The 57,207-nt window shown below is 68.1% G+C and carries 56 protein-coding genes and 1 tRNA gene (2 of these 57 running past the window's edge); 27 read left to right on the top strand and 30 right to left on the bottom strand.

From position 1 onward, the window contains the following. From ACYVAN_RS18820 to ACYVAN_RS18805, 4 genes are all read left to right on the top strand, one after another. On the top strand, positions 1–1,647 hold the 3' portion of the coding sequence (locus tag ACYVAN_RS18820) for a phospho-sugar mutase (protein ID WP_460961400.1). The gene continues 57 nt to the left of window position 1, outside the view; the window shows 1,647 of its 1,704 coding nt (coding positions 58–1,704); its start codon lies beyond the left edge, outside the window; the stop codon is at positions 1,645–1,647. Further along, positions 1,644–1,868 (top strand): hypothetical protein, encoded by a 225-nt coding sequence (locus ACYVAN_RS18815; protein WP_460961398.1) that lies wholly within the window; start codon positions 1,644–1,646, stop codon positions 1,866–1,868. The genes ACYVAN_RS18820 and ACYVAN_RS18815 overlap by 4 nt, the downstream gene beginning before the upstream one ends. A 70-nt stretch (positions 1,869–1,938) precedes the next feature. Beyond that, positions 1,939–2,397 carry a flavodoxin family protein gene (locus ACYVAN_RS18810; RefSeq protein WP_460961397.1) on the top strand — a complete coding sequence of 153 codons (459 nt, stop codon included), beginning with the start codon at positions 1,939–1,941 and terminating at the stop codon, positions 2,395–2,397. A gap of 511 nt (positions 2,398–2,908) precedes the next feature. Then, on the top strand, positions 2,909–3,238 hold the full coding sequence (locus ACYVAN_RS18805; RefSeq protein ID WP_460961395.1) for a hypothetical protein: 330 nt from the start codon (positions 2,909–2,911) through the stop codon (positions 3,236–3,238). Between the two features lie 81 nt (positions 3,239–3,319). On the opposite strand, the gene ACYVAN_RS18800 is transcribed toward ACYVAN_RS18805, so the two are convergent. Beyond that, positions 3,320–4,486, bottom strand: coding sequence for a glycosyltransferase family 2 protein (locus tag ACYVAN_RS18800; RefSeq protein ID WP_460961393.1), 1,167 nt, complete (start codon positions 4,484–4,486; stop codon positions 3,320–3,322). A gap of 273 nt (positions 4,487–4,759) precedes the next feature. Between ACYVAN_RS18800 and ACYVAN_RS18795 the strand changes: the two genes are divergently transcribed. Next, positions 4,760–5,404: a TetR/AcrR family transcriptional regulator gene (locus ACYVAN_RS18795; RefSeq protein ID WP_460961391.1), complete on the top strand. Its 645-nt coding sequence runs from the start codon at positions 4,760–4,762 to the stop codon at positions 5,402–5,404. A 172-nt stretch (positions 5,405–5,576) separates the two neighbouring features. Here ACYVAN_RS18795 and upp read toward each other — a convergent pair whose 3' ends face one another. Together upp and ACYVAN_RS18785 are read right to left on the bottom strand one after the other, a co-directional pair. Continuing rightward, positions 5,577–6,200, bottom strand: coding sequence for a uracil phosphoribosyltransferase (gene upp / locus ACYVAN_RS18790; RefSeq protein ID WP_460961389.1), 624 nt, complete (start codon positions 6,198–6,200; stop codon positions 5,577–5,579). 206 nt (positions 6,201–6,406) lie between these two features. After that, positions 6,407–7,543, bottom strand: coding sequence for a glutathione-independent formaldehyde dehydrogenase (locus ACYVAN_RS18785; RefSeq protein WP_460961387.1), 1,137 nt, complete (start codon positions 7,541–7,543; stop codon positions 6,407–6,409). 262 nt (positions 7,544–7,805) lie between these two features. On the opposite strand from ACYVAN_RS18785, the gene ACYVAN_RS18780 reads away from it, so the two are divergent. From ACYVAN_RS18780 to ACYVAN_RS18765, 4 genes are all read left to right on the top strand, one after another. Continuing rightward, positions 7,806–8,360 carry a DinB family protein gene (locus ACYVAN_RS18780; RefSeq protein ID WP_460961385.1) on the top strand — a complete coding sequence of 185 codons (555 nt, stop codon included), beginning with the start codon at positions 7,806–7,808 and terminating at the stop codon, positions 8,358–8,360. Between the two features lie 119 nt (positions 8,361–8,479). After that, a complete protein-coding gene (gene deoC / locus ACYVAN_RS18775) occupies positions 8,480–9,454 on the top strand; it encodes a deoxyribose-phosphate aldolase (RefSeq protein WP_460961383.1) in 975 nt (324 codons plus the stop codon). A 1-nt stretch (position 9,455) separates the two neighbouring features. Then, positions 9,456–10,889 (top strand): aldehyde dehydrogenase family protein, encoded by a 1,434-nt coding sequence (locus ACYVAN_RS18770; RefSeq protein ID WP_460961381.1) that lies wholly within the window; start codon positions 9,456–9,458, stop codon positions 10,887–10,889. After that, a complete protein-coding gene (locus tag ACYVAN_RS18765) occupies positions 10,879–11,760 on the top strand; it encodes an aldehyde dehydrogenase family protein (protein ID WP_460961379.1) in 882 nt (293 codons plus the stop codon). Before ACYVAN_RS18770 ends, ACYVAN_RS18765 begins: the two co-directional genes overlap by 11 nt. Positions 11,761–11,936: 176 nt before the next feature. Here the strand turns inward: ACYVAN_RS18765 and ACYVAN_RS18760 are convergent, their stop codons facing one another. Beyond that, positions 11,937–12,518: an SMI1/KNR4 family protein gene (locus ACYVAN_RS18760; protein WP_460961377.1), complete on the bottom strand. Its 582-nt coding sequence runs from the start codon at positions 12,516–12,518 to the stop codon at positions 11,937–11,939. Between the two features lie 429 nt (positions 12,519–12,947). Here ACYVAN_RS18760 and ACYVAN_RS18755 point away from each other — a divergent pair, with 429 nt between their 5' ends. Further along, complete coding sequence (locus ACYVAN_RS18755) at positions 12,948–14,183, top strand: hypothetical protein (RefSeq protein WP_460961375.1); 1,236 nt, start codon at positions 12,948–12,950, stop codon at positions 14,181–14,183. Between the two features lie 154 nt (positions 14,184–14,337). Here the strand turns inward: ACYVAN_RS18755 and ACYVAN_RS18750 are convergent, their stop codons facing one another. Further along, the gene (locus tag ACYVAN_RS18750) at positions 14,338–15,426 is read right to left on the bottom strand and encodes an adenosine deaminase (RefSeq protein ID WP_460961373.1); all 1,089 of its coding nucleotides are present in this window, start codon (positions 15,424–15,426) and stop codon (positions 14,338–14,340) included. A 351-nt stretch (positions 15,427–15,777) separates the two neighbouring features. Between ACYVAN_RS18750 and ACYVAN_RS18745 the strand changes: the two genes are divergently transcribed. Further along, positions 15,778–16,974, top strand: a complete 1,197-nt coding sequence (locus tag ACYVAN_RS18745; RefSeq protein WP_460961371.1) for a hypothetical protein — start codon at positions 15,778–15,780, stop codon at positions 16,972–16,974. Between the two features lie 267 nt (positions 16,975–17,241). Here the strand turns inward: ACYVAN_RS18745 and ACYVAN_RS18740 are convergent, their stop codons facing one another. The 4 genes from ACYVAN_RS18740 to ACYVAN_RS18725 all read right to left on the bottom strand — a co-directional run bounded on the left by ACYVAN_RS18740 (position 17,242) and on the right by ACYVAN_RS18725 (position 20,446). Then, complete coding sequence (locus ACYVAN_RS18740; protein ID WP_460961369.1) at positions 17,242–17,640, bottom strand: carboxymuconolactone decarboxylase family protein; 399 nt, start codon at positions 17,638–17,640, stop codon at positions 17,242–17,244. After that, positions 17,603–18,607 carry an RNA polymerase sigma-70 factor gene (locus tag ACYVAN_RS18735; RefSeq protein ID WP_460961367.1) on the bottom strand — a complete coding sequence of 335 codons (1,005 nt, stop codon included), beginning with the start codon at positions 18,605–18,607 and terminating at the stop codon, positions 17,603–17,605. The genes ACYVAN_RS18740 and ACYVAN_RS18735 overlap by 38 nt, the downstream gene beginning before the upstream one ends. Before the next feature lie 102 nt (positions 18,608–18,709). Continuing rightward, entirely contained in the window at positions 18,710–19,990 is a 1,281-nt protein-coding gene (locus ACYVAN_RS18730; protein WP_460961366.1) for a thymidine phosphorylase, read from the bottom strand. Positions 19,991–20,068: 78 nt separating this feature from the next. Continuing rightward, positions 20,069–20,446, bottom strand: a complete 378-nt coding sequence (locus ACYVAN_RS18725) for a cytidine deaminase (protein WP_460961364.1) — start codon at positions 20,444–20,446, stop codon at positions 20,069–20,071. Positions 20,447–20,996: 550 nt separating this feature from the next. Here ACYVAN_RS18725 and sdhC point away from each other — a divergent pair. The 4 genes from sdhC (at position 20,997) to ACYVAN_RS18705 (ending at position 24,524) form a co-directional block, all read left to right on the top strand. Then, a complete protein-coding gene (sdhC, locus tag ACYVAN_RS18720) occupies positions 20,997–21,434 on the top strand; it encodes a succinate dehydrogenase, cytochrome b556 subunit (protein WP_460961362.1) in 438 nt (145 codons plus the stop codon). Positions 21,435–21,437: 3 nt separating this feature from the next. After that, positions 21,438–21,857 (top strand): succinate dehydrogenase hydrophobic membrane anchor subunit, encoded by a 420-nt coding sequence (locus ACYVAN_RS18715; RefSeq protein WP_460961360.1) that lies wholly within the window; start codon positions 21,438–21,440, stop codon positions 21,855–21,857. Between the two features lie 79 nt (positions 21,858–21,936). Continuing rightward, positions 21,937–23,727 carry a succinate dehydrogenase flavoprotein subunit gene (gene sdhA / locus ACYVAN_RS18710; RefSeq protein WP_460961358.1) on the top strand — a complete coding sequence of 597 codons (1,791 nt, stop codon included), beginning with the start codon at positions 21,937–21,939 and terminating at the stop codon, positions 23,725–23,727. Beyond that, positions 23,727–24,524, top strand: coding sequence for a succinate dehydrogenase iron-sulfur subunit (locus ACYVAN_RS18705; protein ID WP_460961356.1), 798 nt, complete (start codon positions 23,727–23,729; stop codon positions 24,522–24,524). Before sdhA ends, ACYVAN_RS18705 begins: the two co-directional genes overlap by 1 nt. A gap of 171 nt (positions 24,525–24,695) precedes the next feature. On the opposite strand, the gene ACYVAN_RS18700 is transcribed toward ACYVAN_RS18705, so the two are convergent. After that, the gene (locus tag ACYVAN_RS18700; RefSeq protein ID WP_460961354.1) at positions 24,696–24,923 is read right to left on the bottom strand and encodes an SCO4848 family membrane protein; all 228 of its coding nucleotides are present in this window, start codon (positions 24,921–24,923) and stop codon (positions 24,696–24,698) included. Positions 24,924–25,006: 83 nt separating this feature from the next. Here ACYVAN_RS18700 and ACYVAN_RS18695 point away from each other — a divergent pair, with 83 nt between their 5' ends. Beyond that, entirely contained in the window at positions 25,007–26,362 is a 1,356-nt protein-coding gene (locus tag ACYVAN_RS18695) for a D-alanyl-D-alanine carboxypeptidase family protein (RefSeq protein WP_460961352.1), read from the top strand. A gap of 14 nt (positions 26,363–26,376) precedes the next feature. On the opposite strand, the gene ACYVAN_RS18690 is transcribed toward ACYVAN_RS18695, so the two are convergent. The 4 genes from ACYVAN_RS18690 to ACYVAN_RS18675 form a co-directional block, all read right to left on the bottom strand. Next, positions 26,377–27,429: a YhjD/YihY/BrkB family envelope integrity protein gene (locus ACYVAN_RS18690; RefSeq protein ID WP_460961350.1), complete on the bottom strand. Its 1,053-nt coding sequence runs from the start codon at positions 27,427–27,429 to the stop codon at positions 26,377–26,379. Positions 27,430–27,490: 61 nt separating this feature from the next. Beyond that, complete coding sequence (gene trpS / locus ACYVAN_RS18685; protein ID WP_460961348.1) at positions 27,491–28,525, bottom strand: tryptophan--tRNA ligase; 1,035 nt, start codon at positions 28,523–28,525, stop codon at positions 27,491–27,493. A 96-nt stretch (positions 28,526–28,621) separates the two neighbouring features. Beyond that, entirely contained in the window at positions 28,622–28,831 is a 210-nt protein-coding gene (locus ACYVAN_RS18680) for a hypothetical protein (protein WP_460961346.1), read from the bottom strand. A 453-nt stretch (positions 28,832–29,284) separates the two neighbouring features. After that, positions 29,285–31,870, bottom strand: a complete 2,586-nt coding sequence (locus tag ACYVAN_RS18675; RefSeq protein WP_460961344.1) for a bifunctional FO biosynthesis protein CofGH — start codon at positions 31,868–31,870, stop codon at positions 29,285–29,287. A gap of 355 nt (positions 31,871–32,225) precedes the next feature. On the opposite strand from ACYVAN_RS18675, the gene ACYVAN_RS18670 reads away from it, so the two are divergent. Next, positions 32,226–33,470 (top strand): NAD(P)/FAD-dependent oxidoreductase, encoded by a 1,245-nt coding sequence (locus ACYVAN_RS18670; protein ID WP_460961342.1) that lies wholly within the window; start codon positions 32,226–32,228, stop codon positions 33,468–33,470. On the opposite strand, the gene ACYVAN_RS18665 is transcribed toward ACYVAN_RS18670, so the two are convergent. From ACYVAN_RS18665 to ACYVAN_RS18655, 3 genes are all read right to left on the bottom strand, one after another. Further along, the gene (locus ACYVAN_RS18665) at positions 33,440–34,261 is read right to left on the bottom strand and encodes an HD domain-containing protein (protein WP_460961340.1); all 822 of its coding nucleotides are present in this window, start codon (positions 34,259–34,261) and stop codon (positions 33,440–33,442) included. The genes ACYVAN_RS18670 and ACYVAN_RS18665 overlap by 31 nt on opposite strands. 133 nt (positions 34,262–34,394) lie before the next feature. Continuing rightward, positions 34,395–35,075 carry an alpha/beta fold hydrolase gene (locus ACYVAN_RS18660; RefSeq protein ID WP_460961338.1) on the bottom strand — a complete coding sequence of 227 codons (681 nt, stop codon included), beginning with the start codon at positions 35,073–35,075 and terminating at the stop codon, positions 34,395–34,397. A gap of 106 nt (positions 35,076–35,181) precedes the next feature. Next, positions 35,182–35,982 carry an exodeoxyribonuclease III gene (locus tag ACYVAN_RS18655; RefSeq protein WP_460961336.1) on the bottom strand — a complete coding sequence of 267 codons (801 nt, stop codon included), beginning with the start codon at positions 35,980–35,982 and terminating at the stop codon, positions 35,182–35,184. A 423-nt stretch (positions 35,983–36,405) separates the two neighbouring features. Between ACYVAN_RS18655 and ACYVAN_RS18650 the strand changes: the two genes are divergently transcribed. From ACYVAN_RS18650 to ACYVAN_RS18640, 3 genes are all read left to right on the top strand, one after another. After that, positions 36,406–37,272, top strand: a complete 867-nt coding sequence (locus ACYVAN_RS18650) for a helix-turn-helix domain-containing protein (protein WP_460961334.1) — start codon at positions 36,406–36,408, stop codon at positions 37,270–37,272. 550 nt (positions 37,273–37,822) lie between these two features. Then, positions 37,823–38,059: a DUF397 domain-containing protein gene (locus ACYVAN_RS18645; RefSeq protein ID WP_460961332.1), complete on the top strand. Its 237-nt coding sequence runs from the start codon at positions 37,823–37,825 to the stop codon at positions 38,057–38,059. 56 nt (positions 38,060–38,115) lie between these two features. Continuing rightward, on the top strand, positions 38,116–38,475 hold the full coding sequence (locus ACYVAN_RS18640) for a hypothetical protein (protein WP_460961330.1): 360 nt from the start codon (positions 38,116–38,118) through the stop codon (positions 38,473–38,475). Between the two features lie 539 nt (positions 38,476–39,014). Here ACYVAN_RS18640 and ACYVAN_RS18635 read toward each other — a convergent pair. The 5 genes from ACYVAN_RS18635 to ACYVAN_RS18615 all read right to left on the bottom strand — a co-directional run bounded on the left by ACYVAN_RS18635 (position 39,015) and on the right by ACYVAN_RS18615 (position 43,496). Continuing rightward, positions 39,015–40,484, bottom strand: coding sequence for a SulP family inorganic anion transporter (locus ACYVAN_RS18635; RefSeq protein ID WP_460961589.1), 1,470 nt, complete (start codon positions 40,482–40,484; stop codon positions 39,015–39,017). Between the two features lie 457 nt (positions 40,485–40,941). After that, entirely contained in the window at positions 40,942–41,334 is a 393-nt protein-coding gene (locus ACYVAN_RS18630) for a MerR family transcriptional regulator (protein WP_460961328.1), read from the bottom strand. A 214-nt stretch (positions 41,335–41,548) separates the two neighbouring features. Further along, entirely contained in the window at positions 41,549–42,241 is a 693-nt protein-coding gene (locus ACYVAN_RS18625; protein ID WP_460961326.1) for a hypothetical protein, read from the bottom strand. After that, positions 42,238–43,140, bottom strand: a complete 903-nt coding sequence (locus tag ACYVAN_RS18620) for an ABC transporter ATP-binding protein (RefSeq protein WP_460961324.1) — start codon at positions 43,138–43,140, stop codon at positions 42,238–42,240. Before ACYVAN_RS18620 ends, ACYVAN_RS18625 begins: the two co-directional genes overlap by 4 nt. Further along, positions 43,137–43,496, bottom strand: a complete 360-nt coding sequence (locus ACYVAN_RS18615) for a GntR family transcriptional regulator (protein ID WP_460961322.1) — start codon at positions 43,494–43,496, stop codon at positions 43,137–43,139. Before ACYVAN_RS18615 ends, ACYVAN_RS18620 begins: the two co-directional genes overlap by 4 nt. Positions 43,497–43,815: 319 nt before the next feature. Between ACYVAN_RS18615 and ACYVAN_RS18610 the strand changes: the two genes are divergently transcribed. Then, positions 43,816–44,226 carry a peptidase inhibitor family I36 protein gene (locus tag ACYVAN_RS18610; protein WP_460961320.1) on the top strand — a complete coding sequence of 137 codons (411 nt, stop codon included), beginning with the start codon at positions 43,816–43,818 and terminating at the stop codon, positions 44,224–44,226. A 483-nt stretch (positions 44,227–44,709) separates the two neighbouring features. On the opposite strand, the gene ACYVAN_RS18605 is transcribed toward ACYVAN_RS18610, so the two are convergent. From ACYVAN_RS18605 to ACYVAN_RS18595, 3 genes are all read right to left on the bottom strand, one after another. Next, a tRNA-Val gene (locus ACYVAN_RS18605) sits at positions 44,710–44,781 on the bottom strand. Between the two features lie 70 nt (positions 44,782–44,851). After that, positions 44,852–45,052, bottom strand: a complete 201-nt coding sequence (locus ACYVAN_RS18600) for a DUF4177 domain-containing protein (RefSeq protein WP_460961318.1) — start codon at positions 45,050–45,052, stop codon at positions 44,852–44,854. A gap of 148 nt (positions 45,053–45,200) precedes the next feature. Beyond that, positions 45,201–46,421 (bottom strand): NADP-dependent isocitrate dehydrogenase, encoded by a 1,221-nt coding sequence (locus ACYVAN_RS18595; protein ID WP_460961316.1) that lies wholly within the window; start codon positions 46,419–46,421, stop codon positions 45,201–45,203. Between the two features lie 311 nt (positions 46,422–46,732). On the opposite strand from ACYVAN_RS18595, the gene ACYVAN_RS18590 reads away from it, so the two are divergent. The 4 genes from ACYVAN_RS18590 (at position 46,733) to ACYVAN_RS18575 (ending at position 49,610) form a co-directional block, all read left to right on the top strand. Then, on the top strand, positions 46,733–47,587 hold the full coding sequence (locus ACYVAN_RS18590) for a metal-dependent hydrolase (protein ID WP_460961314.1): 855 nt from the start codon (positions 46,733–46,735) through the stop codon (positions 47,585–47,587). Between the two features lie 105 nt (positions 47,588–47,692). Then, positions 47,693–48,115: a hypothetical protein gene (locus tag ACYVAN_RS18585; protein WP_460961312.1), complete on the top strand. Its 423-nt coding sequence runs from the start codon at positions 47,693–47,695 to the stop codon at positions 48,113–48,115. Between the two features lie 96 nt (positions 48,116–48,211). Further along, a complete protein-coding gene (locus ACYVAN_RS18580) occupies positions 48,212–48,412 on the top strand; it encodes a DUF1918 domain-containing protein (protein ID WP_460961310.1) in 201 nt (66 codons plus the stop codon). 358 nt (positions 48,413–48,770) lie between these two features. Then, positions 48,771–49,610: a DUF4253 domain-containing protein gene (locus ACYVAN_RS18575; protein ID WP_460961308.1), complete on the top strand. Its 840-nt coding sequence runs from the start codon at positions 48,771–48,773 to the stop codon at positions 49,608–49,610. Between the two features lie 9 nt (positions 49,611–49,619). Here the strand turns inward: ACYVAN_RS18575 and ACYVAN_RS18570 are convergent, their stop codons facing one another. The 4 genes from ACYVAN_RS18570 to ACYVAN_RS18555 all read right to left on the bottom strand — a co-directional run bounded on the left by ACYVAN_RS18570 (position 49,620) and on the right by ACYVAN_RS18555 (position 53,072). Then, a complete protein-coding gene (locus tag ACYVAN_RS18570; protein ID WP_460961306.1) occupies positions 49,620–49,910 on the bottom strand; it encodes a DUF3017 domain-containing protein in 291 nt (96 codons plus the stop codon). A gap of 67 nt (positions 49,911–49,977) precedes the next feature. Continuing rightward, a complete protein-coding gene (locus tag ACYVAN_RS18565; RefSeq protein ID WP_460961304.1) occupies positions 49,978–50,823 on the bottom strand; it encodes a bifunctional methylenetetrahydrofolate dehydrogenase/methenyltetrahydrofolate cyclohydrolase in 846 nt (281 codons plus the stop codon). Positions 50,824–50,829: 6 nt separating this feature from the next. Continuing rightward, entirely contained in the window at positions 50,830–51,825 is a 996-nt protein-coding gene (locus ACYVAN_RS18560; RefSeq protein ID WP_460961302.1) for a DMT family transporter, read from the bottom strand. Further along, entirely contained in the window at positions 51,822–53,072 is a 1,251-nt protein-coding gene (locus ACYVAN_RS18555) for an MFS transporter (protein WP_460961300.1), read from the bottom strand. The genes ACYVAN_RS18560 and ACYVAN_RS18555 overlap by 4 nt, the downstream gene beginning before the upstream one ends. A 313-nt stretch (positions 53,073–53,385) precedes the next feature. On the opposite strand from ACYVAN_RS18555, the gene ACYVAN_RS18550 reads away from it, so the two are divergent. Further along, positions 53,386–56,502: a glycohydrolase toxin TNT-related protein gene (locus ACYVAN_RS18550; protein WP_460961298.1), complete on the top strand. Its 3,117-nt coding sequence runs from the start codon at positions 53,386–53,388 to the stop codon at positions 56,500–56,502. A 160-nt stretch (positions 56,503–56,662) separates the two neighbouring features. Here ACYVAN_RS18550 and ACYVAN_RS18545 read toward each other — a convergent pair whose 3' ends face one another. Beyond that, complete coding sequence (locus tag ACYVAN_RS18545; protein ID WP_460961296.1) at positions 56,663–57,127, bottom strand: universal stress protein; 465 nt, start codon at positions 57,125–57,127, stop codon at positions 56,663–56,665. 57 nt (positions 57,128–57,184) lie between these two features. Between ACYVAN_RS18545 and ACYVAN_RS18540 the strand changes: the two genes are divergently transcribed. Beyond that, a protein-coding gene (locus tag ACYVAN_RS18540; RefSeq protein WP_460961295.1) for an ArgE/DapE family deacylase crosses the window boundary here: on the top strand, positions 57,185–57,207 show its 5' end (the start). The gene runs 1,273 nt beyond the window's last position; only the first 23 of its 1,296 coding nucleotides appear in the window; its start codon is at positions 57,185–57,187; its stop codon lies beyond the right edge, outside the window.

Genomic DNA, 57,207 nt, shown 5'->3' with positions numbered 1-57,207 from the left:
GACGTGGACGAGCGAGACCGTTCCGAGCTGCGCGACCTGCTGGATCGGGCGACGGCCGGTTCCACCGACGCGGTCGCGGAACTCACCGAGCGCATGGCAGGCATGCCCACCTTCGGCACGGCCGGTCTGCGCGGCCCGGTTCGGGCGGGTGCGCTCGGCATGAACCGCGCGGTGGTCGTCCGCACCACCGCTGGCGTCGCCGACTGGCTCGAAGCGAACGGGCGGGGCGGTGGCGTGGTGGTGGTCGGCCGGGACGCCCGGCACGGCTCCGAGGACTTCGCCGTGGATACCGCGGGTGTGTTCGCGGCGGCCGGATTCGACGTCCGGCTGCTACCCGAACCACTGCCCACGCCGGTGCTCGCCCACTCCGCCCGGACGCTGGGTGCGGTGGCGGGCGTGCAGGTCACCGCTTCGCACAACCCTCCGGAGGACAACGGGTACAAGCTCTACCTCGACGGTGGCGTACAGCTCGTCTCCCCGGCGGACGCCGAGATCGAGGCGGCGATCGCCCGCACGCCACCGGCGGTGTCGATTCCGCGCGTGGACGGCTGGACGGTGCGACACGACGCGCTGACCGCCTACCTGGATCGGGTGGCGACACTGCCGCGCGGCGTCGACCGGAACCTGCGCGTGGTGGCGACCGCGCTGCACGGTGTCGGCGCGCAGCCACTGGTTCGGGCGTTGCGGGCCGCGGGCTTCGACGACGTTCACCTGGTGGATTCGCAGTCCGAACCGGACCCGGACTTTCCCACGGTCGGCTTTCCCAATCCGGAAGAACCTGGAGCCACCGACGCGCTGCTCGACCTCGCCGCGGAGATCGATGCGGACTTGGCCGTGGCGCTGGATCCGGACGCGGATCGTTGCGCCGTGGGGGTGCGCGAACCCGACGGGCGGTGGCGCATGCTCAGTGGCGACGAGACCGGGGTGCTGCTCGGCGAGCACCTACTGTCCACCAGGACAGGCCCGGGCGGGTCTCGAACGGGCACGGGCGGCGATGCGAATCCGCTGGTGGCGACCACGATCGTGTCCGCGACGATGCTCCGGTCGATCGCCGAAGAGCACCACGCCCGCTACTCGGAAACCCTGACCGGATTCAAATGGCTGGTGCGGTCGGATGACGGCCACGGCACGGGGTTGGTCTACGCCTACGAGGAAGCCCTCGGCCACTGCGTGGACCCGGAACACGTGCGCGACAAGGACGGGATTTCGGCTGCGGTGCTCGCTTGCGACCTCGCCGCGACGGTGCGGGGTGCCGGCAGCGATCTGCCCACGATGCTCGATCAGCTGAGCATCCGGCACGGGGTGCACCGGACCGGGCAGGTATCGATCCGCGTGACCGATCTCGGCGTCATCGCCGAGACGATGCGCGAGCTCCGCGCCGATCCGCCCGCCGAGCTGGGCGGGGTCGCGGTGCGGACCGAGGATCTGCTGCCGCGCACCGACGCCCTCGTCGTCACCGGGCCCGGTGGCCTGCGGGTGGTCATCCGCCCGTCGGGCACGGAGCCGAAGCTGAAGTGCTACCTGCAGGTCGTCGAACACGTGTCCGGAACTAAGCTGCTCGACGCGAAGAACCGAGCCGATCGGCGGCTCGCGGAGCTGAGTTCCGCGGTGTCCGAGCTGGTCGCTCCTGAGCGGGAAAGCGGGTGAGCGCGGTGCAAACCGAATCGGATCGAACCGTCGGGCGGCCGTTGCGCAATGCACTGTGGGCAGCGCTCGGCCTGGCCCTGCTGGCGGCGGTGATCCTCCTCCTCGTCGCGGACTGGACGGCGCTGTGGATCGCCGCTGTGGTGGCGGTGGTGGCGGTTCCGGTGTTCTGGTCCGCCAACGCGGTGGTAGCCAAGTACACGCCGGTCGACGGCGCCGGGTAGCTACGGCCGCTGAACGCGAGCGCGGACCACCGGTTGCATTCACCCGAGGCGACCGGGAAAGCTCGTGAACGTGTCCAGGTTGTTGATCGTTCACCACACCCCCTCACCGAACCTGCAAGCGATGTTCGAGGCCGTGGTCGAGGGCGCCACCACCGACGAGATCGAGGACGTCGAAGTGGTTCGCCGCGCCGCGCTCGAAGCCACCGCATCGGACGCGCTCGCCGCGGACGGTTTCATCCTCGGTACTCCGGCGAACCTGGGAATGATGAGCGGTGCGCTGAAGGTGTTCTTCGATTCCGTCTACTACCCGTGCCTGGATTCCACCCGTGGCCTCCCCTACGGGTTGTACGTGCACGGGAACAACGACACGGCAGGCGCGATCCGCGGGGTCGAGATGATCACGACCGGCCTGCAGTGGGAGAAGACCACCAAGCACGTCTCGGTGACCGGCGAGCCGGGCAAGGAGGACCTCGAAGCGTGCTGGGAGCTCGGGGCCACGGTCGCCGCCGGGCTCATGCCGGACGTCTGACGGGGCGGTACGCCGGGACGGGCGAAAGTGAGGCGGAACACGAAGGCCCCAAGTTGATCTTGAAAACGCCCGCAGCGTAACCTGGTCCCGTCGCCGGGGCGCGCACCCGGTGACACGTCGAACGCCCTGAACGCAGCCCGCCTTCCCTTCAACTGTCGTGCTCGCGTTCAGGGCGTTCCCATAGGTGATGGTATATGCCAAACGGCCGAAATGCGCAGGCCGTCCCATCTCGCCCCGTGGCGCCATGACCTCGCATTATTTTCCGTTGATCACCGGTTTCCGCCGGGTCGTGCCCGAGCTCGTGGACCACGAGCTGCGCACCGTCCGGAACGCCTGCGAACCGGACGCTCCCACCGCTTCCGCGCGGTCACCGATCCCCCGATCGGCACCACCACCGAGCGCCCCGGGACCGAATCTGACCAGCGGCGAACCCGCTCAACGGCATCGTGGCGAACACACTTCCACCGGGCAACGTTCGACCAGGTCAGGGGCCAGAGGTTACGCTTTAAAGGTGAGTGAGGAAACGATCCAACTCGAACTCAACGACTCCGGCGTCTCGGTAGACCTCCCCGAACCCTCACATCCGAGGGATCAGGTTCAGGGCGTCCCCTACAGGCCGGTCGAGTTCCGTGACGACGATCTGCCGTCCGCTTTGGAGCGGTCCGCCAACTGGCTGCGTGAAGCCCAAGCATGGCTGGGTGAACCCGTGGATGTCATTGCCGTCCACCTGGACTACGACGACAGAAAAGGTTCCCCCTACTACGACCTGAAGCTGCTGTGCAACGAAGAAGACCTGGCCGGAGCGCCGGTCGCGTTGCGCAAGCACGAAGCCACGGGCTGACCGGACACGAGAATCATCGGTGGTCCGTTCGAAAACTTCGAACGGACCACCACCGGAAATACCGCCGCACCCGCCGGTTCCCTAGTAGCGCGTGCGGCGGCCCTTCCAGCTGGTCCGACCCCGCAGCACGCGCCAAGCACCGTCGAGCAACACCCCGCCGAACAACGCCCCGGTCACCGGAGCCAACGGGGCCAGCTCGGGATTGGCCCGCATGAACCGTGCGGTGTACGCGTGCGCCGTGCTCTGCGCGACCCAACCCGCGACACCGATCGCGGCGAGTGCGGGACGACGACGCCGCAATCCGGCGAACACCGTCGCCGGCGCCACCACGGACAGGACGACCTGACCGAGACCGCCTCCGACCAGCACCGGCAGCGAGCCCTTCGTGCCCGCCACGAAGCTCTTCCGGAACGAAGCCCACCCCTGGCTGAACGGGTCCATCCCGCTGGTGGTGGCCAGGTCCAGGCCATCGACGACCCGGATGTTTCCACCGTGGTCGCGAACCGTCGTGGCGAGCGCGATGTCCTCGTTGCGCAACGACGACAACGCCGCCCAGCCGCCCACCTTCTCGTAGTGCGACCGCCGAACCATGATGCAGTGGCCGATGGCGAAGGCCTTTCGCCCCCGCCCGTCGGGAGAGGCGTTCTCCGAGATCATTTGCAGTCCCGGCGGCATCAGCAACGGCCACGCCAACGAGCGCCCGCCGCCCGGTCCGCCCGGCGTCGAGACCAGATCGGCATCCACCGACTCGGCGGTCGACAGCAGACGTTCGACCAGCTCTGGGGCCAGCACGGTGTCCGCATCGACGAACAGCAACCACTCGCCGGCCTCGGGCGGTCCGGCGGCCTCGACGCCGACGTGCATCGCGTGCACCTTGCCGCTCCAGCCGGGCGGCGGCTCGTCGACGCGGACGGTCTTCACGCGGTCGTCCCGAGCCGCGTGTTGCCGCACGACGTCGCCGGTCCCATCGGTGGAACCGTCGTCGACGACCACCACCCGCAGACTGGATTCGTCATGCTCGCCATGTGTTTGCGACCGGAGTCCGCTGACGCAGCCGTCGATCACCCCGGCCTCGTCTCGGGCCGGCACGACAGCCGTCACCGTCGGAGGCAACACCGTGTTCTCCGGCGCCTTCCGCAGCGGGACCACCGTCCGCGCCTTCGCGATCGTGCGTGCGCTGCGATACATCACTCCGACAGCCGCCGCACCCAGCAGTGTCCCGGTAAGGCCGACATTTCGTACGATCACGCCTGTCAGGATGCCACGGCACGCCGCCCGCGTCCGCGCTCATCGAGACGAACTGACCACGAACACCTTTGGTACCTGAGCTGTCGTCCCGCGACGATCCAGCTTTTCACTGCGCACCGGCGAACGCCCGTCGAAGGGGCATGACACTCCGCACCACAAGGACGACCCCGCCCAGCCTTCGACGAGCCAGGACAGTTCGGACAATCCGCCCGACTCCCGGGGCGCTCGATGCTGCGGAAGCCTCCTCCGACTCCGCAGTGGTAGTTTCGCTCGATGGCCCGACCGCGAGCACACGACGAGGCCCTGCGCACACGGCTGCTGGAACGGGCAGGTGAACTGCTCAACACCGACGGACCGGAGGGACTGAGCCTGCGGCGCCTCGCCGGGGACGTCAACACCTCCACCACCGCGGTGTACTCCCTGTTCGGCGGCAAGCCCGGGCTGATCCGCGAACTCTACGTGGAGGGTTTCCGACGGCTGGGCGACCGCATGGAACGGGTCGCGTTGAGCAACGACCCGGCTGCGGACCTGACCGCCCTCGGCCACGCCTACCGCGAAAGCGCGCTGGCCAACCACAACTTCTACTCGCTCATGTTCGGCAACGCGGTCCCGAACTTCGCTCCCGACGCCGAGGCCCGCGCCCAGTCCCGCCGCAGCCTGCGCGCCCTGGAGGAAACCGTCCGCCGAGCCATCGAATCCGACGTGTTCACCGGCACCGAGCCGAACGAAGTCGTGTTCGCCGCTTGGGGACTGGTGCACGGCCTGGTGTCGTTGGAACTCAACGGTTCACTGCCGTCCGAAACCCTCTCCGATGAGGAGAGCAGGGCCCGCTACGAACGCGCCCTGCACCGGGGTATGGCGGGTTGGCGACGGCACGGCGACGATCGCGCCGGCCAACTCACCGCGCCGCCGGCCTGATCTGCCAGCCCAATCGGGCGCCGGCCTGATCAACTGCCGACCAGGTCGGGGCCTACCGCCTCATGGGGTCGGTGCCGCCGACGGAAAGCACCCGCTCCCGGCCGATCGCACGGCAACCACTCGGTCGCGTTCCACAGCCGCGCCGAGCGGTTGCCGGAGCTCTCAACGCGCCTTAGACCGTGCCGTACTCGCGATCACCGGCATCACCGAGACCGGGAACGATGAATCCGGACTCGTTCAACCGCTCGTCGATGCTCGCCGTGACCACCCGCACCGGGAGCCCGGATTCCTCCAGCCGCCGAATACCTTCCGGTGCGGCGAGCGTGCAGATCGTGGTCACGTCGGTGGCACCGCGCCCGGTGAGCAGGTTGATCGTGTGCACCATCGATCCACCGGTGGCCAGCATCGGGTCGAGCACGAACACCGGACGGCCGGAGAGGTCGGTGGGCAGCGACTCCATGTACGGCGTCGGCTCGAGCGTCTCCTCGTCCCGCGCCAACCCGACGAATCCCATCTGGGCTTCGGGGATGAGCTTGTGGGCCTGGTCGGCCATGCCCAGACCGGCGCGCAGTACCGGAACCAGCAGCGGCGGATTGGCCAACCGGTACGCCGTCGTGCGGGCCACCGGCGTGTGGATCGGGTCTTCGGCGACCTCCGCATCACGGGTCGCTTCGTAGAGCAGCATGAGCGTCAGTTCTTGCAGGGCCGCGCGGAACTGGGCGCTGTCCGTGCGCGCATCGCGCATCGTGGACAGCCTCGACTTCGTCAGTGGGTGGTCAATGACCCGAACATCCATAAGTGCCCAGAGTAATCGTCGCCCGAACCCTGCTGGCCCGCCCGTGCTTCCGATCCGCCCTTCGGCACTTCATTCGACACCTGTGACCTGGGCCCGCCACCCAAGATCGACGCCTGCGGTCACGCGGGGTGATCGCAGGCGTACCGGAACCGAGCCGGTTCCGCACGACCAACGCGACGCGCGGAACCGACGATCGCGTACACCGCTCACGGGTGCAGGACGACCTTGGTGTAACCCTCGATTCGCTGGTCGAACTTGCTGTAGGCCTCGGGCGCGTCGGACAACGACAGCTCGTGGGAGACGACGAAACTCGGCTTCGCACGGCCCGCCGCGATCAGGTCGCGGAGCTGGCGGTTGTACCGCTTGACGTTGCACTGGCCGGTGCCCATCACCTGGCCCTTCTCGAACATCTTCCCGATCGAGACGAGCAGCTTGCCCTGCTTGGCGTTCTCGTCCTTGCCGCCGGGATCGGCGGGCACGTACAGCCCCGGAACGCCCATCCGCCCGGTCGGCCGCACGGTTTGGATCAACGAGTTGAGCACCACGGCGGGCTCCTCCGAAGTGGCGTCCTCGCCGGTCTGCGCTTGGTATCCGACCGCGTCCACGCCCTTGTCGGTGCCCTCACCGCCGGTCTGCTCCTTGATCTGCTCGGCGGGATCGCCCTTGGTGAAGTCGATCGGGATGCACCCGACCTCCTCGGCCTTCGCCAGCCGCTCGGGGATTCGATCGACGACGAACACCCGTGAAGCGCCGCGCAACATCGCCGAGTAACCCGCCATCAGACCGACCGGGCCCGCCCCGTAAACCGTGCAGGACTCACCCGGCGAGACCTGGGCGAGCTCGCACCCGTGGTAGCCGGTCGGGAAGATGTCGGCCAACATCACGTAATCGGACTCCCGGCTGGAGTCGTCGGGCAGCACCAGGCAGTTGAAGTCCGCGAAGGGAACGCGCAGGTACTCCGCCTGTCCGCCCATGTACGGCCCCATCGACACGTAACCGTAGGCACCGCCTGCGAATCCGGGGTTGACCGTGAGGCAGAAACCCGTGTTGTTGGCCATGCAGTTCTTGCAGAAGCCGCACGCGACGTTGAACGGCATCACCACCCGGTCGCCCCGGTTGAGGCTGGTTACCCCGGACCCGAGCTCCTCGATGATCCCGAGGTTCTCGTGTCCGAACACGATGCCCGGCTCGGCGCCCGTGCGCCCCTCGTACATGTGCAGGTCCGAGCCGCAGATCGCCGTCGAGGTGACCCGCACGATCACATCGTTGGGGTGCTGGATCTCCGGGCGGTCAACATCGCCGACCGTTACCGAGAACGGCTCCTGGTAGACGACTGCCTTCATAACCGATCACCTCCATCACATGGCCATGCCTGCATCCGTTGGCTACCCACCCGCGGCTCGACCCACGCACTCGGCGGACCCCGTTCTGCTCCAGGTGCGCGGGCGGCTCGGGGTGTACCGCTCGGTCCCCACCGCTCGCCGGACCGGAACTCGAAAAAGACGGGCGAACTCCGGTGAGACCGAGTTCAATCGGGTCCACGGACAGCAGCCAACGGCCGGGGCACGCGTGCCCCGGCCGGACCAACCGAAGGAGCGACCGAAGATGACGTCCCCGCAAAGTCCCCCCACCGGCGAGCGCGCCGACCTTCTGGAGAGCCTGGCCGAGCAACGGGAGTTCCTGCGCTTCACCGTCCGCAGGCTCACCGAGGAAGAGGCCACCCGGCCCACCACCACCAGCGCGCTCAACCTTGGTGGGCTGATCAAGCATGTGGCGGACACCGAGCGGGCCTGGACGCACTTCGTCGCGGGACTCCCCTCCCCGATCCGGGACGTCCCGGCCGCGGAGCCGCTCGTGAGCGATCGCCACGATGAGTTCAACCTGCTCGCAGGCGAGACGCTGGCCGGGATGCTCGACGAGTACACCTCGGTCGCCAGGGAAACAGAACGGGTCTTCACCGAGCTCGACGACCTCGACACCCCGCTGCCGCTGCCCGAGGCCCCCTGGTTCCCGCCGGGCGCGGCGTGGTCGCCGCGTCGGATTCTGCTGCACATCATCCGGGAGACCGCGCAGCACGCCGGGCACGCCGACATCCTCCGGGAATCCCTTGACGGCGCCACCACGATGACCGCCGAAGCCCTCGCCGAGTACACCGGCTGATCTCGGAAGCGGGTCCGGTCGCTGAGGACCTCTTCGACCGGGCCCGCTTCGAGCAGGGCCTGAAACACTCCCCAGCGGGACGGGCGGACGATCTCCCGAATCGGCTCTAGACTCCGAGCATGGCCAACCCGCCACCCATACACGAACCCCCGCCACTACCGGTCGATCTCGCCGAGGCGTCCGCGGACGACAGCTCCCTACGACGATTCCTGCACGGGCTCCCCGGCGTCGACCAGGTCGGGCTCGAACAGCGCTCGGCCGGTCTCGCGACCCGGAGCATCAAGAAGTCCGCCAAGACGTGGGCGATCGACACCGCGATCCGGATGGTCGACCTGACCACGCTCGAAGGCGCGGATACCGAAGGCAAGGTCCGCGCGCTCGCCGCCAAGGCCCACCGTCCCGATCCGGAACTGCCGGACACCCCAACGGTCGCCGCGGTGTGCGTGTACCCGGACATGGCTGCCACCGCCGCCGACGCGCTGCGCGGTACCGGTGTGGGCGTGGCCTCGGTCGCGACCGCGTTTCCGTCCGGACGATCGTCCCGGCAGGTCAAGCTGGCCGACGTGGAACTGGCGGTGTCCTCGGGAGCTAGCGAGGTCGACATGGTGATCGACCGGGGCGCGTTCCTGTCCGGCCGGTACGGACAGGTCTTCGACGAGATCCGCGCGGTCAAGCACGCCTGCGGGAGGACGCACCTGAAGGTGATCCTGGAAACCGGTGAGCTCGCCACCTACGACAACGTGCGCCGGGCGTCCTGGCTCGCGCTGCTCGCGGGAGGGGACTTCATCAAGACCTCGACCGGCAAGATCTCTCCCGCGGCCACCCTCCCGGTCACGCACCTGATGTTGCAGGCCGTGCGGGACTGGTACGACCGGACCGGCCGAACTCGCGGGGTCAAGCCCGCGGGCGGCATCCGCACCACCAAGGACGCCATCCGGCACCTCGTCACCGTCAACGAGGTGGCCGGCCCCGACTGGTTGACCCCCGAGCTGTTTCGGTTCGGCGCGTCCAGCCTGCTCAACGACCTGCTGATGCAGCGGCGAACCCAGCTCGACGGGCACTACAGCGGACCCGACTACGTGGCGGTGGACTGACTTGACTTTCTGGGAATACGCCCCCGCGCCGGAGTCGCGGGACCTCGCCAACCTCAAACCCAGCTATCGGATGTTCGTCGACGGCGAGTTCGTCGAAGGTTCGGGGGGTCCGCTCAAGAGCGTCGACCCGGCGACCGAGGAGCAGCTCGCCGAGATCTCCACCGCAAGCAAGTCCGATGTGGACTTCGCGGTGCGGGCCGCGCGGAACGCGTTCGACACCACGTGGGGCTCGATGCCCGGGTCGGAACGGGCCAAGTACCTGTTCCGCATCGCGCGGCTGATCCAGGAGCGCGCCCGCGAACTCGCCGTGCTGGAGACGTTGGACAACGGGAAGCCCATCAAGGAATCCCGTGATGCCGACATCCCCACCGCGGCGGCGCACTTCTTCCACCACGCCGGTTGGGCCGACAAACTGGAACACGCGGGCCACGGGCCCGATCCGCGCCCACTCGGCGTCGCCGGTCAGGTCATCCCGTGGAACTTCCCGCTGCTCATGCTCGCGTGGAAGATCGCACCCGCACTGGCCTGCGGGAACACCGTGGTGCTCAAGCCTGCCGAGACCACACCGCTGAGCGCGTTGGTGTTCGCCGAGATCTGCGCGCAGGCGGGGCTGCCGCCCGGCGTGGTGAACATCGTGCCCGGTGCCGGCGATGTCGGCGCCGAACTCGTCGCCCACCCTGGCGTGGACAAGGTCGCCTTCACCGGTTCCACCGAGGTGGGCAAGCGGATTCAACGCACCCTCGCACGGTCGACCAAGCGGCTGACGCTCGAACTGGGCGGCAAGGCGGCCAACATCGTCTTCGACGACGCGCCGATCGATCAGGCCGTCGAGGGCATCGTCAACGGAATCTTCTTCAACCAGGGCCACGTGTGCTGTGCCGGTTCGCGCCTGTTGGTGCAGGAGTCGATCGCCGACGAGGTGCTGACGAAGCTGCGCGGCCGGGTGGAAGCACTGCGGGTGGGTGATCCGCTCGACAAGAACACCGATGTCGGGGCGGTCAACTCGGCCGCGCAGCTCGACCGGATCACCCGGCTCGCCGAGACCGGCGATGCGGAGGGGGCGAGCCGCTGGACCAGCCCGTGCCCGCTGCCGGAAAAGGGGTTCTTCTTCTCCCCCACCGTGTTCTCCGACGTGGCGCAGTCGATGCGGATCGCCAGGGAGGAGGTCTTCGGGCCAGTGCTGTCGGTCCTGACCTTCCGCACGCCGGACGAGGCGATCAGCAAGGCCAACAACACGCCGTACGGCCTTTCTGCCGGGATCTGGACCGAGAAGGGGTCGCGGATCCTGTGGGCGGCCCAGCAGGTCCGCGCCGGCGTGGTGTGGGCCAACACGTTCAACCGGTTCGATCCAACGGCGCCGTTCGGCGGTTATCAGGAATCAGGTTTCGGCCGCGAGGGCGGTCGCGCGGGGTTGGAGGCCTACCTTGACGTCTGACAGTCGAACTCCGGATCGGGTGACCGTGGCGAAGACCTACAAGCTCTACATCGGTGGCGCGTTCCCCCGTTCGGAATCGGGCCGGGTGTACCCGGTCCACGACGCGGACGGGAAGTTTCTCGCCAACGCGGCGCACGCTTCCCGGAAGGACGCTCGGGACGCGGTTTCGGCCGCCCGCAAGGCTTTCGGCGGTTGGTCCGGGACCACCGCCCACAACCGCGGCCAGGTGCTCTTCCGGGTAGCGGAGGTGTTGGAGGGCCGCCGGGAGCAGTTCGTTTCCGAGGTCGCCGCGGCGGAGGGGATCACCCGCGACCAAGCAAGTTCCATTGTGGACGAATCCATCGACCGCATGGTGTGGTACGCGGGCTGGACGGATAAGCTTCCCGCGGTTCTCGGTTCCTCGAACCCGGTTTCGGGACCGTACTTCTCGTTCAGCGTTCCCGAACCGACCGGCGTGGTCGCGGTTCTCGCGCCGCAGGACTCCGCACTGCTCGGCCTGATCAGCGTGGTCGCACCGGTGCTGGCCGCAGGCAACACCTGCGTGGTCGTCGGCAGCACCGAACGAGCGTTGCCCGCGATCACCTTCGCCGAGGTCCTGGCGACCTCGGACGTGCCCGCGGGCGTGGTCAACCTGCTCACCGGCCGCACCGACGAACTCGGCCCGTCGTTGGCTTCACACGGGGACGTGAACGCCCTGGACCCGACCGGTGCGCCGGATTCGCTGCGCGGCGAACTGGCCGAGTCGGCTGCCGACACGGTCAAACGTGTGCTCGCCGTGCGCGGCGAGCCGGACTGGACCCGCCCGCCGAACATCCAGCGGCTGCGCGCGTTCTCCGAGATCAAAACCGTCTGGCACCCGATCGGCACGTGAGCCGGGAGGGTGGCGGGGTCGGTTCCCGCCACCCTCCGCGCTCCGCCCGAACCCGCCCAGCGGCCTCCACCCCGGTACGGCGACTGTCCGACCACTCCTCCGGGAAACCCGAGCGACATCCGAGTTGGGCAGAACGCACAACGTTGCGCTCTTCGAACGCGCTCTTCCGGAACGCCTCAGCGGATCTGCCAGTCCAGGCGACCGTCCTCGGTCACCGTCGGATGGCTGTGCCCGGCGGGCACCCCTTCCGTCAACGACCGGTAGACATCGGACAACATCGCCGATACGTCCCGCCACTCGGAGCAGACCGCTTGAGTTGCCTCCTGCTCCCACTCCAGCACGCAGCCCTGCAGGGGACCGGGCCGGAGATCGACGACCAGTTCATCGGCGAAGCCATCGCCGGCGATCGGGATCCACGCGGGGTGGAAGCTCGATCCGGCGGAGCCCGCCTGGTAGTCGCAGGCCGGCCGCTCCCACTGGGCCGACCACGTTTTCCGTTGATCGCGCCAGATTTCCAGAGCATCCTGCGCGCCGTAGGGCGTGTAGAACGGGGGCAGCACGTCGGCGAGGACGTTCTCGTCGGTCCCTCCGCAACACGTCCAGAACTCGCGGAGTTCGGCGGGCAGCGACAGACCGAAATCCGATTCCAGTTCAGCCAGATCGGGCGCGGAACCCGGGGTCCGCAACGCCGCGGCGGTGACCGGCGCGTGGTCGCTCAACCAGAGCACAATTCTCGTCCACAGCTCCGTTACCTCCATCCGACCATGATCGTCGCGGCCCCACCGGACGGGTACCGCCAACCGTGATCACACGTTCGACATTCGGCCGGACCGGTCCGAACAGGGAGGCACAATGCCCAGTCCGGCTACGCACGCGGCGCGGATGTCGGCCCACCGCGGTCGGCCGCGGGCTCGGCTCCCGGACCGTCCGAGCGGGGCGACGCTCCCGACTCCGCAACCACCTCACCCTGGGGCCATTCGCCGAACACCGATGCACCGCATGGGCGCCCCGGGTAGTCAATTCGGCCAACCGCGCACTCGCCGGGGAACGCGGAACAGTTCACGCGGTCTTCCGCTTCAAGTCACGTTCGACCGAGTCGATACGGTGACTACCGACCAGAGAGACAGCTGCGGAATCCGAACACGTAGGCTTCGACGACGTCTGGTTCGGCGACCGGAGGTAGAGAGATGGCACAGGACATCGTCCCGATCGAGCTCGGACTTCCGCAGGGCGACGTCGTCACCCTGTGGGCACCGCGCTGGCGCGAGGACGGCGAGGAGTGGGAAGCGTTCCTCGGATTCGAGGACGACCTGTTCACCTTTCCCGACGCCGCGCGGCTCGCCGCGTTCGTCCGGACCGCCGCCGAACACGACCTCGACGATCATCCGGCATGGCAGATGGTGCCGCGCCTCCCGGCGGTCGAGCTGTATCCGGACGACGATCACCAGTTCGATTTGGTCGGCGTCCCCGAACTGGTAGCCGAACCGCCGGACACCTGGACGATCAACGAGCTGGCTGCGATCGTCGAGGTCGCGCGGTCGCTCGCGGACGTCTGCGAACTCGACAAGGTGCACGAGGTACTGGACTCGGCCGACGGTTTCGCCCTGCTCGACGACGGCACGCTCAACTTCTCCGGCAAAGACGGACAGCGCCGCTGGAAGGAGCTGTGCGAGGTGGTGGCCAAGCGCTGGGACGAAGTCCTGGACGCGATCGAATCGGTCACCAAGACCCCGGAGGTGCCGGCCGCGGCACTGGAAACCGCCGAAACGGAGATCGCCGAAACCACCGAATCCGACGAAGGCGTACCCGCCACGTCCGAAGATTCCGACGTGGAGGTCGATGAGGTCGGGGCACTCGAGGAGGAACCGGGCTTCTGGGGCGAGATCGGTATCGATCCGATCCTGATCATCACCTCGCAGGGCGAGTACTACTCGCTGCGCTGCTACCTCGCCGACGATCCGGTGTTCCTCGGCTCGGAAGGGCGCATCGACGTCTTCGGGTCGACGCGCGCACTCGCACGTTTCCTCGCCGACGACGACGCCGTGGCGGACAACGACCTCACCAAGGTCGCCACCTGGCCGAAGGTCGTGGAGAAAGCGGTCGCGGGCGAGCTGGAGATCGAGGTCAGTCCGGAGAACACCTACGTGATCAACGGGTTGGCCGAGGACCTCGCCGAGGGGCCTTCCGAAGTGGACCCGAACCAGCTGGACCTCGCCGAGGAACTTCTCGTCGACGCAGCCCACTGGGCGGACGACGACACCGTGGACGAGGCGCTGCAGCCATCCGAACGCCTCGGTTGGCTGGTCTCGTTCGTTCTCCGGCCGGACCCCAAGCGTCTGCCCCCGAGTGCCCCGTTCGACACCGAGGTCGCCGCCTGGCGGGAACTCGTCGAGAACTTCGAGGACCGGCTGCGCACGCACTGAGCACCCGCACCGGCACCACCGACGGTGCGGTCCGGCCCGGCGAGCCCGTGAACCAGCCCTCGCCGGGCCGGACCCGCTTCGGGATCCGCTCGTGGCCGGCGGCTCGCCCGGGGATGCGCGCCCCGGACGAGCCGCCGGAGAACCGCGTCCCCGATCAGTCCCGCAATGCGGCGAAGCCCGGCTTGATCACGTCGTTGATGATCTCCAGCCGCTCGTCGAAGCTCAGGAACGACGACTTCATCGCATTGACCGTGAACCACTCGACGTCCGCCCAGGTGCACCCGAGCGTCTCGTGCAGAGCGGCGAACTCGCTGGACATCGAACAGTGGCTCATCAAGCGGTTGTCGGTGTTGACCGTGACCCGGAAGCGCAGCCTGGCCAGCAGGCCGATGGGGTGCTCTCCCAGGGACGTGGCCGCACCGGTCTGCAGGTTCGACGAGGGGCACATCTCCAGCGGGATCCGGCGGTCCCGCACGTACGAGGCCAGCCTGCCGAGCTGCACCGATCCGTCGTCGCCGACCTTGATGTCGTCGACGATCCGCACACCGTGCCCGAGCCGTTCGGCACCGCAGTGCTGAATGGCCTCCCATATCGACGGCAGTCCGAACGCCTCACCGGCATGAATGGTGAAGTGCGCGTTCTGCTGGCGCAGGTATTCGAACGCGTCGAGGTTGCGAGTGGGCGGAAATCCGGCTTCCGGCCCGGCGATGTCGAAACCGACCACTTCGAGGTCTCGGTACCGCACGGCGAGTTCGGCGATTTCGGCCGACCTCGCGTTCTGCCGCATCGCGCACAGCAGTGTTCCGATTCGGATACGGTTTCCATCCGCGGCCGCGCGTTGTTCGCCCTCGCGGAATCCCTCCTGTACCGACTGCACGATCTCGTCCAGGGTCAGGCCTCGTTCCTGGAAGAGTTCGGGCGCATACCGGACCTCGGCGTAGACCACACCGTCGGCGGCGAGGTCCTCGGCGCACTCCGCGGCCACCCGCCGCAGCGCAGCACTCGTCTGCATCACGGAAACCGTGTGGGAGAACGTTTCGAGGTAGCGCTCCAGCGAACCGGAGTCCGCCGCGGCTTCGAACCACGCACCCAGCTCATGGGCATCCGTAGCGGGCAGTTGGGAATAGCCGGCCGCTGCGGCGAGATCAATCACCGTTTGCGGACGCAGCCCTCCGTCGAGGTGGTCGTGCAAGAGCACCTTGGGGGCGAGGCGAATCGTGTCCAGGGTCACCGGCGTCGACATGTCACCACGTTACTACTGAATGCCACGAACCCGACTCCGACACGACCGGTCGCAACATCGGCGAATCAAAATCCCGGTGAACGACTATCGACCAACCGGCCGCCGGATCATTCTCCTCGGCTTCGGTCACTCCGCCCGAAAACGAAAACTCACCTGGATGGAGGCAGTTGGTGCTCCTGAACCGTGGGACACCCGCAGTACTGGTCCATTCAGCCGGTCGGTGAACCGCCGAACGGCGGAAGTGGGGTCATCGTAATAACTCTTCGTGTCGGGGGGCGGCTGGGCACGTGAGAAACGACTAGCTAGGCTCCGTTAGTCCTCACCTCCCCTCGACGAAGGACGCCCCTAGCCGTGACCGAGAACATGTCGTTTGACCGCATGCGCAACATGCTCACGCGTGCGGCTGAAATCCGCGAAAGCGAACAACAGCAGATTTTTGACGCACTCGATGAGATCCACGCCCGGATGTCGCCGCTGGAGTCGCTCGGCTCCGTGCGCAAGCGGCTCTCCGAGCTGCCTGACCGCACCGAGGTCAGCGTGCTCGCGGAACGACTCGAGGAAACGCTGTCCAAGCTGGAATCCCAGGACAACGCGATCACCGAGCTCCGCGGCGCCGTCGACGGTCTGTTCGACAAGCTCGCGAAGCCGTTCGCACAGCTCGACGGTCGGCTCGACGGGGTAGCGGGGCGCTTCGACGGCGTCGCCGGCCGGATGGACGGCTTGGAGGACAAGCTCGGCCACATCCACAAGCGGCTCGACGAACTGGGCATCCACCTGGACAAGCAGGACGGCCGCCTGGAGACGCTGCCGGAGACCGTGCACGGGCCCGTGCGGGAGCGCGTCGACGCGTTGGAGACCAGCCTGCGCGGTCGCTTCGCCGAGATAGACGAGGGCGTTCACGAGCACCTCGACGGCACCCGCGAAGCACTGCAGCGTTCGGTCAACGAGTCCACGACCAGCGTCCAGGAGTCCATCAGCGGCGCGGTCACCGGGAGCGGCGACGAGCTGAAGGGCAAGCTCGACGAACTCGCCGAGCGTCCGGCGGTCGATCCGACCGAGCAGCTCAACAAGCTGGCCGCGCGACTCGAACAGCTCACAGACCGGCTGGATTCGGTTTCGGGCCGGCTGGACAACGTCGAGGAGAACGTCAACACCCGCATCGAAACGGTCGAGCAGGGTGTCAGCAGCCGACTGGACAACGTCGAGGAAGGCGTCAAGTCCGGCCTCGGCGAGCTGGGCGGCACGCTGGCCAAGAACCTGTCGCAGATCAGCGGGTCGCTGTCCGAGCGTCCCGACGCCGAAGCCGTCAATTCGTTGGTGCGAGAGGCCAACGAGGAGACCGAGCGGCGGCACGCGGGTCAGCTGGACGAGGCGATGGCAACCTTCGCCGAGCTGATTCTCGGCAGCGGTTCGCCGTCCAGCCCGCCGCCCCCGACGACGTTGCCGCGCCAACAGCGGCGCGGCCGTTCCAAGAGCGCCAAGCGCGATGGGGACAAGGCCGTGGGCAGCGGCGAGGAGCCGGAGGACTTCACGGTCGAAAGCGCCTGACCGACTGCTTCGGGAGCGGCGGCAGCAACCCGCGTGCGGGGGCTGCCGCCGCCGAAGCGGTTCGCGGGTGCGCGGGCCACCACGGGGTGTGCCGCTTCGTTGTCGCGGTGCCCCTGCAGCAAGGGAACCTTTCTGTCACATGTGGAAGAAAGGTTCCCTTGCTGCATCTCCGGCCCCGGCTGCACGACCGGGGCCGGTCCGGGCCCGCGCCCACGCCCGGCACCGGCAACACCGCCCCCGGGTCCGGCCCCGTTCGCGCCCCGGCTCTCAGCCGGCCAGGTCCGGCCGGTAGGTGCCCGGTACGGCGCGGCTGGTGACCGCCATCCGGTTCCAGCCGTTGATCATCGTGATCGCCCACACCAGTGCGGCCAGCTCTTGGCCCCCGAAGTGTTCGGCCGCCGCCGCGTAGACCTCGTCCGGCACGTGCACGGCCGTCACGGCTTCGGCCAGCGCCAGCACGGCACGCTCGCGGTCGGTGAAGAACGGCGTCTCCCGCCAAGCGTGGAGCGTGTGGAGGCGCTGCTCGCTCTCGCCCGCCGCGCGGGCGTCCTTGGAATGCATGTCCAGGCAGTAGGCGCAGCCGTTCAGCTGCGAAACCCGGATCTTGATCAGCTCGTTGAGGGTCGGATCAACCTGTTCGCGCACCTTCGCGTCCAGTTCGCGCATCGCGCGGTAGATCTCCGGGTTCCGTTCGGTGAGAGGAAAACGTTGTTCCACGGGATCGCGCTCCTGTAATCGTCGGATCGATTCGCACCGCGGCCAGCTTCTCGGGATTGACCACGGTGAATATCCGCCGGACACGGCCGTCGACGACGTCGACCGTGATCGCGGATTCGGGAACGCCACCACGCCCCAGCAGGATCCCGGGGTGGCCGTTGAGCCACACGAACCGGTGCTCGCGGCGGGAGAAGAAACCGCGCCGACCGATTCCGGCGAGGAACCGCGCGACCTTCTCCGCCCCGTTGATCGGGTTCAGGGCGGCACGGACCTTGCCGCCGCCATCGCTGCGAAGCGTGACGTCGGGGGCCAGCGACTCCAGCAACGCGCCGATGTCGCCGCTCCGGCAGGCGTGCAGGAAGTGTTCGGTCACGCGCCACTGGGCGCTCCGATCGGTGTCGAACCGCGGCCTGCGCGCCCGCACGTGCTCGCGGGCGCGGTGGGCGAGCTGACGCACGCTCGCCGTGGAGCGCTGCAACTCGTCCGCGATCTGGTCGTACGGATAGTCGAACACCTCTCGAAGCACGAAAACCGCGCGTTCCAGTGGCGACAGCGTCTCCAGGACCACGAGCATCGCCATCGACGCCGATTCGGCGAGCACCGTGGGCTCCGCCGCATCCGGCTCGACCGTCCCGGTCAGCTCGCCGACGAGCGGTTCGGGCAGCCACGGTCCCACGTAGGACTCGCGGCGGGCCCGCGCCGCACGCAGCCGGTTGAGCGCGAGCCGGGTGGCCGTGCGAGCGAGGTAGGCCCCGGGGTCGGTGATGTCCGAACGATCCTCGGCCGACCAGCGCAACCAGGTGTCCTGGACGGTGTCCTCGGCATCGGCGACGCTGCCCAGCATCCGGTAGGCCGCCGCGAAGCACTTGCCGCGGTGGCGGTCGAACTGCACCGCCTGCTCGGTCTCCCCTGCCATGGCATTCGACCTCCGGTCGCGTCGGCGACGTTCCACTCCTGAAGACACGCACCGACCGGAAAACGTGACATCCGGCCACCGCGAGGTCGGCACGCGGGGCGCTCAGGACCGGATCGCATCGAGGACGAGCGGCCCCGCCGGGCCCTCGTCCGCGCCGATCGCGATCGCCTCCGCCAACCCTTCCTCGGCCGCGGGCACGGCCCCGGAGGTGTCGGTGTGCAGTTCCAGCACGGGCTGTCCCGCGGTGACGTGATCGCCCGGCTTGACCAGGCAGCGCACTCCCGCCCCGTGCTGGACGGGGTCCTCCTTGCGGCTGCGGCCGGCACCGAGCCGCCAGGCGGCGATGCCGACGGCGTAGGCATCCAAGCCCGTCACCGTTCCGCTGCTCGAGGCACGGACGATCTCGACGTGTTCGGCTCGCGGCAGTGGTGCGTCCGGATCGCCCCCCTGCGCGCGGATCATCGCGCGCCAGGTGTCGTGGGCACGTCCGGAGGCGAGCACCTCAGCCGGGTCCACTTCGGACAGACCGGATCGGGCGAGCATTTCCCGGGCGAGCGACAGGGTCAGCTCGACGACGTCTCCCGGCCCCCCACCCCGCAGCACTTCGACGGACTCCGCGACCTCGAGGGCGTTGCCCACCGCATGTCCGAGCGGAGCCGACATGTCGGTGATCAGCGCGCTGGTGTTCAGCCCGTTCGCGCCGCCGATCGACACCAACGCGGTGGCGAGCTCGGTCGCCTCCTCTCGGGTCTTCATGAACGCGCCGGAACCGCACTTCACGTCGAGGACCAACGACCGGACGCCCTCGGCGATCTTCTTGCTCATGATCGAGGCCGCGATCAGCGGAATCGACTCCACGGTTCCCGTCACATCCCGCAGCGCGTAGAGCTTGCGGTCGGCAGGCGCGAGCCCACGCGTCGCCGCGCACACGACGGCACCGACCTCGGCGAGCTGGCCGCGGATATGTTCGTCCGACAGCTCCGCCCGCCAACCCGGAATGGACTCCAGCTTGTCCAGAGTTCCACCGGTGTGTCCCAGGCCACGCCCGGACAGTTGCGGAACAGCGGCACCGCAGGCGGCCACCAACGGCGTCAACGGAAGCGTGATCTTGTCCCCTACCCCTCCGGTGGAATGCTTGTCCACGGTCGGCCGCGCCACGTCACCGAGGTCGAGCACCTCGCCGGAGCGCACCATCGCCGCCGTCCAGCGCGCTGTCTCGTCGCTGTCCATACCGCGCAGCAGGACCGCCATCGCGAGGGCCGACATCTGCTCCTCGGCGATCTCACCTCGGGTGTAGGCGTTGATCGTCCAGTCGATCTGCTCGTCGGTGAGTCGTCCACCGTCCCGCTTCGCGCGGATCACGTCGATCGCGGAAAGGGTCATGGGCTCGTCCTCCTGGTTCGAACGAAACTCGGCACGCTCCGAGCGGACCGGTGCTGAACGCCACCGGCAGTGGACGTTTCAGAGCTCGAAAGCATCCGGCAGCACCTCGCGCATCGGCAGCACCCCACGCGGGGTGTCCACCAGGCATTCCGGGCCGCCGAGCTCGTGGAGCACCTGGCGACACCGGCCGCACGGCATCAAGAGTTCTCCCGCGCCGCTGCGACATGCCACGGCGACGAACCGGCCGCCGCCGGTGAGCCGCAGCTGACCCGCCATCGTGCATTCCGCGCACAGGGTCAGCCCGTAGGAACCGTTCTCCACGTTGCAGCCGACGACGACCCGGCCGTCGTCGCACACCGCGGCCGCTCCCACGCGCAGCCCCGAGTACGGGCAGTAGGCGTTCGCGGCGGCCGCTTCGGCGGCTGCCCGCAACTCTTGCCAATCCACAGTGGCCACGACTGCTCCCTCCGAGGGTGGAGTCCACCGGAACACCATGGTTCCGCACCCGGCGGTTCGACGGGTGCGGATCCGGAAACTCGACCGCCCCGGCCGCACTCCGGCGTCGGGGGCGGTCGGCCACTCCACCGACAGGGCCTGATCCACCGACAGGGCCTGACCCACCGACAGGGCCGATACATCGGGGGGGGGACACCCGGAGCGTCACGCGGCGTAGCGACAGGCCGGTCGGCCCGACGGCACCCGAAGCACAGCGTCCACAGTCGCCGCGACGAGTGACGCACGTCATTTCCCCTGGCGGCAGACCATCACGGAGCGATTTCTACATCGATCCACCTGGATGCCCATTCTGTCTGGTCGATCACACAGGAGCACAGGCGAGTAGGCCGGAGCCGGTCGGCGGGTCTAGCATCCGATGCGTCAAGGCCCCAGTTCACGTGGCCGGTGACGGGCGTACACCCCTTCCGGGGACCAACACTCGGGGCCGGTCGCCCCTGTTCGCCAAACGGGGCCGTCATCAGTCCACCAGCGACGTTGGAGGCCTTCCACCATGGCCAGCACCACCGCCTCCGCGGCGGAGGCCCCCCAACGCGAGAGTCTTCCTCGCGCAAAGGGTTCCTTCTACCGCGGTGACCTGGGCATGTGGTCGTGGGTCGCGCACCGCATCACGGGCGTGCTCACTTTCTTCTTCCTGTTCGTGCACGTGCTGGACACAGCACTCGTCCGGGTTTCACCGGAGGCGTACGACACCGTCATCAACACCTACAAGCACCCCCTCATGATCCTGTTCGAGCTCGGCTTGCTCGCAGCGGTCTTGTTCCACGCGTTCAACGGCATCCGGGTGATGCTGGTCGACTTCTGGTCCCAGGGCACGAAGTACCAGCGGCCCATGCTGTGGACCGTGATCGGGCTGTGGCTGGTGCTGATCATCCCGGCCGCTGTCAGCATGATCACCCGGGCCATCACGGAACTGTTCGGGGGGCACTGACCCATGAGCACCACTGAAGCATCACTGGCACTGGACAAGCCGCGCACGCCGTCCCGTCCCGCCGCCCGTCGCAGCAACTTCGAGCTCTACAGCTGGCTGTTCATGCGGTTGTCGGGCGTCGCCTTGCTGTTCCTCGTCCTGGGACACATGTTGATCATGCTGTTCCTCGACGGCGGCGTGCACCGAATCAACTTCGCCTTCGTCGCGGGCCGCTGGGCCTCGCCGTTCTGGCAGTTCTGGGACCTGAGCATGCTCTGGCTGGCCGGACTGCACGGCGGGAACGGCCTGCGTACCGTCATCAACGACTACTCTCGCAAAGACGGCACCCGCTTCTGGCTGAAGGTTCTGCTGTACGTCTCGGTTCTGCTGACGGTGGGTCTGGGCACCTTCGTGCTGTTCACCTTCGACCCGAACATCGGCTGACCGCGACCGCAGGCTCGAGATCCGCCCGACTCGCGCAGCGACGGGCCGGAGATCTCGCCACCAGCCCAAGGAGGCGACCATGCAATTCCACAAGTACGACGTGGTCATCGTCGGCGCCGGCGGCGCCGGGATGCGCGCCGCCATCGAATCGGGCCAGCGCGCCCGTACCGCGGTGCTGACCAAGCTCTACCCCACCCGGTCCCACACCGGCGCGGCACAGGGCGGCATGTGCGCCGCCCTGGCCAACGTCGAGGAGGACAACTGGGAGTGGCACACCTTCGACACCATCAAGGGCGGTGACTACCTGGTCGACCAGGATGCCGCCGAGGTGATGGCGAAGGAAGCCATCGACGCGGTCCTCGACCTCGAGCGGATGGGCCTCCCGTTCAACCGGACGCCGGAAGGCAAGATCGACCAGCGCCGATTCGGCGGTCACACCCGCGACCACGGCAAGGCCCCGGTCCGCCGCGCCTGCTACGCCGCCGACCGCACCGGCCACATGATCCTGCAGACGCTCTACCAGAACTCCATCAAGCACGGCGTGGAGTTCTTCAACGAGTTCTACGTGCTCGACGTCACGATGAGCGAGAACGAGAACGGCGAAGAGGTCTGCACCGGCGCGATCGCCTACGAATTGGCCACCGGCGAGATCCACGTCTTCCAGGCCAAATCCGTCGTGTTCGCCACCGGCGGCTTCGGCAAGGTCTTCAAGACGACCTCGAATGCCCACACCCTCACCGGTGACGGCATGGGCATCGTCTACCGCAAGGGCCTGCCACTGGAGGACATGGAGTTCTACCAGTTCCACCCGACCGGCCTGGCCGGACTCGGCATCCTCATCACCGAGGGCGTCCGAGGTGAGGGCGGCATCCTCCGCAATGCCGACGGCGAGCGGTTCATGGAGCGCTACGCCCCGACGATCAAGGACCTCGCGCCCCGCGACATCGTCGCCCGGTCGATGGCCCTCGAGGTGCTGGAAGGTCGCGGCGCGGGCCCGGAGAAGGATTACGTCTACCTCGACGTGACCCACCTCGGCGAGGAGCTGCTCGAAGCGAAGCTCCCGGACATCATGGAGTTCTCCCGCACCTACCTCGGTGTCGAGCCGACCACCGAACTCGTGCCGGTGTACCCGACCGCGCACTACGCGATGGGCGGCATCCCCACCAACATCACCGGTGAGGTGCTCAACGACAACGAGAACACCGTTCCCGGCCTCTACGCGGCGGGCGAGTGCGCGTGCGTCTCGGTGCACGGTTCCAACCGGCTGGGCACCAACTCGCTGCTGGACATCAACGTCTTCGGTCGTCGGGCGGGCGTCGCGGCCGCCGAGTACGCGCTGTCCCACGACCACATCGAGCTCCCGGAGGAGCCCGCCAAGCTCGTCGAGGGCATGGTCGATCACCTCCGCACCGCGTCCGGTGGTGAGCGGGTCGCCAAGATCCGCACAGAGCTGCAGCAGACCATGGACAACAACGCCTCGGTGTACCGCACCGAGGAGACGCTCAAGACGGCGCTGTCGGACGTGCAGGCCCTCAAGGAGCGCTACGGCCGGATCGCGGTGCACGACAAGGGCAAGCGGTTCAACTCGGACCTGCTCGAGGCGATCGAACTCGGTTTCCTCCTCGACCTGGCCGAGACGCTGGTCAACGCCGCGCTGGCGCGCAAGGAGTCCCGAGGCGGGCACGCCCGCGAGGACTACACCGCTCGGGACGACGTCAACTTCATGCGGCACAGCATGTCGTACAAGCAGTTGCCCGAGACCGAGGACCCGAACGCGCCACTCGGGTTGACGGGATTCACCTCCGACATCCGTCTGGACTACAAGCCCGTCGTCATGACCCGGTACCAGCCGATGGAGCGTAAGTACTGATGACCGCAGCCACCACGAAGCCCAACCAGGACGACAGCGCCAAGGACCTCCCCTCCGACGCGCCGCCGATTCCCGACGACGCCACGATGGTCACCGTCAAGATCCAGCGGTTCAACCCGGAGATCGACGAGGACCTGCACTGGGAGAGCTACCGGATCCCGGTGCTGCCGTCCGACCGGGTGCTCAACCTGCTGCACTACATCAAGTGGTACGTCGACGGAAGCCTGACGTTCCGCCGGTCCTGCGCGCACGGGGTCTGCGGCTCCGACGCGATGCGGATCAACGGGGTCAACCGGTTGGCGTGCAAGGTCCTGATGAAGGACATGCTCACCAAGGGCGGCGAGACCACGCTGACCATCGAGCCGATCAAGGGGCTGCCGGTCCACAAGGACCTCCTGGTCGACATGGAGCCGTTCTTCGAGGCGTACCGGGCGGTTCAGCCCTACCTGGTCACCTCGGGCAACGAGCCGACGCGCGAGCGGATCCAGTCGGTCGCCGAGCGGGAGCGGTTCGACGACACCACCAAGTGCATCCTGTGCGCGGCATGCACCACGTCGTGCCCGGTGTACTGGTCGGAGGGGTCGTACTTCGGTCCTGCCGCGATCGTCAACGCCCACCGGTTCATCTTCGACAGCCGGGACGAGGCTGCCGAGGAGCGGCTGGACATCCTCAACGACATCGACGGTGTGTGGCGTTGCCGCACGACCTTCAACTGCACGGATGCGTGCCCGCGTGGCATTCAGGTCACCAAGGCGATCCAGGAGGTCAAGCGGGCCCTGATGTTCCGCCGCCGCTGAGGCCGCCGCGACGGGATTCGGACCGGGCGCTGTCCGGATCCGGCACTGATCCGCAGTGTTCGCCCGGCTCCAACACTGCGGTTCGCAGGCTCGGCCGAGCCCGTCCGCACGAGATCGGCGTCCACCGTCCGGGTGGGCGCCGATCTCGTTTTCACGGCGCGCTTCCGCCGTTCAGGATCGTGCTGCTCGGTATCCACGCCACCCGAGGTAGCCGATGATCGTCCCGAGGACCAGGGACACGACAGCGATCACGAGGTGCACGATCAAGTAAGAAGTCGGGGAACCCGCTTCCCACGATCGTTCGCTCATCCAGATGTTTCGGGCGAAGGTCGGCCAGAGGAACCAGGACCAGACGCCGAACGCGAGCAGGAACAGGGAAACAGGGCGAGAGAGTGTCACAGCTCCAGTATCGATGATGCCGAGAAGCCGCCGCCTCCGGCACTTTCCGCCCGCGGCACCGCGATGTTCGCTAACCTACTCGTGTGCCTGTGGGAGCTGCTCGCGTGGTCGAATCCGAACAACACCATCCAACTCCGAACAGATCGACCCCCGCAGCGGCGCGTCGGCGCGCCCGGTCTCCGATCATCGCCTCCGCCCTGATCGCCGCGATCACGTTGGGCCCGCTGTCCAGCTCGGTTCCGGCAGCCGCGCAGGCGCCCCGGCAACCACCGCCACCGGCTCGTTGCCCGAACGCCGTGCTGCCGCCCCCGCCCGTCGACACTTCCGAGGTCCCGGCTCCCGGCGTGCCGAGCCCGAAGCCACTTCCCGTGCCGGACGAGCCCGTCGGCGGAGCGATGCTCGCGGGCTGCGACCTGCTCACCGCACCCTCGGCGGCCGCACCACCCGCCGAGGTCACCGCCCGCTCCTGGCTGATCGCCGACCTCGAAAACGGGCAGGTCCTCGCGGCGAAGCAGCCGCACGGACGATTCCGCCCCGCTTCGACGATCAAGCTGCTCACCTCACTGGTGACCATCCGGGAACTCGACATGTCCGAGACCCTCGTGGCCACTCAGGCCGATGCGAACCAGGAAGGCAGCCGGGTCGGTCTGGAACCCGGCGTGACCTACACCGTCGAGCAGGTACTGACCGGTCTCCTGCTGCAGTCCGGCAACGACGCCGCGCACGCGCTCGCGATGAAGCTGGGCGGAGCCGAGGCCATGGTCGCCGAGATGAACGAGCTCGCCGTCGAACTGGGCGCGCTCGACACCCGCGCCGCGACACCGTCCGGTTTGGACGGTCCGGGGATGAGCACCTCCGCCTACGACCTGGCGGTGATCTTCCGGGCCGCCATGCGCACCCCCGAATTCACCAAGGCGATCAGCACCGAGAACACCGTGCTTCCCGGCCCACCAGGGCAGCCGCCGCTCCAGGTCTGGAACGACAACCGCGTGCTGCTGAACTACCCGGGCGCCCTCGGTGGCAAGACCGGCTTCACCGACGACGCCCGCCACACCTACGTTGCCGCGGCCGAACGCGACGGCCGTCGTCTGGTCGCCGTGCTGCTGCGCGGGGAGAACCAGCCGGTCCGGCTTTCGAAGCAGGCCATGGGACTGCTGGACTACGGCTTCGGCGGCGCGCTGAGCGAGCCGGTCGGGTCACTGGTGGCCGAGTCGCCCTCGCCGAGTGAACAGCAACCGCGGGCAGGAGCCACTGATGGCGTGCAACCCGCGCAGGCGAGCGGCCAGTCATCGATGTTCGGCACCGTGGGCGGGCCGTTGGTCGTGCTCACCATCGCCACGATCATGATCTTGGGTGCGCTGACGGTACGGCAGCGCCGGATGCGGCTGGCGGCCGCTGCGCGACGCAGCCGCGAGGACCGTTCCGACGAGCACGCCTGACCGCTCGCCGCGCGTCAGCGCCGCCTGCTGCGGCGCCAGTACCCCCAGCCCGCGAGGAAGGCACCCGCACCGAGCAGTCCGGCCCCCACGCCACTGCCCGAGCGCTCCCGCACCACCGGCCGGATCACGGCGGGCGGCGGCGGTTGCGGAGGCAGCAGCCGCTCGTTCTCCCGTGCCGACGCGGTCCAGGCGGTCACGAACAGCAGGAACCTCGACGCCAGGTAGGCGAACACGAGCAGCCCCAGGATCGGGCCGAACGCGGCAGCTGCCGGAGAGCCCGTGACGCTGTTCAGGTAGACGAACCCGGCCTGCTTGAGCACTTCGAACCCGACCGCCGCGAACAGCGCGCCCCACACCGCGCTGCGCACCGTCACGGGAGTGCGGGGCAACCGGGCGAGCACCCACAGGAACACGAGCCAGCTCGCCGCCAGCGAGAGCACAATCGCCAGCACGCGCAGCAGGACCGCGGCGAACACGGTCCGCTCCACCCCGGCGAGACCGAGCAGCAGCCTGCCGACGCCCCCACCGAGCGCACTGAGGCCGAACGAGATCGCCAGCGCGGCACCCAGGCCGAGCAGCGACAGGAAATCGGAGGCCATCCGCTTGAGCATGGGTGGACTCGTGGGCGCTTGGCTCCACTGGGCGGTCAGCGCTTCGCGCAGGTTGGTCATCCACCCCAGGCCGGAGTACAGCGCGACGAGCAGACCGATGATCCCGACCGCGCCGGCCTGGCTGATCGCCTGGTCCACGACGGTCTGCAGCAGTGCGCTCATCTCGCGGTTGGGGACCGCGCTGGTGATGGACGCGCGCAGCTGGTCCAGCAGGTCGGGATTTCCGGCGAGCACGAACCCGGCCACCGAGAACGCGATCATCAGGAGCGGGACGAGCGCCAGCACGCTGAAGTAGGTGATGGCGGCGGCGTAGTAGTCGCCGTACTGGCTCTGGTAGCGACCGGCCGCACGGATGAGCCGGTCGAGCCAGTGGTGATCCCGCCGCAACCGGTCGAGCTGGCTCGGTTTGGCAGTCCGAACGTCCACATCGCGCGCCGCCTGGCTGCGATCGACCACGCTCACCTCCACCCACCGCCTGATCAGACGTCGTGGGGCAGGCTACCTTCCACCGGTCGGGCTACCCGGCAGGCGGCAAAAAGCCCACTCGATCGAAGGTCTTACGGATGGTGGGCGCGGCGACCTCCCGCGCGTGTTCGGCCCCGCGGCGCAGGATCTTGTCGAGTTCCGCGGGATCATCGAGGTAACCGCGGACGCGCTCCTGGAACGGCGTGACGAAGTCTTGTACGACCTGTCCGAGGTCCTTCTTCAGGTCGCCGTACCCCTTGCCGTCGTAGGCGGCCTCGAGTTCGTCGATGCCCTGGTCCGCGAGCGCGGAGTAGATGGACAGCAGGTTGCTGATGCCGGGCTTGTTCTCCGCGTCGTAGCGGATCTCGCGCTCGGTGTCGGTCACCGCCGAACGGATCTTCTTGGCCGAGCGCTTCGGTTCCTCCATCAGCTCGATCACCCCGGCCGGCACCGACTTGCTCATCTTCGCGGTCGGGTCCTGCAGGTCCTGGATCTTCGCGGTGCTCCGCGGGATGTGCGGGGCCGGCACGGTGAATGTGTCACCGAAGCGCGTGTTGAACCGCTGCGCGAGGTTCCGGGTGAGTTCGAGGTGTTGCCGCTGGTCCTCGCCCACCGGGACGGCATCGGCCTGGTAGAGCAGGATGTCGGCGGCCATCAGCACCGGATAGGTGAACAGGCCCACCCCGACGTGCTCGGCATCCTGACGAGCGGACTTGTCCTTGAACTGCGTCATGCGGCCGGCCTCGCCGAAACCGGCCTGGCACTCCAGGATCCAGCTGAGCTGGGTGTGCTCCGGAACGTGGCTCTGCACGAACAAGGTCGAGCGTTCGGGGTCGATGCCCAGTGCGAGCAGCTGCGCCGCCGACACGCGAGTGCGTTGCCGGAGCTGTTCCGGGTCCTGGGCGACGGTGACCGCGTGCAGGTCCACGACGCAGTAGAAGGCGTCGTAATCCTCCTGCATGACCAGCCACTCCCGCAGCGCACCCAGGTAGTTGCCGAGGTGGAAGGAGTCCGCGGTGGGCTGGATACCCGAGAACACCCGCGACCGCGCCGCAGGCCTTTCGGTGGTGGGATTCTCGCTGCTCACGTTGTCAATTCTCGCAAGACCCGAGCGGGGGCCGATACCGGGCTCCCGGCCACCGCGGTCACCACCGTCGGCAGCAGCCGGTTCCGGCAGGCCTGATCAGCTCTTGCGCTGGTTCTCCGGTTGGACTTCGATCTTCTTCCGGCGGAAGACACCGGCGACCATGCCGATGACCCCCAACCCCACGGCGGTGAGCCCGACGGGGGTGTTCAGCGCCTCGAAAGGGCTGTCCTGCACCACTGCTTGCCGGGTCGACGATGCGGTCGCGCTGCCGGTGGACACCACGCCGATCCCTACGGCCAATCCCACGACGAGCATGGAAACCCGCGACAAAATGCGAGCTTTTCGGCTACGCACGAGCGTTGCCTCCCTTGACGGAAAACCCGTTGACCACAGACGCCGAACCTTGTTCGGCCCGTGGCGGACAGTACCGATCACACGTAAACGGATTCGTCGCACTGCGTGAAGCCGCCACGACGGGAAGATCATATTTATCCCCGAGGGGGCTACGAATCCGGGTGGCCCGAACACCATCCGTGATTTTGATACCCCTGGGCACGGGACGAACCGACGCGACCGACGGTTCGTCCCGCACACTCGATCCCGATCAATGTGTCGGTCGACACACCTTACAAGATCAACCGGACTCGGCAGGACATTTCGGTCCATTCGCCGAAAGCGCGCCTCGTCCGACAACGATTCTCGATTCTTCGAGAACGCGATCGAGGCGCTTTCCGGCCGAGAAGGCGAACACGACTCCGCTCAACCGGCCTCGCCGACGCCCAATTGGATGCGTCCCACCCGCTCGTAGGTCGTCGCCCGCTGACGAGCCGACCGCCCCGCCTTGGCCGCCAGTGCGTGGAGCTGCTCGATCGTCCGCTCCGACCCGTGTTCGGAACCGGCCATCCGGCTGATCGTCTCCTCCATGAGCGTGCCGCCCAGGTCGTTGGCGCCACCGCGCAACACTCCGGCAGTGCCCTCGTCACCGAGCTTCACCCAGGAGCACTGCACGTTGTCGATGCGGCCGTGCAGCAGGACGCGGGCCATCGCGTGGACCGCGCGGTTGTCCCGCCACGTCGGCCCCGGCCTCGCCAGCCCCGCCAGGTAGATCGGCGCGTTGCGGTGCACGAACGGCAACGGCACGAACTCGGTGAAGCCGGTGACCCCGTGCTCGAACGCCTCGTCCTGCACGCCCGCGAGCGTGCGGAGATGCCCCAGCCAGTGCTCCGGCGTATCGACGTGCCCGTACATCATCGTCGACGACGACGAGATGCCCAGCCGGTGCGCCGTACGCACGACCTCGATCCACTCGGACGCGGGCAGCTTGCCCTTGGTGAGCACCCACCGGACGTCGTCGTCGAGGATTTCGGCCGCAGTCCCGGGAATGGTGTCCAAGCCGGCGTCCCGGAGTTCGGTCAACCAGTCGGCGATGCTCACGCCCGCCTTCGCCGCCGCGCTCACCACCTCCATCGGACTGAAGGCGTGCACGTGCATCTCCGGGATGCGGGCCTTGACCGCCCGGACGAGGTCCGCGTACCCGCTGACCGGCAACCGCGGGTCGATACCGCCCTGCATGCACACCTCGGTGGCGCCCAGCCGCCAGGCCTCCTCCGCCCGGTCGGCCACCTCCTCGGGGGCGAGCCGGTAGGCGTCGGTGTCGCGCTCCCGCTGCGCGAAGGCGCAGAACCGGCATCCGACGTAGCAGATGTTCGAGAAGTTGATGTTCCGGTTCACCACGTAGGTGATGTCCGGACCGACCGCTTCGCGGCGCAGCTCGTCGGCGATGCCCGCGAGCGTGTCCATCGCGGACCCGTCGCAGGTCATCAGAGCCATCGCCGCTTCGGTGTGCTCCGGGGCCAGCAACGCGGCCGGGTTCTCCCCTGCGAGTCGGAGCCCCTCGCGGACATCGGAGTCGAGCCGCTCCGGCGCGCTGCCCGTCGGGAGCTGCTCGCGCAGCTCGTCCCAGTCCCCGTAGACGGTGTCGAAGTCGCCGCGACGGTCTCCCGTACGGCCCTCGGTGTCGATGCTGGTGTGCAGGTCGGTGCGCCCGACCGACTCGAAACCGCCGTCGGGCTCCTGCCACGGGCGGCCGACGATCTCGGCTTCCGGTTCGGCCAACCCGTTCGAAGCCGCGAGTTCGGCCACGTGCACCGCGACGCGGGGATCCAGCCACTGGGTGCTGTCCCCGGCCAATCCGGCACGCACGTATCGCGGATACGCCGTCAGGCGTTCGCGGAGCTCGAAACCACCCGACCGGGTCTGCTCGGACAGGTCATCGATCTGCGGCCAGGGGCGCTCCGGGTTGACGTGATCCGGCGTGACCGGCGATACGCCGCCCCAGTCGTCGATACCGGCGCGCAGCATCAGCAGGTGTTCAGTTCCGACGAGGTTCGGCGGAGCCTGCACGCTGACGCCCGAGGGCATCAACAACCTCGCCACCGCGATTGTCGCCGCCAAGTCCTGCAGATCCGCGTCCGGCATACCGCGCATGGCCGTGTCCGGTTTGGCGCGGAAGTTCTGCACGATGACTTCCTGCAGGTGGCCGTACTGGCGAGCGCTCGAACGCAGCGCGAGCAACGATTCGGCACGTTCGGTCTTGTTCTCGCCGATGCCGATGAGGACACCGCTGGTGAACGGGACCGCGACCCGGCCCGCATCGGCGAGTACTCGAAGACGGACGGCGGGTTCCTTGTCCGGGCTCGCGTAGTGCGGCTGCCCGGGCTCGTTCCACAACCGCTCCGAGGTCGTCTCCAGCATCATGCCCATGCTCGGCGCGACCGGTTTCAACCTGGTGAGCTCGGACCAGCTGAGCACGCCGGGATTCAGGTGCGGCAGCAGGCCGGTCTCCTCCAACACCGCGATGGCGCAGGAGCGCACGTAGTCGATCGTGGACGAGTAGCCGCGCGCCTCGAGCCATTCGGCAGCCGCGGGCCAACGCTCCTCCGGGCGGTCGCCCAGGGTGAACAACGCCTCCTTGCAGCCCGCCGCCGCGCCCTGCCTGGCGATGTCGAGCACCTCTTCGCGCTCCAGGAACGGAGCGGACACCCGGTGCGGAACGGTCGCGAACGTGCAGTAATGGCACCGATCGCGGCACAACCTGGTCAGCGGGACGAAGACCTTGCGGCTGTAGGTGACCACGCCTTCGCGCCCCTCTGCCAGCAGGTGCGCGTCCCTGCTGCGTCCGGCCGCTTCGAGGAGCGAATCCAGATCGTCGTCGCGCGCGTGCAGCAGGACGGTGGCTTCGGTCGCGTCCAGTGACGCGCCATCCCGCGCACGGCGCAGAGCGCGGCGCATCGCCGACGCGTTGGGGGCTGGTTCTGGCTGTGGAACTTCGAGATCAACCGACACTCCCCGACTCTAAGCGCTGATTTCGCCGTGGGGCGATGCGCAACGGCACAGCTGACCTGTGTTGACAGCCGAACACCCGACGAGTCACCGTCCGAAACCTCCCGAACTACTCCCGTCCGGGTGAAATTCGCGGGTGGACGAACCTGCCTACCGGGACATCTGTCCGACCGGAATCCCCGCACTTTCCGTGTGAGCGCCGGTGAAACGCTCCCGAGAGCACCTGGCCGGACCGTCGACGCCCCACCGCTCACCAGGCAACTCGCGTTCTTCGTCGCTACGGTCGATTCGATCGTGAGGACGGACCGACACACCGCGGTCCAACTCGGAGCCCGCTGCGAAAGCAGAGGACGGACGGATGAGCACGATGGCCTCTTCGGAAACGTTCATCATCGTCGGCGCCGGAATGACGGGCGCCAACACCGCGCAAGCGCTGCGCGAGCAGGGGTTCGACGGACGGATCCTGCTCATCGGCGAGGAACCCCACCTCCCCTACGAGCGCCCACCGCTGTCCAAGGGCTACCTGATGGGACAAGCCGAGCGCGCCAGCGCGTTCGTCCACGAGGAGTCCTGGTATTCCGAGAACGAGATCGAGCTGCAGCTGGAGCAGCACGCCACCCGGCTCACGCCTTCGACCCACCACCTCGAACTCTCGGGCGGAACCCAGCTGGAGTACGACAAGTTGCTGCTGGCAACCGGCGCCACCCCGCGCAAGCTGGCCCTCCCGGGCTCCGACGCGGCCGGGGTGCGCTGCCTGCGGAGCATCGACGACTCCGAACGACTGAAGGAGAGCCTCACACCCGGCTCCCGGCTGGTGGTGATCGGGGCCGGCTGGATCGGCCTGGAGGTCGCCGCCGCCGCCCGAACCGCCGGGACCGAGGTGACGGTGGTGGAGACCGACGCGCTCCCGCTGCTGCGCGTACTCGGGCCGGAGGTCGCGCGGACCTTCGCCCAGCTGCACGAGGAACGAGGAGTCGACTTCCGGTTCGAGACGACCGTCGAATCGATCCGTTCCGAGAACGGAGCCGTCACCGGGGTGCTGCTCTCCGACGGATCGGAGGTGGCGGCCGATACGGTGCTGGTCGCCGTCGGGGTCGAACCCAACACCGCGCTCGCGCACGACGGACTGCTCGATGTGTCCAACGGAGTCGTCGTCGACTCCGCACTGCGCACCAGTGATCCGGATGTCTTCGCGGCGGGAGACGTGGCCAACACCTGGCATCCGTTGCTGGACCGGCGGATCCGGGTCGAGCACTGGGCGAACGCGCTCAAGCAACCCGCGACCGCGGCGGCCTCGATGCTCGGCAACGACGCCGCCTACGATGAGCTGCCGTACTTCTTCACCGATCAGTACGACCTCGGCATGGAGTACGTGGGTTACGTCGACCCGGGATATTACGACCGAGTGGTGATCCGGGGTGATGCCGACCGACGCGAATTCGTGGCGTTCTGGCTGAAGGACGATCGCGTGCTGGCCGGGATGAACGTCAACGTCTGGGACGTCACCGACCCGATCAAGACGCTGATCCGTTCGGGGGCGAAGGTGGATGCGGGGCGGCTGGCCGACGCCGGTCAACCACTGGATCGGCTCACCGGCGGCTGACCACCGCTCTCGGCCCGCAACCGGAGTCCGCAACGGACGCTCGGGCGGAACAGCGGGATTTCGGCCGGGACGACCGCGAGAATAACGCCGGGTCCACAACGGACTCGTGCCCCGGCGGTCCGGCCTAGCCGGCCGCCGACCCCGATTCCGTTCCCGGCCGCACCCAGCCACGGCGCTCGCCCTCTCCGATCAATTCCCTGGCGGCGGCCCACAGCGGTGCCGACCCGTCGCCGATGACGGCTTTGCGCGCACGCACGGTGTCGGCCGTGGTGCCGGGAGTCCGGCCACGTACCACCGCGGTCCATCCAGTTCAGCAGCAGCGGCTGCAGGCGGTCCGTGGCCTTCGCGAACCGCGCCTCCGGCGTCCGACGGGCTTCGAACTCGTCCCACAACTCCCGGAACTCACCGGCCTGGTCCTCGGGCAGCAGGCCGAAGATCCGGTCGGCGGCGGCCTCTTCCCGCGCTTGCTGACCTGTCCGGCCCTCGTCGTCGTAAAGCGGCGTGTCACCCGCGTAGATCTCGATGAGGTCGTGCAGGACGACGAGCTTCGTCGTGCGGGCGACGTCGATCGGTTCGTCGGCGTATTCGGCGAGCACCGGCACCATCAGAGCCAGGTTCCAGGAGTGTTCCGCGTCGTTCTCCCTGCGCTGCTCGGCCGCCAGCGGCGACTGCCGCAGGATCGTCTTGAGCTTGTCGACCTCGATCAGGAATCCGAACTGTGCCCGCAGCCTGGCGGGAAGGACCTCCGGGAGCGGGTTCCGTTCGGCCAGGGGTTCTCCGTCGATGTTCACGAGGCCATACCGTCGCAGTGCCGGACTGCGCGGAACAATCAAATTTTCGCCTCGGCGAGTTTCGCTCCTGCCCGGCGATGCCGTCGGGGCGTAGCGGAGCGACACGGCGGGACGACACGTCGGTGGGCAGGCGTCAGAGACCCTCGATGAGAGCCAGCACGCGGTCGGGGCCTTCCGCCATGACGTTGTGCGTGGTGTCCCAGGAGTGCACTGTGAACTCCTTGTCGGCACGTGCCCGAGCCGTCATACCGGCCATCGGCGACGGGCCTGGCCAGTCCGTCGCCTCGACGTAGTGCTTCTCCGTCACCCGACGCCACGCTCCGGTCAGCTTCGAGGCTTGCATCAAGGTGGCCATCGGATGCGGACGAGCTCGCTCGTCGAAGAAGGCAAGCGGGTCGACAAAGGCTCCGGTGCGGGCCGAGCCGCTGACGTACCAAGCATGCTCTTCATCGTTGGTCATGGACCAGCACGAGTCACCGTCCTCGGGAACCAGCGCATCGAGATACACAAGCGCTCGGACTCGATCGGGCTCGGCATCGGCGACACCACTGATGATGCTGCCGCCGTAGCTGTGGCCGACAAGGACCGCGTCTTTGGCCTGCTCCGCCTCAACCGGCACGGCTCGCAACGCGTCGACCGCCTGGGCGACGTGGTCATCCAGGGTGATCACCTTTTCCGGCAACGCGGCGTCGGGATCCAGGCCTAGCGGGGTGACCGCAACGGCGGTGTGCCCGGCTCTCTCCAGCGCTTCGACCAGCGGGTCGTACCACCAACCGCCGTGATTCGCGCCGGGCACAAGCAGGTACAAGGTCATGGCAGAGTCCCTCCAACGCGGTCTGCGGAATTCTGGCACCCCACACCGACAGAGCGACCGCCCAAAGAGCCGGCGGTTACGGGAACCGCGGTCGGAAGCTGAGAAGTCACACCACGTCGAACGTCACCGTGACCGGTGCGTGGTCCGACCATCGCTTGTCGTAGCTCGGGGCCTTCTCCACGTAGGCGTCGACGCAACGACTCGCCAGGCCGGGCGTTGTGCACACGTAGTCGATCCGCCAGCCGGAATCGTTGTCGAAGGCTTTGCCCCGGTAGGACCACCACGAGTACGGCCCCGGCCCTTCGGGGTGCACCCGGCGAAGGGCGTCGACGTAGCCGACCTCGTCGAAGACCCGGCTCAGCCATTCGCGCTCTTCGGGCAGGAACCCGGCCGATTTCCGGTTGGCCTTCCAGTTCTTGAGGTCGTCCTCGCGGTGGGCGATGTTCCAGTCACCGCACACGAGCGCTTCCTTGCCTTCCGCCTCGGCTCGCGAGCGCAACTCCACCAGGTACGGCAGGAACTCCTTCATGAAGCGTTCCTTCTCGTCCTGCTTGGGAGTTCCCGCATCGCCGCTGGGCAGGTAGAGGCTGCCGACGATCAATCCCGGCAGCTCGACCTCGGCGTACCGGCCGCTCTCGTCGAACTCGGCCGACCCGAAGCCGATCCGGGTGGCGGATGGCTCGGCGCGACTGTAGACGGCCACGCCGCTGCGCCCCTTGATCGAGCTGGGCGCGAGCAGCGTGTGCCAGCCCTCCGGCGCGCGGGCGGCGGTGGGCAGCTGCTCGGCCTCCGCTCGGGTCTCCTGCATGCAGATCACGTCGGCTCCGGTACCCGCGAGCCATTCCAGGAAGCCCTTCTTCGCGGCGGCACGCAGCCCGTTGACGTTCACGGTCGACACAGTCAGCACGCGGCAGAGCGTAACCAGCGGCATGTCGATCTCCGTGGCTCCCCCGACCAGCGGACATGGGTTTGACACGCGGCCGCCGAATTGACCACGAGCACCGATTCGTGTCGGATGGCACCTCGTGTCCACGCCTCCGCGGCGGGCACACCTGCCCACCCGGCAGGTTGCCCACCCGGACGCGGGATCATGTTCCACCTGGGTGCGGCGAGCGCGTGCCCATCGAGGCGAGACCCGCCCACACACGCCGAACGACCAGCAGCACGAGAGGAAAAAGTTGATCATTCAGCTTTCTTTCCATCCGAATGGTGTTCGACCCTCGCCCATCCGGCCCACCGATCGTTTAGACTCCGCCGCGGACAACGGAGCGTGTGTTGACGACGACTACGGGTCAGCAAGAGTGATCGGCATGACGCAGGAGGCCACGAAGTGACCACGGATGGTGCCGCAGTCGGCGGCCCCACCGCTCGTCGACTGGTGCTGGGCAGTCAGCTGCGCAGGCTCCGCGAATCCCGGGGCATCACGCGGGAGGACGCGGGCTACGCGATCCGCGGCTCCGGCTCGAAGATCAGCCGGCTCGAACTGGGACGTGTCGGGTTCAAGGAACGCGATGTCGCGGATCTGCTGACCCTCTACGGCGTCACCGACGAGACCGAACGCCAGTCCTTCCTCGACATGGTCCGGCAGTCGAACCAACCCGGCTGGTGGCACCGCTACAACGACCTGGTTCCCAGCTGGTTCCAGGACTACGTCGGCCTGGAGGAATCCGCGTCCCGGATCCAGACCTACGAGATTCAGTTCGTGCCCGGGCTGCTGCAGACCGAGCGCTACGCCCGCTCGATCGCCAGCCAGGGCAGGCCCGAGGCGCAGGACGACGAGGTCGAGCGCCGGGTCCGGTTGCGGATGCAGCGGCAGAAGCTCTTCTCCCAGTCGAAGGCCCCGCGCCTGTGGGCCGTGATCGACGAGGCGGTGCTCCACCGGCCGATCGGCGGTCACGACGTCCTGCGCGAGCAGATCGACCATCTGCTGGAAGTCACCAGACTGCCCACAGTTTCGCTCCAGGTTCTGCCGCTGGAACTGGGACGTTCCTCCGCCGAGGGGGCGTTCACCATTCTCCGGTTCGCCGAACCGGAGATCCCCGACATCGTCTACCTGGAGCACCTCTGCGGGGCGCTCTACCTGGACAAGCCGGAAGAGGTCGAGCTCTACAGCAAGGTCAGCCACCGGCTGGCCGTCGATGCCCTCACTCCCGAAGCGACCAGGCGAACCCTGACCGAGGCTCGCCAACGGCTGTAGCTCAGCTCGGGCACCGCGAAGCGGCCCGGCCGGCGCACACACCCACCCGGCACGCCCGCCCACCGCCGCGCACACCCACCACCACGCACGCCCACCGCCACGCACGCTCGGACGACCTCGCACCCACCGGGCCCGACACCAGCGTGAATCCGCCACTGGTGCGGAACGGGCGCCATACGGTCAGCTCCTGTTCGGCGAACCGTGATCGAATCGTGGCCTTCGACTTGGAAACTGTCCGAGGGCATGTTCCGGCCGATCAGCCCTCCTGCGCCGGAACGTGCAGTTCAGGCAGTCACGCAGGGCCACCATCCGCATGATTCGGACGAACGGTCCTCCAGCGAGGCGTTTTCGACTTGATCAGGGCCAACGGATCTCGACACCACTGTTCGGACCAAGCCGCGAACACCACGTTCCGCCAACAGCACGCGCACAAGCACAAGCGAATGCACGTGCATTCACGCTTGCATTGACCCGTGTTATGTTGCTTGCACGTCCGGGTGCACGTGCATCGGGACGTTGCAACAACAAGTCGGGGAAGGCTGGGGTTTCAATGCCTGAGATCCAGAACGGGATGTCCGCACTGCAGCTGTCAGGCGCGACGTGGCGGAAGAGCAGGTACAGCGGCGCGGTGGGCAACTGCGTCGAGGTGGCATCGCTGATGGACGGCGAGATCGCCGTGCGCAACTCGCGGTACCCCGACGGTCCGGCCCTGATCTACACCCGAGACGAGATGGCCGCGTTCCTCAGCAGTGCGAAGGACGGCGAGTTCGACGACATGGTCGTCTGAGCTTCCCGCACCACTGCTCGACAGGAAACCCAATCGCGCACAACCCCGGTGGCGTCATGAACGAGATTACCGACGGACTGCAAACCCTGATCGCCCGCGACTTCCAGTTCGCGCACCCCCGTGACTCCGAAGGCGGCCTCATCGCCGTGGTCGGCATCCGCGCGCACCACGGCGTCATCGACATCGTGCAGCTCTACGGCGAGGACGACGCCGACGCGGCCCGCGTCCCGGCCGACGAGCCCGATGTTCTGTTCCCCCGCACGGTGCTGTGGCGCACCACGGGCACCTCGCGTGAGGCCATCGCCGCGATGCTCGAACTGGCGGACCCCGTCGTCGACGAGATCAACTCGCAGGCCAGGGGGTGCTGGGTGCCCACCCACGCCGGACGCTCCAGCTGGCTGGCCGCTTCGGCCTGATGAGCGAGGAGCGGCAGACGAGAGTCCACAACGGACTCCGCGTCCTGCCGCCCCGGTCGCCGGTTCCGGACGGACAGACCGCGCGACCTCGGCGGATCATCGAACACGCCGCCGAGCGGTGAAGTGACCGGGGCCACGGGCACCCCCAGAAAGCCCGCGGCCCCAGCACGGATGTTCCCCGACGCTGCATTCGCCGAGCTTCCGGCTCGCAGTCGCCCTGCCGCCAGAGAACACGAACTTCGTTCATCATATTTAGCCGATCGGCACGCTGAGGTCAAAGCGTGACCGATCATGACGCGTCCGCCAGAATTCCGTTCCCGACCATGGCGATCCACAAGGGCTGCCCGGACCGAGGGCGTGACCGTCCGAAACGGACCTCCCCAGCCGCCTTGCTCCTCTGGCGAACGTTCGTCGGCACGCTCGTGCACGCAATCCGCCGGCACCGACAGCGCCGTGCCAACAGAACAGTGCCCCGGCAACAGCGGCCCTGGCCGCTGTTCCCGGGGCACTGAATTCGCCGTCAGCCCTTCGTGGTGGCCCTAGTGGCCGCCGACGAGCTCGCCGGTGAGTCGTCCGTGCATGGTGGCGCTGCCCTCGTTCAGGCCGATGATCTCCACCGACTTGCCGCGGTCCTGGTACTTGGTGGTGATGGCGTCGAGCGCTGCCACCGTGGAGGCGTCCCAGATGTGCGCGTCGGTGAGGTCGATGATCACCGTGTCCGGGTCACCGGAGTAGTCGAACTGGTAGACGAGGTCGTTGCTGGAGGCGAAGAACAGTTCGCCGGTGACCGCGTAGACGACCTGGGTGCCGTCCGGGTCGGTGATCGCGGTGACGTCGACGAGGTGGGCCACCCGCCGGGCGAAGATGACCATCGCGGTGATGCTGCCCACCACGACGCCGATGGCGAGATTGTCGGTGGCCACGACGATGCCCACGGTCACGAGCATGACGGTGGTTTCCCCGGTCGGCATCCGCTTGAGCGTGTTCGGGGCGATGCTGTGCCAGTCGAAGGTGCCGAAGGCCACCAGCACCATGACCGCCACCAGCGCCGCCATCGGAATGTCCGAGACGACCGGGCCGAAGGCGATGCACAGGATCATCAGGAACACACCGGCCAGGAACGTCGACAGCCGGGTGCGCGCCCCGCTGGTCTTCACGTTGATCATGGTCTGGCCGATCATCGCGCAACCGCCCATGCCGCCGAAGCAACCGGTGACCACGTTGGCGATGCCCTGTCCGATGGATTCACGGGTCTTGTTCGAATGCGTGTCGGTGATGTCGTCGACCAGCTTCGCGGTCATCAGCGACTCCATCAGCCCGACCAGGGCAAAGGCGAACGCGTAGGGCGCGATCGTGCTCAGCGTGTCGAGGGTGAACGGCACCTCGGGCAGGCCGGGAACCGGCAACGACGACGGCAGCGAGCCCTTGTCCCCGACGGTCGGGACCGCCACGCCCGCGGCGACGGTCAGCGAGGTCAGCGCCACGATCGAGACCAGCGGGGCCGGGATGACCTTGGTGATCCGGGGAAAGAACACCATGACCAGGAGTCCGACCGCGAACAGCGGATACACCGCCCACGGCACGCCGACCAGCTCGGGCACCTGGGCCATGAAGATCATGATCGCCAGCGCGTTGACAAAGCCGACCATCACGCTGCGCGGCACGAACCGCATCAGCTTGGCAACGCCCAGCGAACCGAGCACGACCTGGATCAGGCCACCCAGAATCACCGCCGCGACCAGGTAGCCGAGGCCGTGCTCGCGAGCGAGCGGGGCGACCACCAGAGCCATCGCCCCGGTCGCCGCGGAGATCATCGCGGCACGACCACCCACGATCGAGATCACCACGGCCATCGTGAAGGACGCGAACAGCCCCACGCTCGGATCGACACCGGCGATAATGGAAAACGAGATCGCTTCGGGGATGAGCGCCAGCGCGACGACGAGACCCGCGAGGATCTCGGTGCGCGCGACCTTGGGCGAGAGCCACGCCGGCCGGTTGCCGCGCAGCCGCGCAGGCGGCAGCGAAGAGGAAAAAGACACGAAACAACCTGACATGCTCGGGCGCCGCAGGACGGCGCGACGTGATCGCCGCATCGGCGCGGCGGAAGGCACAGTGGAATCGGGACGCTCCCGTCCCGAAGCGCCGTCAGCGGTGACGGCGAACTGGCTGGGTCAGGTCACAACATCCTGCTCGGCATCCGCATGGATCGCTCCTCGGCTCGCGATTCGGCCGGGGGCGTCGGTGACCCCGGTGGGCCACGGCGCGCTCGCCGCGACCAACCGCAACTCTTCCCTTACGTTAAACGAGACCTTCGCTGTGCACCCAACCCGCAGCGACGAATGAGTGCGGGATCACTCCCAGGCTCGCCCGCACCGGCGACTGCGGCGCCAAGGCAACCTGCCGCGGGCGGACACCAACCGAGAACACGCCCGGTGGATCGTGCGGCCGGTTCGCCGAGAACGCTCAGCGCGAAGGCGAACGCGTGGTGTCGAGGTGGGCGCGGAGCGTGTCGGCGAACTCCTCGGCAATGCGCAGTTTGGCCCGCAGGTCCTCGCAGCGCTGCTCGGCGGTCTCGCTGAACTCGGTCAACCGGGCGACCGGATCAGCCACCTCGGGACTCCCCTGCACCGGGTCGAGGATGGCCAGCAGGTCGCGCATCTCGTCCAACTGGAAACCCAGCGGCTTCATCCGCTTGATCAGGTGCAGCCGATCCACGTCCGGTTCGGTGTAGAGCCGGAAACCACCCTGGCTGCGCGCGCTGGGCACCACCAGCCCGACTTCCTCGTAATACCGGATGGTGCGCAGGGACAGCCCAGTGCGCTCGGCCACCTCGCCGATCTGCATCCGCTCGCCCACACCGAATCCTTTCTTCGCCCCGACCCCCACCGTAATGGACGAGCGTCCCGTCGCTGCACGCCCGCTGGGAGGGCTACGGGCGTGACCACGGCACGTGACGCACCACCGGCCCGCCCAGTCCTCGTCGGCAGACAGACATCCGGGCGGTTGCCCGGCGAGCTCCACCGCTCACCGGGCAACCGCCCCAGTTCGATTCGCCGCTACCGGCGCTCGGTCAGGGAGTGGCTCGACGAAGAACGAGGAAACTCCCGGCCGCCGCGACAGCGGCGAGCAGGGCAGGCCAACCGACGGCCAGGCCGAGCGGGCTCTGCTCCGCGAACCAGCTCCCGACGACCGCCCACTTGTGCTGCCAGGTCACGAGGATGCCCGCGCCGCCGAAGACCACCAACGATCCGAGGGTCAGCGCGTACACCCCGTTCGCGCCCCATCGCTTGGAGATCGAACCGATGAACAGGCCGAGGAAAGCCACCGCCATCATCGGGGTCATGTAGCTGAGGATCTGCAGCAGTGGGTTGTCCTGCCGCAGAAACGGCACGCCGAAGAACGTCAGTCGGACGCCCCAGCCGCCGGTGGCGCTCTCCACGAGGCCGAGCAGGTAGATCATGGTCGCGAAGACGGCGGACTGCACGACGGCCAGCGCCGAGGTCGCCGCGTAGAAGGTTCGGCGGGTGACGCTCAACCCCATGGTGAACGGGAGGTACTCCCGAACCGCGACCAGGAAGGCGATGAACACGAAAACGTAGACGGTGACGAGCCCGCCGGTGGTGTTCGCGCCTTCATCACCCTCGATCAGCGAGAAGATGACCACGTTGATGCCGAACGAGGTCGCGAGGATGAGCCAGGGCAACGCCAGTGAGCTGAACCAGCAGAACAGTTGGATCCGGGCGACGTTGACGATCCGATTCATGACGAGAGCTCCTTCGCGGTGGCGCCGTCCTCGATCGGCGTGGTCGTGTGCACGATGAGCTGTTGCAACGAGACCGGCTCGAGAGCCAGACCGAGCGAGCTCGCGCGTTCCTGCTCGGATGCGGAGAACACGCCCCGAACCGTCACGCGGGCGGTGTTGCCGAGCTGCTCGCGACGGAGTAGCCGGTGGGCGGCGGTGAACTCGTCGGCCGCCGCGGCGGGCCCGCTCACCGTCACGGCTCCACCACGGAGGCGCTCCGAATCGTCGTCGATCAGGACGCGGCCCCGGTCGAGCACCACGACGTGTTCGATGAGGTCGCTGGCCTCGTCGATCAGGTGGGTGGACAGGACCACGGTGCGCGGGTTCTCCGCGTAGTCGGCCAGCAGCCGGTCGTAGAACAACTGCCGGGCGACCGCGTCCAGCCCCAGGTACGGCTCATCGAAGAACGTCAGGGGTGCGCGCGATGCGAGGCCGATGATGACGCCCAGCGCGGAGAGCATGCCGCGCGAGAGCTTCTTGACGGGTTTGGCGGTGGGTAGCTGGAAGTCCTCGATCAGCGACCGCGCGAAGTCCTCGTCCCAATTCGGGTGGAGTAACCGCGCGGAACGGAGGACCTGACGCACCTTCATCGCATCCGGGTACTTCTGGCTCTCCTTGATGAAGCAGACGCGGGAGAGCACCGAAGCGTTCTCCCGGGGCTGCTCGCCGAAGACCTCGACCGCACCGGAACCGGGGAACTCCTGGCCGGTGAGGATCTGCATCAGGGTGGTCTTGCCCGCTCCGTTGCGGCCGAGCAGGCCGGTGATCGTGTTCTCCTCGATGGCGAATCCGACCTGATCCAGCGCGGTGGTGTCACCGAACCGCCTGGACACGTCATGAACGCGGACAACAGCACTCATGCCGGCTCCCCCCAGTTCTCGATCATGCTCTTGATCTCCTCCGTACTCATTCCGAGCTTGTGCGCCTCGCGCATCAGCGGTCGCAGGTACTCGTGCGCGAACTGCTCGCGATGCTTGTTCTGGAGCTTGGCGCGCGCCCCGGCGGCGATGAACATCCCGATGCCCCTCCGCTTGTAGAGAATCCCGTCGGCGACCAGCTGGTTGATGCCCTTCGCGGCGGTCGCCGGGTTGATGCGGTGGAACGCGGCCAGCTCGTTGGTCGAGGGAACCTGCTGCTCCTCCTCCATCGTGCCGTCGACGATCGAGTTCTCGATCTGCTCCGCGATCTGCAGGAACAGTGGTCGCCCCTCGTCCATCACGACGCCGCCTCCGGCCCCGGATCAGGCATCCACGCCGTGTGGTGCTGCCGTGCACACCCCCGACGGGAGCACGGAAGCCGACCAAACCGGCTCGTTGGTTCATTAGTCATGTAACTAACCATGCAACCAAAGAGGCGTGGAAGTCAACCGGCGTCCGATCGCGGCCACTCGAGTGACGCGGGCAACCCGACTCGCCCGAAACGCGTGAAACAGGCGGCGCCCCACCGATCACATTGGGGCCTGGGGACTCAGCACATCGCGGTCGCCGTCCGCCCGAGGAGGGCGAACGGTGTACCCGAACACACGGAGGTCAGGTTTGTCCGCATCGAAACGACGTCTGCGCCCGGCCCGCACCCTCGCGGTCGCTTCCGGAGCGCTCCTCGCGATGGGAACGATCTTCGCCGGAGTCGGCTCCGCCAGCACGCAGGACGGCCCGTCGACGATGGCCGAGCCGTGCCAGGAAGGCTGGGTCTGCGTCTGGGACCAGTCGAACGGGCAGGGCAACCGCGTCGACTTCTACCAATGCGCCCTGGAAGACGTGCGTGCGCACGGCCTCGACCGCGTCGGGTCGTACATCAACAACCAGTACGACGGCACCGTCACCACGTTCAGCGGGCCGGATTCCTCCGACCCGAGCGGCCCGTGGTCCGAGCAGTACACCTCGACGGCCTTCGACATGAGCAGCCACGACCGCGGCCACCTCACCTACGGCGTCCAGGTCTGCTGATCAGGACTCTCGGGCGGTGACGCGAACCGCCCCGCCCGGGGCTCGCGGAAGTGTGATCCCGTCGGCGCAATGCCGACCGGATCACACTTCCTCCACGGCGTCCCATACCTTTTTGGACAGTGCGACTCGAACACCGAGCACACTTCGGATCGGTTGGGGCGCACCAGTTTCAGCAGCAACACCGTTGCGCCGTCGATACTCGATCAAGGGACGGTAGCCGCGAAGGCTAGGCCACCTCCCGATGAACACACACCGTCTGTCCAATTTGGATGTGACAGAAGGGCAGGTTGGCGGCGCGGAGTGCACTCGCGGCTGGACCGGGCACCACGCGCGGTACGAACAAGCCGGAGTGGCAACATCCTGCGCCCGGAAGCGGAGAATCACCGAAGGCCGGGCACTGGCGCTATCGGGCCGGAAAGCAGAAAGCCCGCAGCCACTGGTCAGTTTCTGCGGGCTCGCGAATTCGAACCATCGTCGAACCGGTGCGCGATGCTGGGATTGAACCAGCGACCTCTACCGTGTCAAGGTAGCGCTCTCCCACTGAGCTAATCGCGCCGGGCCGCCCGTAAGCGGCTGCGGACAAGAATACCGCAGGCCCGATCACGCTCGTGCACCCCCTCGCCCCTCACACCTCGCGCTCGAAGGTCACCAGCATGCCCTCGACTCCGCCGGGCCCGAAGCGTCCCTTGACGTCGGCTCCGGTGATCGACTTGAGCCGCCAGCCCTTCGCCGCGTGCTCGTTGAGCAGTTTTTCGAGCTTCTCACCGGACATCTTGCCGCCGAAGAGCTTCTCCCTGATCTCGACGACCTTGTACTCGTACGACATCACGCCTCCTGCGCCACGCGTCTCGTGCACATCCAGTCTTCCGAACCGATCTCGCCCCCGCCACCCGCGAACAGCGGCACCGGACACGAAAAACGCCACTCCCACTCCGAATTCGGAGCGAAAGTGGCGTTCGTGCCGCGGAGAAGATTCAGCGGTTGGCCATCTTCTTCTGCAGGTTCTCGTCCAGCGACGCCAGGAACTCCTGCGTCGTCTGGTAACCCTGGTCGCCGCCGACCAGCATCGCGAGGTCCTTGGTCATCTTGCCGCTTTCGACTGTCTCGATGACGACCTTCTCCAGTGCGTCGGCGAAACCGACGACGTCGGGGGTCGAGTCGAGCTTGCCGCGCTGCTGCAGACCACGCGTCCACGCGAAGATGGAGGCGATCGGGTTGGTGGAGGTGGGCTTGCCCTCCTGGTGCTGGCGGTAGTGCCGGGTGACCGTGCCGTGCGCGGCCTCGGCCTCGACCTTGCCGTCCTCGGTCATCAGCACCGAGGTCATGAGGCCGAGCGAACCGTAGCCCTGCGCCACGGTGTCGGACTGCACGTCACCGTCGTAGTTCTTGCAGGACCAGACGTAGCCGCCTTCCCACTTCATCGCGGTGGCGACCATGTCGTCGATGAGCCGGTGCTCGTAGGTCAGGCCCTTGGCCTCGAAGTCGGCCTTGAACTCGTTCTCGTAGACCTCTTCGAACACGTCCTTGAACATGCCGTCGTAGGACTTGAGGATCGTGTTCTTGGTGGACATGTACACCGGGTAGTTGCGCTCCAGTCCGTAGCGGAACGAGGCCCGCGCGAACTCTTCGATGGAGCGCTTGTAGTTGTACATGGCCATTGCCACGCCGCCCTCGGTCGGGAACTGCGCGACCTCGTGCTGGACCGGCTCGGAGCCGTCCTCAGGCGTGTAGGTGATGGTGACCGTGCCCGGACCGGGAACCTTGAAGTCCGTGGCCTTGTACTGGTCACCGTGCGCGTGACGGCCGATGACGATCGGCTTCGTCCACGTCGGGACGTAGCGCGGAATGTTGGAGATGACGATCGGCTCACGGAAGATGACGCCGCCGAGGATGTTGCGGATGGTGCCGTTCGGGCTCCGCCACATCTTCTTCAGGTCGAATTCTTCTACTCGAGCCTCGTCGGGGGTGATGGTGGCGCACTTCACGCCGACGCCGTGCTTGGCGATGGCGTTGGCCGCGTCCACGGTCACCTGGTCGTTGGTGGCATCCCGGTGCTCGATGCCGAGATCGTAGTAATCGAGGTTGATGTCCAGGTAGGGGTGGATCAGCTTGTCCTTGATGAAGGACCAGATGATCCTGGTCATCTCGTCGCCGTCGAGTTCGGCGACCGTTCCCTGAACCTTGATCTTACCCATGTGGCGGGGTGCTCCTCTCGCGAGAATGCAAGCGGTACAAGCGTACTGCTATCAGTCTGGATTGTGCCGCCCACCCACTCGTTCCAACAGGCCCCAGTGAAAAAACCCCTCTTGATTCGTCGGCCGAGTTCTGGGCGACGGCGGCCCCGGCGAGGCCCGTATCGCTGCGCGCGGGTGCGGTGGAGCCCGCCCCACACCCTCAGCGTCCCCCGATAGGCTCACTCCGCGCAGGTGGATCTTGGAGCGGACGGCTCGCCCACCGCGTCGGGAGTGCGGGCCGGACCGGTCCGAGCGGCGAAGGAGAGGGGCCAATGGCCACGGGACCGACACACGCCATAAGTGGGCTCGCCGCTTGGGCGGCGGTGACCTCACTGGCGGGCTCCCACACGATAGGTCAGCTCTCGCCCAAGACCTGGGTGGTCGGGGCGACGCTGGCCTCCGGCGCCGCGCTGCTCCCGGACATCGACCACCCCAAATCCACCGTGGCGAGCACCTTCGGCGGCATCTCGCGCGGCTTCTCCGCCGCGATCAGCGGACTGAGCGGCTTCATGTACCGGCTTACCCGCACCAAGCGGGACAGCGACCGCGAAGGCACGCACCGCGGGTTCACCCACACGGTGGTTTTCGCGATCATCGCCGGTCTCCTCACGACCGCGATCGTGCAGAGCAGCAGCGGGACCGCGCTGGGCATCCTGATGTTCACCTTCGCCGGTCTGGCCGTGCGCGGCATCATGCACACCTGGTGCCCGCGCAAGGACGCGGTGCTGATCACCGTGGCCTCGCTCGTGCTGACCGTCGCGTGTTGGATGTGGGCGGGCGACCAGCCCACCGACGCCGCCGCGTTCGGGGTGGCCGTGATGATCGGCTGCGTGGCGCACTTCATCGGCGACGCGATCACCGAGCAGGGCTGCCCGATGTTGTGGCCGATTCCGCTGGGCGGCAAGACGTGGTTCCCGGTGGCCCCGCCCAAACCGATGCGGATCACAACCGGCGGGCGGGTCGAGATGATGCTCATCGGGCCCGGTCTGACGCTGGCAGCCGTGTTCCTCAGCGCCGCGGTGCTCTACCGGGTCGGTGCCGCTCCGTGGCTGCACGAACTGGACCTGCCGCCCGCCGTCATGGAATGGATCATCCCGGATTCCGCACCGATCCCGCCTGACGGCTGAGCGACGCGGAGAAAACCGCCCGATCGGGACCCGGGGCAGATCCACTACCTCTAGGCTCGCTGGTCGACACCGAGGAACGGTGCCGAGTTGAACCCCGGAGGGAACATGCGAGCCCGAAAGCTCTTTGTCGGTGTGGCACTGGTGCTGCTTGCCGGACTTTCCGCGTGTGGCGAGGTGCAGGAGGCACAGGAGGGCGTGCAGCAGGCCAAGGACCGCGTCGACCAGGCCCAACAGGGCCTCGACAACGCATCCGCCTGCACGAAGGCCCTGGAGGTCACCAGCTTTACCCCGGACTTCTCGGACGTGGAGAAGGCCAAGGCAGATTCGCAGGCCAAGATCGACGAGATCTCGGGATTGGCCGAACAAACCGCCGATCAGACCCTCCAGGAGAACCTCGTGGCGGTCCAGCGGTCCCTCGAAAAGGTCACGGCGGGCGAAGTGACGATGCAGAACAGCCTGGATTGGACCCAGCAACACCTCGACAAGACCTCGGAGGTGGCTTTGACCTGCGGAAAAATGGTGGAGTAGGCGGCGGGCCAGCCGGATTCACCTCGAAAGTGCCTGACTCGCCTGCTGCATGACGTGCGCTGCGTCACCTAGCCTTGGGCTGCGGAGGTGATGGGGATGAAGGCAACAATCGGCGACCAACTGCACGTGCACAGCCGGACTGTCGAAGAAGCCGACCGCACCGGCGTGATCCTCGAGGTCCGCGGCGAAGATGGGGCCCCGCCGTATCTGGTCCGCTTCGCTGACGGACACGAAGGGCTCGTCTACCCCGGCGGGGACTGCGTGGTCGAAGAACAGCGCAAACCGCAGGGAGCTTGAGTCCGATGGGCGGGCCGATCCGGTCCGCCCATCCTTCGCGCCCGTCCTACTCGGCCGGTCTTCTCGGCCGGTCTTCTCGGCCGGTCTTCTCGGTCGCCGATCGGCACCGGGCGCGTCCGGCGCACCGCTCGGCTCGTCCCGGCCCGCACCGTTCACCGGTCGCACCGGATGGTCGGACTCGCGGCGAACCCCGTCTCTCGTGACCTGCGGTGATCGGCTGCGGCCCCGGCGTGGTGGGATAGGGGCGAAGCTGAACTGGTTTCCACCACATGGTCAGATGTCACACTGATCGTCAACCCAACTCGCCTGTTCTTTAGGGTGAATCAAGGGTCAGATCGTGTGACAAGGAGGCGGTGACGTGCTGCGAGAAGATCGGGAATCGAACCCCCTCGCCGATCTTTCGGCGCTGCTCGGCGGTTCCGCCGGCGTTTCCGTAGCGCTGCCGCCCGGAGAACTGCTCGCCGAGCAATCCACCCGAATCGACGGCGACGCCCCGAAGCCGCTGTGCTGGATCAGCGACGAGCCCCCGCCCGCCCAGCTGATCGCCGCGCTCCGCGCCGACCGGAACTCGGGGCTCTGGCCACTGCTGCTCTGCGACGACAACGAGGTCTACGGCGAACGCTGCACCGTCGGGGTCGTGCCGCCCGAACCCCGGGAGCACATCGACCGCTGGAACGCCGCCGACGTCATGACCCGGATCTGGGACGGACTCTGCCGATCCGACGACGGCATCGAACCCGCCTACGACCTCGACTCGCTCGAACCGTTCCGGGACGTCTGCCCCGGCCTCACCCGTCCGGGCAACCTGCTCGCGGACCCCGACATCCTGGCCAACCAGCAGACGCACCGGTTCATCGATCACGAAACCCGGCTCGCGCTCGTCCCCGCGCAGCACGGGGCCGACGTCCTAGCGGTGCTCGGCTGGTCCGGGGCGGCCAACCACGTGTCCCGCACAGCCGGCTTGTCGGCGATGCTGCGCAGCTGGGAGAACAGGTTCGGCGCGCGGCTGCTGCGGCTCGGGCCCGACAGGGTCGACGTGAGCGTGTCCGCGCCCCCGCAAGAGGCGGAACACGCGCGGGCCGTCGCCGCCGAGCACTGGGCGTTCTGCCCGGATCGGATCATGCAGGAGTCCGGCAGCCTCATCGACCACGCGAACGAGATCCGCGGCCGCCGTACCTGGTCGTTCTGGTGGGATTGAGCGGCAGCGCTAGACCGACTCACCGGTGATCGTCACGGAGACCGCCGCGATCAGCAGGCCGAGTCCTCCGAAGAGAAGCACGTCGACGACCCGGCTGCGCACACCCAGCATGCCCACCCGGTCCTCGGGCAGCATGGCGCGGAGCAGCGCGGCCAGCATCAGCGCACCGCCGATCAGGACCGTGCCCTCCCGCCAGTGCCGCATGCCGACCCACACCAAGCCGCTCAGCACCACGAACGCCACCAGCACGAACGGCACGTGCACGGACATGCGCGATCCACCCGCGGATCGCTCGCTCATGTCGCTCCTCCTCGAAGCTCGTCGCCACCCGTTCGCCGAGGTCCGGAACGGACGAGACCTCGTGGGGTCAGCGGCTCTCGGCTGCTTCCACGACGTTGGTGACCAGCATGGCGCGGGTCATCGGGCCGACGCCGCCCGGGTTAGGCGACAGGTGCCCGGCGACCTCGGCGACGTCCGGATGCACGTCACCGGTGAGCCCGTCCTCGGTGCGGGAGACACCGACGTCGAGCACCGCGGCTCCTGGCCGGACCATCTCCGGCGTGATGAGGTGCGACTTGCCCGCGGCCGCGACGATGACGTCCGCATCGGACAGCTCGCCCGCCAGGTCCCGGGTTCCGGTGTGGCAGAGGGTGACGGTGGCGTTCTCGCTGCGGCGGGTGAGCAGCAGGCCGAGCGAACGCCCCACGGTGATCCCGCGGCCCACGACCGCGACCTTCGCACCGTTGAGCGGCACGTCGTAGCGGCGCAGCAGTTCGACGATGCCGCGCGGCGTGCACGGCAGCGGGGCCGGTTCGCCGAGCACCAGTCGCCCGAGGCTGACCGGATGCAACCCATCGGCGTCCTTCGCCGGGTCGATGCGCTCCAGCAACGGACCCGCGTCGAGCTGGTCCGGCAGCGGCAGCTGCACGATGTAGCCGGTGCACGCCGGGTCGGCGTTGAGCTCGTCGAGCGTCTTCTCCAGGTCGGCCTGGGTCGCGTCGGCGGGCAGGTCCCGGCGAATCGAGTTGATGCCGACCTTGGCGCAGTCGTTGTGCTTGCCGCGCACGTACGAGTGCGACCCGGGATCGTCCCCGACCAGCACGGTGGCCAGTCCAGGAGTGTGGCCCTGCTCAACGAGCCGGGCGACCCGAGGCTTCAGCTCCTCGTAGATCGCGTCTTTGGTGGCCTTGCCATCCAGAATCGTCGCACTCACAGCTGCTTATCGTGGCAGATCCGACGAACGGCGTCCCGGCCGGTCCGGCAATGACGCCACGATCACCGCCAGGCAGGTGAACCCGATGCCTGCCAGCGTCGACACCTCGATCCGGGTTCCCGGCACGGGAACGATCAGATCGAGCAACAGCGCACCGATGAGCTGCCCCGCGATCATCCCCATGCTCAGCACCAGCACGCCGGTGTAGCGCACGAGCGCGGCAGCCCCTCCGATGACGAAGATGCCCAGCGCACCGCCGATGTAGAGCCACGGTTCGGTGGGGAAGCCGGAGGGCACCCCGGCCACCGCGGCCTTGACCGCGAAGGCCACGACGAGGGCCACCGTGCCGACCGCGAAGTTCAGCGTCGACGCCGACAGCGTCGAGCCTGCGGCGTGCTGGACCCTGCCGTTGACGGCCTGCTGCCAGGCCATCAGCACACCGGCCACCACGGGCAGCAGCACCAGCCCGCTCGGGTTCGCACCGCGCAGCTCGGCAGCTACCGCCATCGCCACGGCACCGACGGCGATCACGGCACCGAGCACGCGCGGCACGGTCATCCGCTGCGGACCACCAGGTCCCAGTCCGTACCGGTCCACGACCAGGCCGTTGGCCACCTGCCCCGCGACGACTCCGACGGTGAACAGCGCCACGCCCAGTGCTCCGGCGGCGGCGCCCTGGCTGAACACGAGGTAGGCACCGGAGAGCCCGCCGACGCAGTGCCACCAGCGCAGTCCGGCCCCGGACCGGACCTCGGTGGCGATCCGCCGCATCCCCCGCCTGCCGGACGAGCTGAACGCCGTGCCCAGCAACAGGATGAGCAGCCCCAGGCCGAACGAGATCACCGCCGCCGCCAGCGCGTCGTCGAGCCGGGTTCCGAGGGTCCCGTTGATTCGGGACTGCACCGCCAGCACGACGCCCACCGCCGATGCGGCGAGCAACCCGACCACTCGTTGCGGAGTGGGGGCGACGTTCTGCGGCGGAACGGATGTCTCGGTAGTCACGTGGCGACAGTCTCCTCGCCGAGCGGCGCCGAAAGCGAGCCACGAAGGCTGTGATGTGCCGCAAAGAACACGGCGACCATGGTGAGCCCGGCCGAGGCGGCGGCAACGGCGGCAGGACCCGCGATGTCGAGCAGCCACCCCGCAAGCGGCGACGCGAGCGCGCCTCCGGCAGTGGTGGCGCTGGTCCACCAGCCGAAGGCCTCGGCGCGGCGGCGACCGGGAGCCAGCTCGGCGAGCCGTGAGTTGGCCGCGGCCAACGTCGGAGCGATCGCCATGCCGCCGATCAACAGGAGCATTCCGACCAGCCACGGCGAGGCGGGATCGGCGATCGGCGGCAGGGACGGAACGAGGACGACGAAGCCGAGGACCACCATCGCCGCGCGCGGCCAGAGCCGCGGCGGCCCCACCCGCGCGCCGGCCAGCAGCCCACCCAGCAGCGAACCGCTCGCCCACACCGCCGCCAGCACGCCGGCCAACTGCGGGGCGGCGAGTTCGCGCGCCCACCCGACGATGAGCAGGTCCGTCGCGATGACCCCGGCGATCAGGGTGGTGCCGAATCCGAGCACGGGCACGAACCCGGGCACGGTGAACAGCGAATCGCCGGGGATGCGTCCCCGCCCGTGCCCGCTCCCCGGTGGTCGACTCAGCCCGGCCCGCCACAACGCAATGCCCAGCAGAGACGGGCCGATTACGGACCACAGGCCGCACAGGGCGCTCGCCCACACCGGACCGAAGAAGGCGACGACGAAGGCGAAGAGCATGGGCCCGGCCACGAAGACCAGCTCCTGCATGGTCGCCTCGATCGCGTAGGCCGCCTCGCGCGCCGGACCTTCGGCGATTCGCGACCAGCTGGCTCGAGTGATCTGACCGACGGGTGGAAAGGAGAGCCCGGTGAGCGAGGCCACCGGCAGCGCGAGCCACCACCACGATGCGGGAAGGAACCCGCCCGGCATGGTCAGCAGGGTGATCGCGCCGAGCCCGAACGCGAATCCGATACCGGTCACGACCAGGAGCTTCGGGCCGGAACGACGATCGGCTGCGCGGCCGCGCAGCGGGCCCGCCACCGCCTGTCCCACCGTGAGCGCCCCGGCCACGGCACCCGCCGTGGCGTACGAGCCGGACCAGTCGACGACCAGAAACGTCAACACGATCGGGAGGGCGGGTACGTGCAGGCGCGCGATCAGGGCGAAGCTCACCAGCTCGATGGCGTGCGGGATGTCACCGAGCAAGCGATAGGGACGGAGCACGACGTCACACTCTGCCCGCACGCACGCGCGTAGAGCCACCGGATTTCACCGCGCACGAGATTTTCGAGCGGTGATTCGCACACGCCCGGCGCGCGAGCTGGAATCCCACCTGGTGGTGTGATGTTCTCACGGCCCGGGGAAGGGCAAGCTTTCGGCACAAGATCGCCGTGCGCGGCGATGATCTCCGTCAAGCCCATGGCCTGGACCAACAACACCGACTCGGCTCCGCAGACACATGGCCGCTCCGACGTCGAGTAGCGTTTGGAGCGGGGTGGGCTCGGTGTGCCTTGGTGAGAGGGGGAGGATGTCACCCATGTCGCGACCGACAGCGATCAGTCCGGAAGAGCAGGAACAGATAGCCCGCAGGATCGGCGTCTTGCTGTTACAGGCCGCGCCTGAGGACTGGCAGCAGATCACGGTGGAGTACCGCGCGACTGGCGAGTACCACGATCTGCTCGGAGAGATCGTCCTGCAAGAGGACGGCGCCGGCGAACCGTGGGAACCGCCTGAGGAGCTGCTGGAGATCTTCGAGCACCTCCGCGAGGGCATGTACCGGCCCGACGTGGGGACGTGGCTCAGCGCCCTCTACATCGTGGAGAAGCCGTCGAGCTACCGGATCGACATCAACTTCGACGCGGAACCGCGGTGGCAGCGTCCGCTCCCGCGAGCCGCTTACATCGACGAATTGCGCCGCTATCCGCGCGCGGAGGAAAACGTGCCGGATTGGTTGCGGGAGAAGCTGGAAGGTTCCGGCGCCGCGACTCAGCCGACGTCCTCCGAGACGACCGAGCCTCCCTCGACACCACCGCAGGCTCCTCCTGCCCCCGTGGAGCAGGCCGAGACGACCGGGAACTTCCGGACGGCCGCCGTCTTCGACGACTTCGACGAGCACGGACGTCCGCTTGTCACCACCCGCGTTCCCGTTTCCCCCGATGAGCAGTCCGCGCTGCGTCAGTACCTGGAGAGCGCACCAATCGTGCTCGCTTCCCGGGACAACGAGGCAGACCTGCTCCATCCCGAACAGCCCAGCGCCGTACCCGCCACCTGGCACACCGACGGGGTCTGGATGTGGCAGGGCGCGGTTCCGTATTACCTCGCCCAGTACGCCGTGCCCCCGGAATCAGCGCTCGTCGAGCACATCCGGGCCCGTGGATTCGCCCTCACCGAGATCGACGACCGGACTCGCGACGCGGCGACGCGTGAACTGTTCGAGCGGTCCGCCGCGAATGAGCAGCGCGCGGAGGAACCGCAATCCGGTGACCAGGAGGTTCCGGTCGGTTCGGACGGTGCGGCCGCTCCCGAGGGGATGTACCCGGAATCGGCCGTGGCCGAGGAGTCGCCCGTTCCGCCGCGAGAGGTCTCCGCCGCGGCCACCGGGGTACCCGACGCCGGGGCACCCGACGCCGAGCCGCAAACCGAAGCCGAGCCGGAGGCCGAGTTCCGGCCCGCGGCCGACGAGCTCGGGGAGCCCGGGGACGGGAGCGATCTCGGTCTCCGCGGAAACTCGATCGACGCGGCAGCCGACGCACCCGCGCACACCGGCGAGAGCACGCACGTGCCCGTCGGCGAGGTCGAATCGGAGGACTCCGAATCCGACCTCGTGCAACGAACGTCCGAGCAACCGCGATTCGGCAGTGCGGTCGGGTACGAAGCGGATCCGGCTCCCACCGTCGAGGAGACCGCCGAGAACGACGGGCTCACGCTGGGGGTCGCCCCCTCCGACGAGGGCCGGGCGGACTTCGACAGGTCGGACTCGTGGGACTCCGACGCCGAGCCGCTCGCCGGTACCCGGCACGAGCGGGCCGACGCCGAGCTGCAGGAGGACGACGAAGCAGTGCTCGCGCTGCTGCACGACAAACTGACCGCCTTCGGCGTGGCCGCCGACCAATACCGGATCGGCAGCCACACCCCGGATGCGCACTGCCTGCTGCGGGACGGGGCGGACTGGGTCGTCACAACGGTCCCGGACGACCACCCGGGCGAGGACGTCCGCTTCTCGCATTCCGAACAGGCCGCCGCGTACCTGCTGGGCAGCCTGCTGTTCGCCGGTATCGGTTCGATCGCGGACCGCGACGACGACGCCGGTGCGGGATCGTCGATCGCCGACGAACGGGCAGAGGTCGCCGAATCCGCCGACCAGGCGCTGCCCGACAACGCACCGGATGGTGCGGAGGAGCCCGAAGCCGCGCGCACCGAGGCACGGGACGAAGCACCGCTGTTCGATGCGGACCAGTCGGAAGACGGTCGGCCCGAACGGGAGGCTCCCACCGCGGAACAGCCCGACATCGGACGGCCAGAATCCGGCCCGGCGGACATGCCCGCCGGCCTGGCGCAAGCGACCGCCGCGCGGGCCGAGGCCGTGGCCGACACGCGCACGGACCGGGCGGACGAACCGACAACCGCGGCAGCCGCCACCTCGAGTTCCGCTCCGGAACAGCCGAAGCGGTCCGAGTCCGGCGGCCATTTCCTGTTCACCGCGAATCAGGGACCGCCACCCGAAGCCGAAACCGAGGCTGAAGCCCCCGCCGCCCGCGAAGCCACGCCGGCCGCGCAGGAGCCGCAGTCCGGCGAAGAAGCCACTCGGTTCCACCAGGCGCCGCGACCCGAGCAGCCCGCGCCGCCGATGGGGCAGCAGCCACCTGCCGGGCAACAGCCGACGCAGGCGGTTCCCACCGGCCCGCCGAACCAGGGACAACAGCCGGGCGGACTTCCCAAACGCCCACCGCGCCCGGACCAGGGCGGACGTCCGCCCGCGGGTGGACCCGCTCCGCAGGGGCCGATGGGCGAGCGGCAGCCGGGTCCTGGTGCATCGGGCGTGGGTGGACCACCCATGCAGGCTCCCGGCCCCGTGAGCGGGCCGATGAACCGGCCACCGCAGCAGCAGGCCGGTCCGGGTGATCCCGCCGCACGTCCGCAGCAACAGCCGCCTCAGTCGCCCGCCGGGCAACCGCCGGTCGGGCAACCGCCCGTCGGTGGTCAACCGCCCGTCGGTGGTCAGCCACCCGCCGGACAGCCACCCGCCGGACAACAACCGCAACCGGGGCAGGCACCTGCGCAACCGAATGCGGGAGCTCAGATCCAGCCGCTGCGCGGGGAACCGCCGTTGACGCTCTACCGGGACCGGCGGCCGATCATGCTGCAGCCCGGAACGGACCTGGACCGCTTCGGCGAGCCCGCGGGCAACGTCACCTACGCGGCCCGCACTCCGTTCGCCCACCGGTCGCTGCCACCGCAGTGGTCGAACCGGCCGTACATCGCCTACCGGGTCCAGCGACCGATCCAGGTGCTGCGGGGCACGGCTGTGCCGTGGTTCGAACAGCCCGGTGGCGGCACGGCCTACGTGCTGCCCACGGCGATCAGCGATCTGATCGCCGACGGAACCCTGATCGAGCTGGCGGGCAACGAGGCACCGCCGCCACCGATGGACTGAACGCCGAACCGACGAGGCGGGTGGATGCGAAATCCACCCGCCTCGTTCGCGTTAGTCCGCCGCGGCCCCGCACCGCGCGCTTCGTCACGACACGCTCGTCACGACACGAGGATCACGACACCGGGGTCACCACACCGGGATCACGACACCGGGGGCTCTCTCACGGAACCACGACGACCGGCCGCACGGCTTCGACCACCAAGGTGGCGGGCACGGTTCCCAACAGGCCGCCCCGACGCCGCGAACGACCCACCACGATCAGATCAGCCCGGTACTGCTCGGCGACCTGTTCCAACCCCACCGCAGGGTCGCCACGGTGGTGGACGAAGTCCCAGTCGATGTCGATCCACTTCAGGTGGGCGACGACTTCCTTCTTCAGCTCCTCCACCAAACTCTCGGCCGCTTCGCTGGCCACCGCCACCCCCATCGGTGACCAGTACGCGACTCCACCTACCGCTTCGACGTAGACCAGTACCAAGCGCGCGCGTTCCCGTCGGGCGAGCCCCGCCGCCCATGCGGCGGCGTGGAAACTCGCCGGGCTGCCGTCCATGCCCACGACGATGCCGCCGAGCCCGTCCTTGCCGATCTCGAAGCCCCGCTGGGTGTATTTGTCGCCTTCGGCCACGCCGGAATGGTAGTGGCAGGCGTTCGTGGCGTCCCCTGGGTGCGACACACTCGTGCGGTGGACATCGCCGAAAATCTCAC

The sequence above is a fragment of the Parasphingorhabdus pacifica genome, from assembly GCF_054779195.1.
Note: the sequence above shows the minus strand (reverse complement) of the source record. Positions and strands in the feature narration are given on the sequence as shown.

Bases quoted from the DNA above. Each gene is read 5' to 3' on its own strand.
- ACYVAN_RS18795 (WP_460961391.1), top strand. From the start codon at position 4,760: ATGGCCCGACCGCGAGCACACGACGAGGCCCTGCGCACACGGCTGCTG.
- upp (WP_460961389.1), bottom strand. From the start codon at position 6,200: ATGGATGTTCGGGTCATTGACCACCCACTGACGAAGTCGAGGCTGTCC.
- ACYVAN_RS18785 (WP_460961387.1), bottom strand. From the start codon at position 7,543: ATGAAGGCAGTCGTCTACCAGGAGCCGTTCTCGGTAACGGTCGGCGAT.
- ACYVAN_RS18780 (WP_460961385.1), top strand. From the start codon at position 7,806: ATGACGTCCCCGCAAAGTCCCCCCACCGGCGAGCGCGCCGACCTTCTG.
- deoC (WP_460961383.1), top strand. From the start codon at position 8,480: ATGGCCAACCCGCCACCCATACACGAACCCCCGCCACTACCGGTCGAT.
- ACYVAN_RS18760 (WP_460961377.1), bottom strand. From the start codon at position 12,518: ATGGAGGTAACGGAGCTGTGGACGAGAATTGTGCTCTGGTTGAGCGAC.
- ACYVAN_RS18755 (WP_460961375.1), top strand. From the start codon at position 12,948: ATGGCACAGGACATCGTCCCGATCGAGCTCGGACTTCCGCAGGGCGAC.
- ACYVAN_RS18750 (WP_460961373.1), bottom strand. From the start codon at position 15,426: ATGTCGACGCCGGTGACCCTGGACACGATTCGCCTCGCCCCCAAGGTG.
- ACYVAN_RS18740 (WP_460961369.1), bottom strand. From the start codon at position 17,640: ATGCGCGAACTGGACGCGAAGGTGCGCGAACAGGTTGATCCGACCCTC.
- ACYVAN_RS18735 (WP_460961367.1), bottom strand. From the start codon at position 18,607: ATGGCAGGGGAGACCGAGCAGGCGGTGCAGTTCGACCGCCACCGCGGC.
- ACYVAN_RS18730 (WP_460961366.1), bottom strand. From the start codon at position 19,990: ATGACCCTTTCCGCGATCGACGTGATCCGCGCGAAGCGGGACGGTGGA.
- sdhC (WP_460961362.1), top strand. From the start codon at position 20,997: ATGGCCAGCACCACCGCCTCCGCGGCGGAGGCCCCCCAACGCGAGAGT.
- ACYVAN_RS18715 (WP_460961360.1), top strand. From the start codon at position 21,438: ATGAGCACCACTGAAGCATCACTGGCACTGGACAAGCCGCGCACGCCG.
- sdhA (WP_460961358.1), top strand. From the start codon at position 21,937: ATGCAATTCCACAAGTACGACGTGGTCATCGTCGGCGCCGGCGGCGCC.
- ACYVAN_RS18705 (WP_460961356.1), top strand. From the start codon at position 23,727: ATGACCGCAGCCACCACGAAGCCCAACCAGGACGACAGCGCCAAGGAC.
- ACYVAN_RS18670 (WP_460961342.1), top strand. From the start codon at position 32,226: ATGAGCACGATGGCCTCTTCGGAAACGTTCATCATCGTCGGCGCCGGA.
- ACYVAN_RS18660 (WP_460961338.1), bottom strand. From the start codon at position 35,075: ATGACCTTGTACCTGCTTGTGCCCGGCGCGAATCACGGCGGTTGGTGG.
- ACYVAN_RS18645 (WP_460961332.1), top strand. From the start codon at position 37,823: ATGCCTGAGATCCAGAACGGGATGTCCGCACTGCAGCTGTCAGGCGCG.
- ACYVAN_RS18640 (WP_460961330.1), top strand. From the start codon at position 38,116: ATGAACGAGATTACCGACGGACTGCAAACCCTGATCGCCCGCGACTTC.
- ACYVAN_RS18625 (WP_460961326.1), bottom strand. From the start codon at position 42,241: ATGAATCGGATCGTCAACGTCGCCCGGATCCAACTGTTCTGCTGGTTC.
- ACYVAN_RS18620 (WP_460961324.1), bottom strand. From the start codon at position 43,140: ATGAGTGCTGTTGTCCGCGTTCATGACGTGTCCAGGCGGTTCGGTGAC.
- ACYVAN_RS18615 (WP_460961322.1), bottom strand. From the start codon at position 43,496: ATGGACGAGGGGCGACCACTGTTCCTGCAGATCGCGGAGCAGATCGAG.
- ACYVAN_RS18600 (WP_460961318.1), bottom strand. From the start codon at position 45,052: ATGTCGTACGAGTACAAGGTCGTCGAGATCAGGGAGAAGCTCTTCGGC.
- ACYVAN_RS18595 (WP_460961316.1), bottom strand. From the start codon at position 46,421: ATGGGTAAGATCAAGGTTCAGGGAACGGTCGCCGAACTCGACGGCGAC.
- ACYVAN_RS18590 (WP_460961314.1), top strand. From the start codon at position 46,733: ATGGCCACGGGACCGACACACGCCATAAGTGGGCTCGCCGCTTGGGCG.
- ACYVAN_RS18585 (WP_460961312.1), top strand. From the start codon at position 47,693: ATGCGAGCCCGAAAGCTCTTTGTCGGTGTGGCACTGGTGCTGCTTGCC.
- ACYVAN_RS18580 (WP_460961310.1), top strand. From the start codon at position 48,212: ATGAAGGCAACAATCGGCGACCAACTGCACGTGCACAGCCGGACTGTC.
- ACYVAN_RS18570 (WP_460961306.1), bottom strand. From the start codon at position 49,910: ATGAGCGAGCGATCCGCGGGTGGATCGCGCATGTCCGTGCACGTGCCG.
- ACYVAN_RS18550 (WP_460961298.1), top strand. From the start codon at position 53,386: ATGTCGCGACCGACAGCGATCAGTCCGGAAGAGCAGGAACAGATAGCC.